The sequence below is a fragment of the Photobacterium sp. Hal280 genome (assembly GCF_037162255.1).
Taxonomy (GTDB): Bacteria; Pseudomonadota; Gammaproteobacteria; order Enterobacterales; family Vibrionaceae; genus Photobacterium.
Genome location: NZ_JARLUO010000005.1, coordinates 959,611 through 1,017,281, shown reverse-complemented (window position 1 = coordinate 1,017,281; position 57,671 = coordinate 959,611). Strand labels below are relative to the sequence as shown.

Sequence of the window (57,671 nt, the reverse complement as noted above, 5' to 3'; positions counted from 1 at the left end):
CGGACCCTGGCCTTCATAACCGTGCGGCAGCAACATTGTCAGACCGCACATACGGCCCCACTTCTGCTCACCAGAACTGATGAACTGGTCAATCACAACCTGAGCACCGTTTGCAAAATCACCAAACTGAGCTTCCCAGATTGTCAGGCCACCCGGCTCTGCCGTGGCATAGCCATATTCAAAGGCCAATACGGCTTCTTCTGACAGCACAGAGTCGAAGACCTGGAACGGGCCTTGTTTGTCATGAAGGTTAGCCAGTGGCATGTAAGTGCTGGCATCCGCTTGGTTATGCAGCACCGCATGACGATGGAAGAAAGTACCCCGTCCGGAATCCTGACCTGTAATACGGATGCGGTGACCATCGTCAACCAGCGTTGCGTAGGCCAGCGTTTCGGCCATACCCCAGTCGACACCTTTCTCACCGGCGACCATAGACTGGCGATCGTTATACAGCTTCTGTACACGACTTTGCAGTTTGTGGCTTTCAGGATACTGACAAACGCGCTGACCCAGTTCATGCAGGCGCTGACGGCCCACTTTATGATCCCACTCTTTGGTCCAGTCATGGCCCAGATACGGCGCCCAATCCACTGAGTGCAGTTTCATCGGACGCCACTCTTTGACCACGCATTCGCCGCGGTCAAGCGCATCACGGTATTCATTGACAAGTACAGTCGCTGTTTCAGCGTCTATGCTCTTCTCGTCAACCAGAATATCTGCGTAAATCTTGCGTGGCGTTGGGTGTTTTTTGATCTTTTGGTACATCAGTGGCTGAGTCGCATTCGGCTCATCCGCTTCGTTGTGACCATGACGGCGGTAACAGACCAGATCAATCACCACATCACGCTTAAATTCATTGCGGTAATCCAGCGCAAGACGCGTCACAAAAGCAACGGCTTCCGGATCATCGGCATTGACGTGGAATATCGGCGACTGCACCATCTTAGCGATATCAGTACAGTACTGCGTAGAACGGGTATCCATCGGATTTGATGTCGTGAAACCAATCTGGTTGTTCACCACAATGCGTACCGTACCACCAACGCGGTAGCCCCGGGACTGGGACATGTTGAAGGTTTCAGCCACGACACCCTGACCCGCGATTGCTGAGTCACCGTGAATCGTGATTGGCAGTACCATGGAACCGTCTTTGTCACCCAAACGATCCTGACGCGCACGAACAGAGCCGACAACAACCGGGTTCACGATTTCAAGGTGAGAGGGGTTAAAGGCAAGGGCCAGATGCACATCACCGCCTGGTGTTGCGAAATCAGCAGAGAAGCCCTGGTGGTATTTCACATCACCGGTTCCCCATGATTCGCCATGCTTACCGGCAAATTCATCGAACAAGTCCTGAGGCTTTTTACCCAGAACGTTTACCAGCATGTTCAGACGACCCCGGTGAGCCATTCCCACCACAACTTCCCGAACACCGCTTTTTCCGGCTGCACGAATCAGCTCTTTCATCATCGGGATAAGCGCATCACCGCCTTCCAGTGAGAAACGTTTTGCCCCAGGGAATTTCGCCCCCAGATAACGTTCCAGACCTTCCGCTGCAGTCAGTTCATCCAAAAACGTCTGCTTTTCTTCCTGAGTAAACGCGCCTTTACCGACGACTGATTCCAGACGCTGCTGAATCCAGCGCTTTTCTTCGGTATCAGTAATGTGCATGTACTCAGCACCAATTGAGCCACAATAGGTGTTTTTCAATGCCTCATAGATCTCAGAAAGCTTCATTGTCTCTTTGCCTACGGCAAAGGAACCGACATTGAAGCTTTGGTCAAAATCTTCCGCAGTGAGATTATGAAACGCAGGATCCAAGTCCGGAACACGTTCCTGCTGCCATAATCCCAGCGGGTCCAGGTTTGCATGCTGATGACCACGGAAACGGTATGCATTGATAAGCTGCAGTACCTTAACCTGTTTGGCATCAACATCAGGATCGCTGACGTTAGCACTTAAAAAGGTCGTCTCTTTCGCTAAACGCCGGAAGTAATCACGAACACGCGAATGCGGCTGCTCAACGGCAACACCATTCACAACAGGCAGTTCACTAAAAACGTGACGCCATTCTTCGTCAACTAATTCTGGGTCGCTTAGATACAACTCGTAGAGGTCTTCTACGTAAGTTGCGTTGGCGCCAGCCAGATGTGAAGACTCAAGCCAAGCCTTCATAACGCCGTTCTGCATTTTTTCCCTTAACCACTTGTTATCGCCACTTGCACCGGTTGTTACGCCGGGCTAAAAAGCCAGCAAATTGCTCTGCTGGCATATCGATAATTCTATAGATTTACACCGAACGTTTAAGCAACATAGATCGGATATTGCCGATCGCTTTCGTCGGGTTGAGCCCTTTTGGACAAACGCTGACACAGTTCATGATGCTGTGGCAACGGAACACGCTGAACGCGTCATCAAGATCAGACAAACGCTCTTCCGTTGCTGTGTCACGGCTGTCGATTAGCCAACGGTACGCCGCCAGCAGGCCCGCAGGACCGATAAACTTGTCCGGATTCCACCAGAATGACGGACATGAGGTCGAGCAACAGGCACACATAATGCACTCGTACAGACCATCAAGATGCGCACGCTCTTCCGGAGACTGCAGGTTTTCCCGCGCAGGCGGGTGCTCGCTGTCATTGATCAGGAACGGCTTCACCTTGGCATAGTTGGTGTAGAACTGCTCCATATCAATGATCAGGTCTCGAATGACAGGCAAACCCGGCAACGGACGAATCACAATCGTTTTCTGATTCATCAACGCTGATAATGGAGTAATACAGGCCAGGCCGTTCTTACCATTCATGTTGATACCATCAGAACCGCAAACACCCTCACGGCATGAACGGCGGAAAGACAGCGACGGATCCTGCTCTTTCAGCAAAATCAGGGCATCCAGAACCATCATGTCGGAGCCTTCCGGCACTTCCAGCGTATACCCTTTCATGTGCGGCGCGTTATCTACATCAGGGTTATAACGGTAAATCGAAAAATTCAGTTTCATGTTGTTACCTCCCTTAGTAAGTCCGCGCTTTAGGCGGGAATGCGTCACGATGTACGGGTGTCATATTTACATCACGCTTAGACATCTGCTCTGTCTCCGGGTTGTAAATAGAATGGCACAGCCAGTTTTCATCATCACGCTCTGGGAAGTCGAAACGGGCGTGAGCACCACGGCTTTCTGTGCGGTAGTTCGCCGCTACTGCCGTCGCATAGGCGGTTTCCATCAGGTTATCCAGTTCCAGACACTCGATACGCTGGGTGTTGAATTCGCTGGAGGTATCATCCAGACGTGCTTCTTTCAATCGCTCGCGAATTTCTTTCAGCTGGCTCAAACCTTCAGCCATGGCTTCGCCTTCACGGAATACCGAGAAGTTGTTTTGCATGCAAGATTGCAGATCTTTACGGATTTGTACCGGATCTTCGCCTTTTTGCGTGCTGTTCCAACGGTTCAGACGCGTCAGAGAAGCTTCAATGTCTGATTCTGTTGCCGGACGCGCTTCTGCCTGAGCCGCTAAGGTTTCACCCAGATGCAAGCCGGTCGCACGACCAAATACAACCAGGTCAAGCAGGGAGTTGCCGCCCAGGCGGTTCGCACCATGGACAGAAACTGAAGCAATTTCACCACAGGCAAACAGACCCTGAACTTCTTCGTCCTGGCCATTTGCGTTTTGCTTAATCGCTTGTCCGGAAACCTGAGTCGGCACACCGCCCATCATGTAGTGACAGGTTGGAATCACAGGAATCGGCTCTTTCACCGGATCGACGTGTGCGAAGGTGCGAGACAGTTCCAGGATACCCGGCAAACGAGACTCGAGAACATCTTTACCCAGGTGATCCAGTTTCAGTTTAATGTGTGGTCCCCATGGGCCATCGCAACCGCGGCCTTCACGGATTTCTACCATCATCGAACGGGCAACAACGTCGCGGCCCGCCAGGTCTTTCGCGTTCGGTGCATAACGTTCCATGAAACGCTCACCGTCTTTATTCAGCAGGTAACCACCTTCGCCACGACAACCTTCAGTAACCAGTACACCAGCACCGGCAATACCGGTTGGGTGGAACTGCCACATTTCGATATCCTGCATGGGCACACCCGCACGCAGTGCCATACCGACACCGTCACCGGTATTAATGTGTGCGTTCGTGGTTGACTGATAGATGCGGCCGGCACCACCGGTTGCCAGGATTGTGGCTTTGGATTTGAAGTAACAGACTTCACCGGTTTCCATGCACAGCGCGGTACAGCCCAGAATGGCTCCGTCCTGGTTTTTCACCAGATCCAGCGCATACCACTCGGAGAAAATCGTCGTCTTATGCTTCACATTTTGCTGGTACAGAGTGTGCAGCAAGGCGTGACCGGTACGGTCTGCCGCTGCGGCTGTACGTGCGGCCTGCTCGCCACCGAACTCTTTCGACTGGCCACCAAACGGACGCTGGTAAATACGACCATTATCAAAACGGGAAAAAGGCAGACCCATTTTTTCAAGTTCAATGACTGACTGCGGGCCATTTTTACACATGTATTCGATGGCATTCTGGTCACCGATATAGTCCGACCCTTTTACCGTGTCGTACATGTGCCATTCCCAGTTATCCGGATGCGAGTTACCTAACGCAACTGTGATACCACCCTGCGCAGATACGGTGTGAGAACGGGTAGGGAACACTTTAGACAGCAAAGCACATTTCAGGCCCTGCTCAGAAATTTGTAGTGCAGCACGCATACCTGCACCACCAGCGCCGATTACTACGGCATCAAACTCTCGAACTGCAATGCTCACTTACGCACCCCACACAATAAAGAAACCAGATAACAGATAAACAAAAAGCACAGCAACAATTGCAAACATCAGACCTGCACGTAAAAAGGCAGGTTTAATGTAGTCAGTCAGTACCTGCCACATGCCGATCCAACCGTGAATCAGAACGGAGGCCAACGCCAGCATAGTAAAGACTTTGGTGCTTAGTTTTGAAAAGAACGCTGTCCAGGTTTCAAAATTCAGCTCAGGGCCAAAAGCGAAAAAGCACACCATATAAATGGTATAAAGAGTGAGGATAATTGCGGTTGCACGAATCAGAATAAAGTCGTGAACACCATTACGTCCAATGGATGAAACATTGCTTACCATACCAGGCCTCCTGCAAACACAGACAGAACCGCCACAATTGCAAAACTGATTTTCGCACTTGTGGTGCCAGATTCCAGCTCTTCAAAGTATCCCATATCCATGATCAGGTGACGGATACCCAAAACAATGTGATAGAAGAGTGCTGTCAGCACACCCCAGAGGATAAATTTGACAAAGAAGCTGTCAACGATGTCAGCGGCTTCAGCAAATCCTTGGGGAGAGGAAAGAGACAGGTTCAGTAGCCACAGCAGGATGGCAAGGGAAACAAATGTGATCACGCCCGATACACGGTGCAGGATTGACGAAATCGCAGTCAGCGGAAAGCGTATCGTCTGTAGGTCGAGGTTGACAGGTCTTGGCTTGTTAACTTTCACGGTCTTTGCCCACTCAGCTCCATAGAAGCGTTTTATTTTTATAAAACCTCCGGTATGCGTACGCCAAAACAAGCGCAACAAAGGCACAACAACTATGCTACATTTACATAGCACAAGTGTATGTACAGCAAAGCAAAAGTCGTTTCAGCTAAGTCGCTAATATTACTAATAACTTTATCATTGTTTCTGGCGATGGCAGAACCAGAGACCTGCGGCCGAGTATACGCCTCGCAACAATCAATTACAAACCCCGTTACATGACCTCTAACACGGTTTGAGATATTGACCCGCTTTTACTTAAAGTTATTAACAAGCGCACACTCCCGATAAGAGGAATTGACAACAACATGACCGAGCTGTACAAAGACGGCACATCCGATTTCGGATTAGGATTATAAAATAACAAAGGAGATTGTTATGGCAGACAAGAAAGCTACTCTTCACATTGAAGGGAAAGCACCGGTCGAACTGCCGATTCTCGGGGGCTCACTAGGTCCAGAAGTACTGGATGTTCGTAAACTCGGCGCATCTGGCTACTTCACTTTCGACCCAGGTTTCTTAGCTACTGCATCATGTGAATCTCAAATAACTTTCATTGATGGTGCGAAAGGTGTGCTGCTTCACCGTGGCTATCCAATCGACCAATTAGCTAATAACGCTGATTATTTAGAAGTCTGTTACATTCTGCTGTACGGCGAAGTTCCTACCCGCGCCCAGTACGAGCAATTCCGCAAAACTGTAACCCGCCATACGATGGTGCATGAGCAAATCGCAAGCTTTTTCCACGGTTTCCGTCGCGATGCTCACCCAATGGCAGTCATGTGTGGTGTTGTTGGTGCACTGGCAGCCTTCTACCATGATTCACTGGACATCAATAACGACGAGCACCGCGAAATCACTGCATTCCGCCTGCTGTCAAAAATGCCGACTCTGGCTTCAATGTGCTACAAGTACTCTATTGGTCAGCCGTTCATCTACCCTCGTAACGATCTGGATTACGCTGAAAACTTCCTGCACATGATGTTTGCAACGCCATGTGAAGAGTATGAAGTCAGCCCGGTTGTCGCTCGTGCTATGGATAAAATCTTTACCCTGCACGCCGATCATGAGCAGAATGCGTCTACCTCTACCGTACGTCTGGCAGGTTCTTCAGGTGCTAACCCGTTTGCGTGTATTGCAGCTGGTATCGCTTCGCTTTGGGGCCCTGCTCACGGTGGTGCCAATGAAGCCTGTCTGCGCATGCTTGAAGAGATTGGCAGCGTGGAGAATATCCCAGAGTTCATCGAACGAGCCAAAGACAAAGATGATCCGTTCCGTCTGATGGGCTTCGGTCACCGTGTGTACAAGAACTATGACCCACGTGCAACCGTGATGCGTGAAGCGTGTCACGAAGTGCTGCAAGAGCTGAAAATCCAGGATCCACTGCTGGATGTTGCGATGGAGCTGGAACGTATTGCCCTGTCTGACGAGTACTTTGTAGAGAAGAAACTGTACCCGAACGTAGACTTCTACTCAGGTATCATTCTGAAAGCGATTGGTATCCCAATTTCTATGTTTACTGTTATCTTTGCAATGTCTCGTACTATCGGCTGGATCGCACACTGGAATGAAATGCACAGTGATCCAAACAACCGTATCGGTCGTCCGCGTCAGCTGTATACCGGTCATCAGCAACGCGATTTCCAACCGCTTCACGAACGTGAGTGATTGTGAGTCATTTATAGCTTACTGATATAAAGAATAAAAAGGTTGAGCTGATGCTCAACCTTTTTTGATCGGGTGATTCACCGGATTACACCGGATTATCAATATCCACAAAAGTGACATCGAAATGATGCTCATCGGCCAGCCACTCACCCAGCGCTTCTACACCGTACCTCTCCGTCGCATGATGCCCAGCACTGAAGAAATGAATGCCCTGCTCTCGCGCCGTATGGACCGTCCGCTCTGACACCTCACCTGTAATATAGGCATCCAGTCCCTGCGCAACAGCGAGATCGATAAAATCCTGACCGCCGCCGGTACACCAACCCACGGTTTTGATCAGAGCAGGCCCGCCTTCGCCAATATGTAAAGGTTTGCGATGGAGCACCTTCTCGATACGGGCAGCGAGTTGCTCGCCGCTAAGCGCCGTTGGGAATTCTCCGTAGACCGCAACAGGGTGCGCATTGCCAGGCTCCAGCCCACCCAAATGCTTTATGCCTAATTGATCAGCAAGCTGGGCATTATTTCCCAGTTCCGGATGGACATCCAAAGGCAAATGATAGGCATAGAGATTAATGCCATTTTCGATCAATGCTTTAATTCGCCGGTATTTCATCCCGCGAATTTCCGAAGGTTCATTTTTCCAAAAGTAACCGTGATGGACCAGCAAAGCATCGGCTTTCATTTCAATGGCTTGATCAATTAATGCCTGACAAGCCGTCACACCGGTTACAATTTTTTGAACTTCGCTGCGGCCTTCGACTTGCAGACCATTCGGACAGTAATCTCTGATTAAGTGCGGGCTCAGTAATGTGTTTAACAATGATTCAAGTTTGAGGTTGTTCATGCTTGCTTCCTTTTGAGCTGTTACTGGTATTTTAACCAACTCGGGCGCAACAGAACCAGCAGGAACGAAAAAGCGGGAGCATTAAACGAATAAATAGCGACAAAAAATGCTGCCAAAGGCAGCATTTCATCTGTGTTACCAGTAAGCTACTCATTGACGGCTGATTCAATATAGCTCTTGTGCACCTTGTTCAGAGTGCTGCAACCAAACTGGCTTGGTACTGGTTTTCAACCAGACTTTATGCAGATAACTATAAACACGTGATTTTACAGACCTAGGCATAAATACCATCACCGGAAAACTCAGTACGCCTGCAATCACAACACAGGTCCGGCGCACAATAATTTGTTGAGCAGATAAAGGGGTGAACATGATAGCCTCCTGAGCAATCAACTGGTCATACCTCTATACTTTAGCGCATTTTTGAAATTTTACTACTTTTTATTTGAGATTTTGTTGTTAAAAACAAGTTAAACGCAGATCAAGACTTTATTTCTATGAATAATATCAACGAAAATGTAACAAAAGAACACAACGATAATATCAGGCATTTTCGCAATGTGCTGGAGATGCCGGTGTTGACACAAGGTGTCGACCATCAGATCAATGATGAGTGGTTGGGCAGGTTCAGAGAAAAAGCAATCATCCCGGCAGATGCGCATTACGACGGCAACCAAAGACTCGGATTTTATTACCAGTGGCTGTGGCAGCAGCTCATCAGCCACCACCCCGATTTTGAACTTATCGGAGAAGAGATACAGCTGCACGAAGCAAAACGTACGCTGGGTGCCATTGATTTTCTGGTGTTCAATAAACAGTCTGGCCAATTAGAACACTGGGAAGTGGCCATTAAATTTTATCTGGCCTATCAACAGCGATGGCTGGGGCCAAACTCAGCGGATAATCTGGATAATAAGATCAACAAAATGGTTCAGCACCAGTTGGCAATGACTCAGCATCAGGCTTACAAAGATCAGTATGCCAAATCGCTGGGTCAGCCTTCCTGTCAGCGACTGATTGTACAGGGGAGACTTTTCGATCACTTCCGGAATGAAGAATCAGGTTCCGCCTTACCCATCAATCCTGATGTGAATAAAGGACTTTGGTGTTTCCAGAGTCAGGCTGAAGAATTATCGTTAAAAATCCTCACCAAGCGAGATTGGTTAACCCCACCCTGTTATTCATCAATGCCTGCGCTGATGGTACCTTCGGCTATCACGGTTCCGACCCAAGGTATTGCTGAAGATAATCAGGTCTGGTTCATTGTTCCTGACCACTGGCCCCTACACAACCGCGACAGGCATCAGCATGATCGGCTGTCGACGCCGTAACGATTCAATGACCAAATAATGAGCAATAAAAAACCCGCAGCAAAGGCTACGGGTTGTCAAACGGATACGGCTTACAGACCAGCGTTTGAAAAGACGTCACTGACAATCTTCTGCGCTTCATCTTCTATCTGGCGAAGATGTGCGTCACCTTTGAAGCTTTCACAGTAGATCTTGTAAATCTCTTCAGTACCTGAAGGTCGCGCCGTAAACCAACCATTCTCAGTGGTAATTTTCAACCCACCGATTGCAGCACCATTGCCTGGCGCATGGGTCAGACGGGCAGTAATGGTATCACCAGCCAATGTGTCAGCCTGCACCATTTCAGGAGACAGTTTGGTCAACACGGCTTTTTGTGCGCTGTTTGCCACAGCCTGCAATCGGCTGTAACGGCACTCACCATGCTTTTCGGTTAAGGTCTGGTAATACTGCTGCGGGTTCATACCTGTCACCGCAGTGATTTCTGCCGCTAACAGGCAGAGCAAAATACCGTCTTTATCGGTTGACCAGGGTGTACCGTCCTTTCGCAGAAAGGATGCACCCGCACTTTCTTCACCGCCAAAGCCAAGCTCACCACTGTACAGGCCATCAACAAACCACTTGAAACCCACAGGCACTTCACACAGCTCACGTCCCAGATCAGCCACAACGCGGTCAATGATCGCACTGGAAACCAGTGTTTTGCCCACGGCTACTTTGTCATTCCACTCAGGACGATGACGATACAAATAGTCGATGCACACCGCAAGGAAATGGTTTGGATTCATCAGGCCGGCCGGCGTCACAATACCGTGGCGGTCAAAATCAGGGTCATTACCAAAAGCCAGATCATAACTGTCTTTATGCGCCAGCAAGCCAGCCATGGCATAAGGTGACGAGCAATCCATCCGCACCACGCCGTCTTTGTCCAGGCTCATAAAGCGGAACGCCGGATCCACAGACTCATCGACCAGAGTTAAGTCCAGGTTATAGTGGCGCCCTATCTCGCGCCAGTATGCAATCCCGGATCCGCCCAATGGATCGACGGCCAGCTTCAGCTTAGCTTTTTGAATCGCAGCCATGTCGATGACATTTACAAGATCAGCCACATAGGGCTTGACTAAATCCTGCTCCGTCACAAAGTGACTGGACAAGGCCTCAGAAACGCTCACCCGCTTCACTGACGCTAAGCCTTCGGCAATCAACTGGTTGGCCCGGTTTTCAATGGCTGTGGTAATGGCCCCTTCAGCCGGCCCACCATGAGGCGGATTATATTTAATGCCACCATCCTGCGGAGGATTATGTGAAGGCGTAATCACAATGCCGTCGGCCTTCTCAGCATGACAGAGGTTAAATGTCAGAATGGCATGAGAAATACCCGGCGTGGGTGTGTAACCCTGCTCCGCCTGCAGTACCACATTCACGTCATTGGCCACCAGCACTTGCAGAGCAGAAAGCAACGCCGGTTCAGACAAGGCGTGCGTATCTTTCCCTAAAAACAGAGGTCCGGTAACACCTTGCTCGCGGCGAACATCAGCAACAGCCTGAGCGATTGCCCAGATATGATGTTGATTGAAGGTTCCCTTATCGGCACAGCCACGATGGCCAGAGGTGCCGAACGCAACACGCTGGGCAACATTGGAGGCATCGGGTTCAATCAGAAAATAATTGGCCACAAGAGCCGGAATGTTATGCATGTCTTCTTGCCGGGCTTGCTGCCCGGCACGAGGATGGATCGCCATCAACATATCCTTGTACGTCAATAAAGCCGCATCAGCGACAGTTAAATTTCACCGCAAACTTTTTCTACAATATCTTGTGTGAACTGCATTTTTTGCATCAGCTGTTCAATCATCTGACGTTTACGGTCGGTATTGGTATTGGTGATCACCCAAAAAGGCGTTTCAGGAATGGCTTTCGGTTTAGTCGTCTTGCCGCTGTTCAACAGTTTTTCTTCGCTGTCAGCAAAATAAATGCGGGTTCGACCTTTAATCGCCGTCGCATCGGTGAAAGCCTGAGGATCGATACGATAGAGCGTAGACAGCACCAGCATAAAGCGGCCAATGGCTCTTTCCTGACCAGCAAACTCATCAGAAATCAGCAGCGAGCGCATGGCTTTGACCCTGTCTTCCGACTGTGGCAAATTGCCTGCATCCTTGCTAACCACAATACCTTGCGCAGCTTTAGGGCGTGCTGGCATGACAGGTTGACTATTGGCGTCCTCCAGCAATAAACGGCGCAGAATATCTGACGCGCTTTCACCAATGTGCTGGGTCTGGCTGGCAATATAACGATACAGCTCTTCGTCTACCTCAATAGTTTTCATCGTAGTGTTCATTATCGTTCCGTTAAAAAATCACCGTGAGATTATAACGTGAAGCGAAGGTATACTCTACGGCAAAGCGTTAACAACAAGAGAAATAGTCAGTGAATCTTCATTATCAAATCCAGGGTCAAGGCCAGACGGTCGTCCTTATTCATGGCTTATTCGGCAGTGCGGACAACCTCGGTCTGCTGGCAAGAACACTCAAGGAACACTATCAAGTCATCAGTCTTGATCTGCGTAACCACGGTCGCTCCCCGCATAGTGAGCACTTCACTTATTCAGACATGGCGCAAGATGTGATTGATGTGATCAATCAACTCGAGATCCAAACGTTCAGTGTGATCGGTCATTCCATGGGCGGTAAAGTGGCAATGGCCATGACCGAACTGGCTGGAGAGCGGATCGAAAACCTGATTGTGCTCGACATGGCACCTGTGGCTTATCAGGTCCATCGTCACCAAAATGTGTTCGCCGGTCTTAAAGCGGTCAGCAACCAGACGGTCACCAGCCGAAAAGAGGCAGAACAGTATTTATCGCAGCATGTGGAGGAACCCGGTGTGCGCCAGTTCCTGCTCAAGTCTCTGTATAAAGAGCAAGAATCTTTCCTGTGGCGGTTCAATGTCGATGCACTCATTAGCAACTACAGTACCATCATGGGCTGGTCAGCTGTGTCGCCCTTTCCTGGCCGCACTTTGTTCATTAAAGGTCAGGATTCAGAATACATTCTGGCTGAGCACCGCGAACACATTGCCAGCCAGTTCCCGCGCGCCAAGGCCCACATGGTTGCCAATACCGGGCACTGGCTTCATGCCGAGAAACCCGACACGGTAAACCGTATCATTCTCAGTTTTTTAGAGAAGGATACACAGCCTAACAATTAACACGCACGACTCTCTGTGCTATAGTGCGCGCCGGATGCAAGTCTGATCTTGCGAAGGAGAAACAGATGTTATACGAGCACATGGACCTGCTGGAATCAGTCGGACTTGATTTATTGTTCGCGGCCATCTTCTTTTTCATTGGTATGGCGATCAAAGATGTCCTCAAGCAAGGCAATGTGCCTCCATTTGGTCGAAAAATCGTCTGGCTGGTCTTGTTTTTAGGGTGCTTTGGATTCATATCGAAAGGTGTGATTCAGATGACTATGGAAGGCGTGGGGATAGGATAATATCCGCTGGCGCCTGCCACCTGGCTCAGAAAGCGTAATGAGAAGCCTAATGATAAAGGTTTTTCTCCCCTAACTGACGCCACAGTCACCAACAAATGTTATTATCAGGCATACAGTCAGCGCTAGAATTAACTGGCGGCCTGTTCAATTTATGTATATCGCCAGCCTGTCCGCTGGCGGTCAACAACTAAAACACGGGTAATCTCTACTATGGCGAGTGTAGGACTCTTCTTTGGTAGCGACACTGGTAACACAGAAGCCGTCGCTAAAATGATCCAAAAGCAACTGGGTAAAAATCTGGTTGAAGTCAAAGACATTGCTAAGAGCAGCAAAGAAGACATTGAAAATTTCGACCTGTTACTGCTGGGTATCCCGACCTGGTATTACGGCGAAGCACAGTGCGATTGGGACGATTTCTTCCCTGAGCTGGAAGGGATTGATTTCGAAAACAAGCTGGTCGCTATTTTTGGCTGTGGTGATCAGGAAGATTACGCCGAATATTTCTGCGACGCCATGGGCACAGTGCGTGACATCGTTGAAGGCCGCGGCGCCATCATCGTTGGCCATTTCCCAACCGAAAGCTATGAGTTTGAAGCATCAAAAGCTTTGGTAGACGACGGACATTTTGTTGGCCTGTGTATCGATGAAGACCGTCAGCCTGAGTTGACTGACGAGCGCGTCGAGAAATGGGTTAAGCAAATTTACGAAGAAATGTGTCTGGCAGAATTGGCTGACTGATCTTACTGCTAGCTGTTAAAAACGCGCCGAGGCGCGTTTTTTATTACTCACGGACACACTCACCCGAACGGTTTTCACCTTCTTCAAGCTCCGCATTCCGGTACTGTGGTTTCTTGCGCACATAAAGCACACGCTTCACTTGGGCAACCACCTCACCTTTGCTATCAGAAACATTGACGACAAATTCAGGAAAATGTTTCTCGCCGCCGGCAGTGGAGCGTTTTATATCTTCAATACACTGATCTGAGATAGTGAACACCGCTTTCAGATCTGTCTGACCTGGCTTGAGAAAGTTCACTTCGGCCTGTTTATCCCAGACAAAATACTCTTTCCCGAGTATACCCATCAGCATCAAGGCATAAACTGGGTCGGTCAGTGAAAAAATACTGCCGCCATATTGAGTCCTGTTGGCATTCTTATTCCACCACCTCAACTTCAGGCAAATTTCCACATGCCGGAAATCTTCACTGATGTGCAGGATTCGAATGCCGGCCCCCCAGAAAGGTGGCCAGATATTGAGCGCAAATTTTACGATACCGGGCTTATAGAACTGATTCACACCTACACGTCCTTATGATCTGGTACGATGAGCATAGTATGCCTTTTTAACATTTATATCAGGCGAATAAAAGTCACAACTTTCCTAGACCCGTTAAGCATTAAGGTTTATTGTTGTGCTGTCGTCACTTATAATGAACAGATATGAGAAAGACTACCGTAACCTTCCATTTTCCTGTTACGGCTAGCCAAAGGAAACTCGAATGTCAGATAACAACCAAGCACTTAAACAAGCAGGATTAAAAGTCACACTTCCGCGTCTGAAAATTTTGGAAGTCCTTCAGGATCCTGAGTGCCAACATATCAGTGCCGAAGATTTGTACAAAAAGCTGATCGATATTGGTGAAGAGATCGGCTTGGCCACTGTTTACCGAGTGCTAAACCAATTTGATGATGCCGGGATTGTCACCCGACACCATTTTGAAGGTGGTAAGTCGGTATTCGAACTGTCTACCCAACATCACCACGATCATCTGGTTTGTCTGGATTGTGGTAAAGTTATTGAATTCTCTGACGATATCATTGAAGATCGTCAGAAGCAGGTTGCCGAACGTTACAACATTCGTCTGACCAACCACAGCCTTTATCTGTACGGTCACTGCACTGCCGGTGATTGTAATAAAGATGAAAGCCTGCACAACGACAATAAATAATTACGCTTACATCGATAAAAAAACCAGCCGAGTGGCTGGTTTTTTTATCTCAGGCTGCAATCACCGTCTGAGTCTATCAGTCTGCAATTTTTGCCCACGAATCACGCAGACCCACAGTTCGGTTGAACACTAAGTGCTCAGCCGATGAATCTTTGTTATCCGCACAGAAATAACCCATACGTTCAAACTGGAAAGCTTGCTCAGGCGCAGCAGCTGCTGCCAGGCTCGGCTCAACAAAACCATTCATCACGATCAGTGAATCCGGGTTAATCGTCGATGCAAAGTCATCTGCTGCACCCGGGTTAGGTACAGTGAACAAACGATCATACAGGCGAATTTCAGCAGGCAGTGCCTGTTCTGCTGACACCCAGTGAATCACGCCTTTCACTTTACGGCCATCTTCAGGGTTTTTACCCAGTGTATCGGCATCATAGGTACAGAAAATAGTAGTAATCTTACCGTCGGCATCTTTCTCAACCCGCTCGGCTTTGATGACATACGCACCGCGTAAACGCACTTCTTTACCCAAGACTAAACGCTTGTACTTCTTGTTGCCTTCTTCACGGAAATCTTCACGCTCAATGTACAGCTCACGGCTGAATGGCACATCACGCTCGCCCATTTCAGGTTTATTCGGATGATTGCCCACTTTGAGAATTTCCGTATCGCCAAAGTTTTCGATCACGATTTTCACCGGATCCAGAACAGCCATGGCCCGAGGTGCATTCTCGTTCAAATCGTCACGGATACACGATTCCAGAGAGCTCATCTCAATGGTATTGTCCTGCTTGGTGACACCAATACGCTTACAGAACTCACGAATGGAAGCCGCCGTAAAGCCACGACGACGTAAGCCTGAAATTGTCGGCATGCGAGGATCATCCCAGCCTGAAACCAGCTGTTCAGTCACCAACTGGTTCAGCTTGCGCTTGGACATGACTGTATATTCCAGGTTCAGGCGGCTGAATTCATACTGACGCGGCTGACAGTCAATCGTGATGTTATCCAGCACCCAATCGTACAGACGACGGTTATCCTGGAATTCCAGGGTACACAGCGAGTGCGTAATGCCTTCCAGCGCATCAGAGATACAGTGAGTGAAATCGTACATCGGATAGATGCACCACTTGTCACCTGTCTGATGGTGAGTGGCAAAGCGTACGCGGTACAGCACAGGATCACGCATCACCATAAACGGTGATGCCATATCAATCTTGGCCCGAAGCGACATTTTGCCTTCTTCGACTTCGCCATTTTTCATTTTCTCGAACTGCGCCAGATTCTCGGCCACAGGACGGTCACGATACGGACTTGGTTTACCCGGCTCTGTCAGCGTACCGCGATACTCGCGCATTTCTTCTGGTGTGAGTTCATCAACATACGCCAGACCTTTGTTGATCAGTTCCAAAGCGTAGGCATACAGCTGATCGAAGTAGTTAGATGAGTAACAAATCTCACCGCTCCACTCAAAGCCCAGCCAGTTTACGTCTTTCTTAATCGACTCTACGTATTCGATGTCTTCTTTTTCTGGGTTTGTGTCATCAAAACGCAGATTACATTGTCCCTGGTAATCCTGAGCAATACCAAAGTTCAGGCAGATAGACTTCGCATGGCCGATATGCAGGTAACCATTCGGCTCAGGCGGAAAACGTGTGTGGACGCTGGTGTGCTTACCACTGGCTAAATCCGCATCAATGATCTGGCGGATAAAATTGCTTGGACGAGCTTCAGATTCACTCATCAATTACACCTCGTGCGCTAAAAGGATCTTCGAACCTGTTATGATCCACAAATACAGGTCATGACTCAACAATTAGTGTGTATTGAATCATGATTAGGGCAAAAAAAGCCGACCCTGACGGGCCGGCCTCACTTTCAGTTATCTTTCGCTATCAGATTAACTGTCGATTATGGCAGTTTGACTGCAGACAGGTCTTCTGATGCTGGAATTTTCTTCATCTCACCGGCAACAATCTCAGCCAGTGGACCCAGAATCACCTGCAGGTTATTTGAGCCTAATTTCACCACACCCATCGCACCCAGTGCTTTCAGTGTTTTCTCATCAGCAAGGCTGCTGTCTTTCAGCGTCAGGCGCAGACGAGTAATACAGGCATCAATATTTTCCAGGTTGCCGTGACCACCCAGAGCTTTCAGATATTGTTTTGCCAGTTCACCGGTTTCCTGAGAACCAGAAGCCAGTACTTCATCTGCATCAGCATCTTCACGACCCGGTGTTTTCAGGTTGAACTTCACAATCGCGAAACGGAAGATCGCATAGTAAATCGCGAAGAAAACCAGACCCTGAACAATCAGCATGTACCACTGGGTTGCCAGCGGGTTCTTCGATTGCAGTACCATGTCAACCAAGCCAGCAGAGAAACCGAAGCCGGAAATCCACTGCATGCTGGCTGCGATGTATACAGAGATACCGGTCAGAACGGCGTGAACCACATACAGTGCTGGCGCCAGGAACATGAAGGCAAATTCCAGCGGCTCAGTCACACCGGTGAAGAATGAAGCGAAAGCAGCGGCAATCATGATAGATGCGACTTTCTCTTTGTTCTCAGGTTTCGCGGTGTGGTACATCGCCAGTGCTGCACCAGGCAGACCGAACATCATGATAGGGAAGAAGCCACCCATGTAGATACCTGTCTGACCAGGGACTGCTACACCGTCAGCAATCGACTTGGCGCCGCCCAGGAAGTTTGGCAGATCGTTAATGCCCGCTACGTCGAACCAGAAGACTGAGTTCAGCGCGTGGTGCAGACCCACAGGAATTAACAGACGGTTAAAGAAGGCGTACAAACCCGCACCTACATCACCCAGGCCCTGAATGCCTTCACCGAAGTGAACCAGACCGCCATAGACGTGAGGCCAGATATACATCAGGACAAAGGCCAGGAAGATACCGGCAATGGATGTCAGGATAGGCACCAGACGTTTGCCGCTGAAGAAAGCCAGCGCCTTGTGCAGTTCAACGGTTGAGTAGCGGTTATACAGCTCAGCCGAGATGATACCGACCAGAATACCGACGAACTGGTTTTTGATTTTGCCGAATGCTGCAGGCACAAGGCTTGGATCAATGCCTTGAATTTGAGCTACGGCCGCTGGAGAACAAAGTGTGGTGACAACAAGAAAGCAAACGAAGCCTGACAGCGCTGCTGCACCGTCTTTATCTTTTGACATACCGTACGCGACACCGATAGCAAACAGTACAGCCATGTTGTCGATAATCGCGCCACCGGCTTTGATCAGGAAAGCTGCCAGTGCACTGTTGGCACCCCAGCCGTTCGGATCAATCCAGTAACCTATACCCATGAGTATTGCGGCGGCAGGCAACGTGGCGACCGGCACCATCAAAGCCTTACCTACTTTCTGAAAATATCCAAGAATATTCACCCTTAGTTCCCCCTATGGTTATCTTAGATGCGGTTGAGATAACTTATTTTAGCTACCCGATTAAGTAAGTTGCAGTGTATGCCTTTAATTTCGCCCCGCAAATTAAAACCTTATCATTTGTGATCCCAATCACCAGCATTTGGCGGGTTTGAGCGATTTTGCTAGCCCGGTCATAAAACTTATTTTATTATTCGAAAGAAAGGCGATATACCGCTAAAATTCTCAAGTATTCTTTTCTAGCAACGAGGTGTTACCGTGAGACTTATCCCACTGAACAACGCGAACGAAGTTGGTTTGTGGTCAGCACGCTATATTGTTGATCGTATTAACAAATTTAAACCAACCGCAGACCGTCCATTCGTACTCGGTCTGCCTACCGGCGGTACCCCTCTGACCACCTACAAGCGTCTGATCGAGCTTTATAATGCAGGCGAAGTAAGTTTCAAGCATGTGGTGACATTCAACATGGATGAGTACGTGGGTCTCTCTTCAGACCATCCGGAGTCCTACCGCAGCTTCATGTTTAACAACTTCTTTAACCATATTGATATTCAGGAAGAAAATATCAATCTGCTGAACGGTAACACGGACGATCACCAGGCAGAATGTAAGCGTTATGAAGATAAGATTAAATCATTTGGCAAGATCCATCTGTTTATGGGTGGCGTGGGCAACGACGGGCACATTGCATTTAATGAACCGGCTTCATCACTGGCCTCCCGTACCCGCATCAAAACCCTGACCGAAGATACCCGTATCGCCAATTCCCGATTCTTTGATGGTGATATCACACAAGTGCCTAAATACGCGCTGACGATTGGAGTTGGTACGCTGCTGGACGCAGAAGAAGTGATGATTCTGGTGACCGGCCATAACAAAGCCCAGGCATTGGAAGCTGCTGTAGAGGGTTGTGTCAACCATCTGTGGACTGTCTCTGCGCTGCAATTGCATCCGAAGTCACTGATTGTTTGCGATGCCCCTGCCACACAGGAACTGAAAGTGAAAACCGTTCGCTATTTCCAGGAACTGGAAGCAGAAAACATCAAACACCTTTAACCGATAGGAAGTGTTCATGTACGCGCTGACCAACTGCCGCATTTTTACAGGTAGCGATGTGCTGAATAACCACGCTGTTATTATTGACAGAGTGAACATTCACGCTGTATGTCCTGAGGCAGAGCTACCTGCTGATATGCCCACTCAGGATCTTGACGGAGCAAACCTGACTCCTGGCTTCATCGACCTTCAGTTAAATGGCTGTGGTGGAGTGATGTTTAATGACGAAATCACTGCTGACACCATACAGACCATGCATCTGGCAAACCTGAAATCAGGTTGTACGAGTTTTTTGCCCACGCTCATCACCTCTTCTGATGAGGATATGAAAGCTGCGATAGCTGCAGCGCGTGATTACGAAAAGCACTACCAAAACCAGTCTCTGGGTTTGCACCTGGAAGGGCCGTACCTGAATGTCATGAAAAAAGGCATCCACAGTGTCGAGCATATCCGCCGTTCAGATGAGGCCATGATCACGACGCTTTGCGAGAATGCAGACATCATCACTAAGGTAACTCTGGCGCCGGAGCAAACTCCGGCAGAGCATATTGAGCGTCTGGCACAAGCAGGTATTGTGGTGTCCGCAGGACACACCAATGCAACCTATGCTGAAGCACGCAAAGGATTTGCGGCCGGCGTGACCTTTGCCACTCACCTGTTCAATGCCATGACCCCCATTGCTGGCCGTGAACCTGGCATGGTGGGCGCCATCTATGATACCCCTGAGGTATACACAGGCATCATCGCTGATGGCTTTCATGTTGACTATGCCAATATTCGTATAGCCCACAGAATTAAAAAGGAAAAATTAATTCTGGTTACGGATGCAACAGCACCGGCAGGAGCAGACATAGATCACTTTATTTTTGTCGGTAAGAAAGTATATTACCGCGATGGCAAGTGTGTGGATGAAAATGGCACACTCGGCGGTTCAGCCCTGACGATGATTGAAGCTGTTCAAAACAGTGTTGAACATGTAGGTATTGCCCTGGACGAAGCGATTCGCATGGCCACCCTGTACCCTGCCCGTGCCATAGGTATGGATAAGACACTGGGGGCTATCAAAAAAGGCATGGTGGCTAACCTGGCAATTTTTGATCGTGATTTCCGTGTCCGGGCGACAGTGGTTAACGGTAAATACGAGCAAACATAACTATGAATGGCGGACAAATCGGTAATGTCGACCTGGTAAAACAGCTGAACAGTGCAGCAGTTTACCGGCTCATTGACTTGCAAGGCCCAATTTCTCGCATACAAGTGGCAGACGTCAGTCAATTAGCCCCGGCCAGCGTGACCAAAATAACCCGCCAATTGCTGGAACGCGGCCTCATTAAAGAGGTCGCACAGCAGGCTTCAACCGGTGGCCGGAGAGCCATCTCGCTGACAACAGAAGCAGCTCCCTTTCACTCTGTCGCCGTCCGTCTGGGTCGCGATTATATCGAACTGACCCTGTACGATTTAAGCGGTAAAAGCCTGGCTGGCACAGCCCATCACTTTCCCTACTCGAATCAACAAGAACTGGTTGATGGCTTGCTTGAGCATATCAGGCAGTTTATCGGTGCCAATCAGACCATTCTGAGAGAGCTGATTGCATTCGGCATTACCCTTCCAGGCCTGATTGATCCGGAAAAAGGCATTGTCGAGTACATGCCCAACATCTCGGTCGACTCTCTGCCGCTGGCAGATATCATTACTGATAAATATGGCGTTTCCTGCTTTGTCGGTAACGATATCCGTGGACTGGCCTTGGCTGAGCATTATTTTGGCGCCAGTCAGGACTGCCGGGATTCGATTCTGGTCAGTGTCCACCGTGGGACAGGAGCCGGCATAATCGTCAATGGTCAGGTATTTCTCGGTTATAACCGCAACGTCGGCGAAATCGGCCATATCCAGATTGACCCGCTCGGTGATAAGTGCCAATGCGGTAACTTTGGCTGCCTGGAAACCGTAGCCGCCGATCCTGCGATTATTCGCCATGTGAAAGCACTCCTGGCGCAAGGTTACCCAAGCAGCCTGCAAAAACTCGAAGATGTCACTATGCCTGCCATTTGCGAAGCTGCGAATCAGGGTGATGAACTGGCGACCCAGGCCCTGGTCAAAGTGGGCTACCAGTTAGGGAAAGCGCTGGCCATGACAATTAACCTGTTCAATCCGCAAAAAATTGTTGTGGCAGGGAATATCACCTTAGCCAAGGACATTGTTTTTCCTGCGATTCGCAGATGCGTTGAAACCCAATCGCTGTCAACCTTCCACCAGTCACTGCCTATCGTTGAGTCTCAACTCTATACGCAGCCAACGATTGGTGCGTTTTCCATGATCAAGCGAGCCATGCTCAATGGCGTTCTACTGCAGCGCCTGCTGGAAGATTAACTCTGCGCCGGGAAGCCCTTCCCGGCCGACCTCTCAAAAACCCTGTTTTTTGTAGGGCATGTATCGCCACAGACATGCCCTGTGCTATATTCCCCATCAATGCAACTCATTGAAATAAAGACGCTTAACAATAGTCTGGAAATCACATGTCATGATGGATCTGGTTTACATTATCGCCGCGTTTCTCGCAGGCTATCTGGCATTACGTGCCAAACTCCCGCCACTGGTTGGGTTTTTATTAGCCGGTTTTACTTTGAATTCATTCGGTTATGCCTCAACGCCTGTTATTGATACACTTGCTGATCTGGGTGTCACCCTGCTGCTATTTTGTATCGGACTTAAGCTCGATATCAGAACCCTGTTACAAAAAGAAGTCTGGGCCGGCGCCACAATACATAACCTACTCACGACCCTCCTCTTTACACTGGCACTGTTCGGTTTAAAGCAGCTCGGCTTAGGGATCTTTAGTGAGCTTGAACTGGCGCAACTCGCCTTGCTGGGCTTTGCCCTCTCTTTTTCCAGTACGGTATTTGCCATCAAAGCGCTGCAGGAAAAAGGCGAACTGAACGCTACCTATGGCACTATCGCCATCGGTATTCTCGTCATGCAGGATATTTTCGCGGTGATATTTCTTACGGCATCAACCGGAAAGCTACCAGAGATCACCGCACTGGCCTTGTTCGCATTACCCCTGCTGCGCCCCTCTTTGTTTAAGATTATGGATAAAGCCGGTCATGGTGAAATGCTGGTGCTGTACGGCATTTTCCTGGCACTTGTCGCCGGGGCCGGTTTATTCACTTTTGTGGGGATGAAGGCCGATCTCGGCGCACTGATCATCGGCATGATGCTGGCGGCTCATCCCAAGTCCTCTGAGCTGTCCAAATCACTGTTTAACCTCAAAGAGCTGCTGCTGGTTTTCTTCTTCCTCAACATTGGTCTGGCTGAGCCTGCCACATGGACAGGCTTCTGGCTCGCTGTTCTGCTGCTGGCATTGTTACCGCTGAAAGGATTACTTTACTACCTGGTTTTCCACGGCTTCCATTTTCGGGTACGCACTTCACTGCTCGGCACCTTAACGCTCTTTAACTACAGCGAATTCGGACTGATTGTTGCAGGTCTCGCCTACAGTCTGGGTTGGTTACCGGGAGATTTTCTTGTTGCGATTGCTATTGCCGTGTCGCTCTCTTTTCTGTTATCAGCACCGCTCAACAGCTTTAGTCATCGGATCTATATGGAAAGTACCCGCTGGCTCAAGGAGTTTGAGCCGGACAAGCTCAACAGCAATGACAGGCTGATTGACTTAGGCAATAAACAGATTCTTATCCTGGGCATGGGCCGTATTGGTACCGGGGCTTATGAAGAAATGATCCGCCGCTTTGGTCCGCAAGTCGTCGGCATTGAAAACCGGGAGGAATCCGTGGAAGAGCATGCCAAAGAAGGCCGCCACGTTATTCTCGGTGATGCCACCGACCCAGACTTCTGGGCCAGAGTGGTCTCTCGCCATCAGACGCGGCTCATCTTACTGGCCATGCCGCACAGCCAGGCGAATGCATTCGCGCTCGAGCAAATCAGGCAACTGGGCTATAAAGGCAAGATTGCCGCTATCGCCCGCTATGAAGACGAAGAAGCAACCTTGAGGGAATTGGGCGTCGATGCGGCTTTCAATATCTATCGTGAAGCTGGCAACGGTTTTGCTCGCCATGTCTGCGAGTCGGTTACAACCGACATCAAATCCTTTTAATTGACACCGGGTTACTGCACGGCAGCGAAAGTTGCCGTTCAGTATTTGGGCCAAAAACCTGCTGATTTAAGATTTCATTCGGTTAAAATCGATTTTATTAGAAAATATTCACCAAAGATGACTTTTTCACATTGATATGGGATTTTTGGTTGCTTTTGTTTGTTGAATACGCAATTTTAACAATCAGAACGAAACAAAAGCGCAGGGATAAAACAATAAACCCTTTCTGAATCGCTTTGTTTCCCAAGATTAACTTTATGTTGGAGTAGTCAGTATGTGCTCAGTATTCGGGATTTTAGATATAAAAAGTGACCCATCTGCCCTGCGCGAAACCGCATTGGCAATGTCAAAGAAAATGCGTCACCGTGGTCCGGACTGGTCAGGGATCTATTCATCAGACAAGGCCATTCTTGTTCATGAGCGTCTGGCCATTGTTGATTTGAACAGCGGCGAGCAGCCACTGTACAACACAGACAAAACCCATGTACTGGCCGTCAATGGCGAAATCTATAACCACAAAGACTTACGTGCTGAACTGGCTGCCGACTATCCGTTCCAGACCGAATCTGACTGCGAAATTATTCTGGCGCTTTACAAAGAAAAAGGTCCTGAATTACTCGACTACCTGAACGGCATCTTCGGTTTTATTCTGTATGACGAAGCGCAGGATGCTTACCTGATTGGTCGTGATCACATTGGCATCATCCCGCTGTATCAGGGCTATGATGAACACGGCAACTACTATGTCGCATCAGAAATGAAAGCTTTGGTGCCCGTGTGTAAAACCATCAGCGAATTCCCTCCGGGTCATTACCTGTGGAGCAAAAAAGGCGAACCGGCTCAGGCTCCTGTCCGTTATTACAAACGTGACTGGATGGAGTATGACGCGGTACGCGATGCAGAAACAGACAAAGATAAACTGAAAAAAGCGCTGGAAAGCGCAGTGAAGCGCCAGCTGATGACCGACGTTCCTTACGGTGTTTTGCTGTCTGGCGGCCTGGATTCCTCGGTGATTTCAGCAATTACCAAGCAGTTTGCCTCTCGCCGTATTGAAGATGACGAGAAATCTGATGCCTGGTGGCCAACCCTGCACTCGTTTGCCGTTGGCCTGGAAGGCGCCCCGGATCTGAAAGCCGCGAAAAAAGTGGCTGATCACATCGGCACGGTACACCACGAGCTGACTTATACGGTTCAGGAAGGCCTGGATGCAATTCGTGATGTGATTTATCACATTGAGACCTACGATGTCACAACGATTCGCGCCTCCACACCTATGTATCTGATGTCACGTAAAATCCGTGCCATGGGTATCAAAATGGTCCTGTCTGGTGAAGGCGCGGATGAAGTCTTCGGGGGTTACCTGTATTTCCATAAAGCGCCAAACACGCAGGAATTCCATGAGGAGACTGTGCGTAAACTGCTGGCTCTGAATATGTTCGACTGTGCACGTGCCAACAAATCCATGGCAGCCTGGGGGATTGAAGCGCGTGTGCCATTCCTGGATAAAGAGTTCCTGGAAGTCGCCATGAGCATCAACCCGCAGGACAAGATGTGCGGCAACGGCAAAATGGAAAAACACATTATCCGTGAATGCTTTGGTGACATGCTGCCTGAATCTGTGGCATGGCGTCAGAAAGAGCAGTTCTCTGACGGTGTTGGTTACAACTGGATCGACACGCTGAAAGAAGTCGCCGCTGAAAAAGTGACGGATCAGCAGCTGGAAACTGCCCGTTTCCGCTTCCCTTACAACACACCAACCTCCAAAGAAGCTTACGTCTATCGTGAAATCTTTGAAGAGTTGTTCCCGCTGGAAGATGCCGCTAAATGTGTGCCGGGTGGTCCGTCTATCGCCTGCTCCAGTGCCAAAGCTATTGAATGGGATGAGAGCTTTAAGAACAGTGCTGACCCGTCCGGTCGTGCGGTGGCTGCCGTCCACAACGAAGCCTATCAGAAGGCTTAAAACCGAGCGTTACTCCATCCAAGAGCGCGTCCGCCTTTGCCTGCCTTATCTCCGCACGCAAAGGCAACAAAAAGGGGCCAGGAAGGCCCCTTTCCCCTTTTATCACCCGTATGACTCCCCCATCATCTCGGGCTGACCACACTTTATCTGCGCCAACCGAGCTCATCAGCAAACAGCAAGAAGTCCACTTGCATGGCGATCAGAAGTACAGGCAGTACATGCGTAATTTCTGGATAGCAGAAATGAAAAAAGGAGCCATAGGCTCCTTTCTGATTGCTGTCTGTGAACGACTTTGCAGCGCGCTACGATTATACGTCGTAGGTTGTGGAGGCCGTGTCGCCACCTGTACCCGTCCAGTTGGTGTGGAAATACTGGCCGCGTGGCTTGTCAGTACGCTCATAAGTGTGCGCACCAAAGTAGTCACGCTGCGCCTGAATCATATTTGCCGGCAGACGCGCAGTGGTGTAGCCATCCAGGAAGGTCAGTGCAGAGGTCAGACACGGCATTGGCAGACCAATTTCCAGTGACTTGGCTGCTACTTTACGCCATGCTTTCATGCCGTTTTCCAGGATTGCTTTGAAGTAAGGGTCTGAACCCAGGAACGCCAGTGAAGGGTCCGCTTCAAATGCATCACGAATATTACCCAGGAAAGCTGAACGAATGATACAGCCGCCGCGCCACATCAGAGCAACGTTACCGTAATTAAGGTTCCAGCCGTTGTCGTCAGACGCCTGACGCATCAGCATAAAGCCTTGTGCATAAGAGATAATCTTAGAGGCCAGCAGTGCCTGACGTACCGCTTCCAGCCACTCGGCTTTGTCGCCTTCAACGGCTTCTACGGTTTTGCCAAACAGCTTCTCTGCCTCTTCACGCTGACCTTTCAGCGAAGACAGGCAGCGGGCAAACACAGATTCAGTGATCAGTGTCAGTGGAATACCCATGTCCAGGGCGTTGATGCCTGTCCATTTACCCGTACCTTTCTGACCAGCCGAGTCCATGATTTTCTCAACCAGCGGCTCACCATCTTCATCACGGTAGGCCAGAATATCGGCAGTGATTTCGATCAGGTAGCTGTTCAGCTCAGTCTCATTCCAGTCACGGAACGCCTGTTCCATTTCTTCGTGGGTCATGCCCAGACCGGTTTTCATGAAGTGATACGCTTCGCTGATCAGCTGCATATCACCGTATTCAATCCCGTTGTGAACCATTTTTACAAAGTGACCGGCGCCTGACTCGCCAACCCAGTCACAGCAAGGCTCGCCCTGCTCAGTTTTCGCAGCAATCGCCTGGAAAATCGGCTTCACGAACGGCCATGCTTCAGCATCACCACCTGGCATAATAGACGGTCCGAAACGTGCGCCTTCTTCACCACCGGATACACCAGCACCGATGAAACGCAGACCTTGGTCTTTCAGGTAATCCACACGGCGGATGCTGTCTGGGTAGTTCGAGTTACCGCCATCAATAATGATGTCGCCTTTATCCAGCAGCGGGATCAGTTGCTCGATAAAGCTGTCAACCACATCACCGGCACGGACCATCAGCATGATTTTGCGAGGGGCTTCCAGTTTGTCGACCAGCTCCTGCAGGCTGTAAGCGCCCTGGATTTGAGTGCCTTTCGCCGGGCCATTCAGAAATTCGTCGACTTTGGCAGCTGTACGGTTATGCGCAACGACCTTAAAACCGTGGTCATCCATGTTCAGGATCAGGTTCTGGCCCATCACGGCAAGGCCGATTACACCAATATCACCTTTCATTTATTTATTCTCCAATCGCTAACTTACTGGCTGCTACTGCATCCAAATACCATTCGGTCTTACCCTGGCGAGCCTGAATTTTGGCAGCCGGATAAGGCAGGCTATCGGCTGGCTGAGAGTGGATTTCTGCCACAATCTCGGTTTTACCCGCGCCGATAACCAGATAAGAAATTCGTTTTGCCGCTTCCAGCAAACGGGCTGACTTACTGACACGTAACTGACCGCTTTGCGGATGAGGTGCCACCAGGCTTAAACCAGGTTCATCATAGTCCGTCTGCCCCGGGAAAAGAGACGCGGTATGACCATCATCGCCGACACCCAGTAAGATCCAGTCAAAAACAGGTAATCCATTCTCAGCCGGAATCACCGCAGCCATTTCTGCAGCGAAACGCTTGGCTTCGGCCTGAGGCTCATCTTCACCACGGATGCGGTGGATATTTTCTGCCGGGATCGCTACATGATCAAACAACAGAGCCTGAGCACAACCATAGTTACTTTCGGCATCATCCGGTGCAACACAACGCTCGTCGCCCCACCAGAAATGCAGATTCTGCCAGTTGACGCCTTCGGCATACGGCGCCTGGGCCAGGGCGGCAAACAACTGCTTCGGCGTGCTACCACCGGACAGCGAAATATGCACAGGCTTATCTTGCTGGCTGATGGCCATCATGTCGTCAGCCAGGCTCTTCACCACGGCTTGCGCATCAGCATGAATTTTAAGATCAGTCATCGTTATAACTCGCAATATTCGGTATCAGTCAGGTTTGAGCACGGGAAGCGCCACTGGCGATTATCTCTGGCCAGCAGTTCATCGGCTTCTTTCGGTCCCCAGGTACCACAAGCATAACCAAACAGGGCATGCGGATCCTGATTGAATGACAGAATCGGCTGAACATAGCGCCAGCAAGCTTCAACCGCATCGCTGCGTGCAAACAGGGTTGAGTCACCGGCCATGGCATCGAGCAGCAAACGCTCGTAAGCTGTGAGCACATTGCTGTCAACCAGTTCGTCGTAACGGAAATCCATCGCCACTTCCTGGGTTTTGAATCCTGCACCCGGACGCTTCAGCGCGAAGTTCATCAAAATGCCTTCGTCAGGCTGGATACGCAGAACCAGCTTGTTATCGGGCGCATCTTTACCAAAGACAGGGTGCGGTGTTTTCTTGAAGTGAATCACCACTTCGGTGACGCGCGTTGGCAGGCGTTTACCGGTCCGGATGTAAAACGGTACACCGTTCCAACGCCAGTTGTTGATAAAGGCTTTCAGGCCAACATAGGTTTCGGTCCGGGAATCTTCCGCAACGCCCGGCTCTTCACGATAACCGGCAAGATCTTTACCGCGCAATTCAGAAGCTGTGTATTGCCCCAGAACCAGGTTCTTACGCAAGTCTTCTTCAGACAGCGGCTGCAGACTATTGAGCACTTTGGCCACTTCATCACGCATGACATTGCCGTTAATGGCCGATGGCGGCTCCATCGCAACCATGGCCAGGACCTGCAGCAAGTGGTTCTGCAGCATGTCGCGAACCGCACCTGCGTTTTCGTAATAGCCACCGCGCTCTTCCACACCCAGGAATTCCGCCGCGGTGATCTCGACGTAATCAATAAAGTTACGGTTCCACAATGGCTCAAACATACCGTTCGCAAAGCGGAAGACCAGCAGGTTCTGCACCGTTTCTTTGCCCAGATAGTGGTCAATACGGAAAATCTGGCTTTCTTTGAAATGCTTGTGCAGTTTCTTATCCAGTTCCTGAGCCGTTTCCAGATCGTAGCCAAACGGTTTTTCGATGATCAGCCGTTTCCAGCCGGTGCTTTCGTCATTCAAACCATGGGCTGCCAGGCTGGCCGGGATCACATCATATAAACTGGGGGGTGTGGCGAGATAGAATAGAGTGTTACGGGGAGCAGCAGACTGAGCGGCTTTTTCTTCCAGTCGCTGTTGCAACTTACCATAGTCATCACAATCTAATGTGTTGATGGCCTGATATCCAACATGCTGACAAAATGCAGCCAACTTCTCAGGATCCGTTTTCTCAGTTTTGACCAGAGAAGCCCGGACTTTTTCTCTGTATTCCTCATCACTGTTTGCAGTACGGCTGACGCCGAGGATAGAGAAATCAGAAGGTAGCATCTGATTCACATACAGATGATACAACGCTGGGATAAGCTTACGATACGTTAAATCGCCTGAGGCACCAAAAATAACAATATCGCTGTTTTCAGGTATGACCATGTTCTTTATCTTTCCCTAACAGGTATACAAGTTTGACGGGTCTAATTCCGGCAAAGCATAACATTCAGAACGACAATGTGCTGATGTCCTGGCCTCTTAATTTAATAGGTTAGACCTATCAAACTATGGAGTTCCCCAAGATGGAGCACACTATATCTGCATTTGTCACAAAGTTACATCCCGCTAATTCTATCAACTGACATAAAAACTGAAACATGAAGGCTGGATAAAATATCTCACTGTACGCTCATTTCCAGAACACCACCTTTGCTTTGTCGAATCTCTTGCGCTGAAATCACATGAAAAACGCAAAAAACACCGCGAAGTTGAGCGAAATTCAAAATCTGAATATTTTACCTTCTGAAAAAAAATCATGGGAAGCCGGTCAAGAACGCGCACTTTTTACGCCCCGTCTTTAGTTCAAAATCATCCACACCAGCCCGTTTTCATCACGACATGCTGAGTGCGTTATTTGGTGGGCTTTCTGAAAGTAATTAACAAAACCTATCAAACGAAATCGTTTGCCTGAAGGTCACTCTGGCTCTTAATCCGGATTCATATCGTTCTGACTCGCGCTGAAAAACAAAAAACCGCCAAAATGGCGGTTTTTTACAAACATGAAAGTCTCTGCTTTTCACCGGTATCGGACTGTCAACGCTCCCAATACGCCTCTTCCAGACTGTCTTCCCGCTCAGGTAATCCTCGCGACAACCGCGGAGAGTGCTGAGCCAGTACTTCGTAACTGACACGATTTGAATACAGGCAGATCTGAGAGAAAGATGAATAAGCCAGAAAATCGTAGCTGTGCTTGCTGGATTTTGGCACATTTTCTTTATGATAACGGTTCGCCGCCATATCATGCAGCAGCGCAGACAGTGCACCGTCTCCGGCACCATTGGTATTTTTAATGCGCTCCGGCCCGCCCATATAAGGGGCGATGTGCGAATAAACCCGAAGCGGCGTTTCGCAATCAGCTTTGGTCATCGGGCGGCTGAATTCGTAGCGGTTAAACTCAGGAATTTCACCAGGCAACAGCGGCAGACTGGTGGCTCGCTTCGTGCTCTCTTCCGTATAACCCGCTGTGTACAGACCGACAGGGCCGGCAGTACACAACACAAAATCCACCCAGTCCAATGCTTTATCAGAAGCCAGTAAAGGATCGGAAAATCCTGTCAGCGCTTCGGCTTCGTCTTCATTCATGGCGACGACCGTGACATGATCCCGCAGGAAATCGCGCCACCATTGCGGATCGTCTGCTATCACAAATTTAGTCCCCAATGTCAGTACAACCGGTACATCGTATTTCTTGGCATACTGAATGGCACGCATGGTGGCTTCCGGCATCGGATCGCCCTCTTTACAACGCACCAGATAGGCCGTCAGTACCAGCGCAGAGGCACGTTCAAAGATCGATTCCGGAATACTGTCCGGTTCCAGCTGATTCATCCGTCCTTCGTTGATGGCAAACGTCCGTTCACCATCCGGTGTAATCAGGGCAAAGCAGCGGCCGATCGGCCCGTCTACAGGCTGGAGATTATTCAGATCCATACGGCTGGAGGTATTCACCAGATACCGGTATGCATAGCTGCCAATCTGGATATCCTGGCTCATCACGCCCAGAAGCACCGATTTATCATCAGCCAGTACGGAATAATTGTGCAGCGTATTTCCGATTGTTCCACCCGCAAACTCATGACGAATCAGGTCTTTTTCTTTCAGTTCACGATAAAGCGCTTCTGCCGCCTCTTCGGCGATAACCAAAGAATGACCTTTGCTCAGCGCATAACGACTCAGAAACTCATCATCGACGCAGGCTTCAATGTCCACCAGCGTTTGGTCTATGCCGACAACATGCGTACGCTCAAGCGGTTTGCTGCTGGCCTGAGTCAGAAGCGGATCTCGGGCATGGACGGGAAAATAGTGTTTTGATTTACGTTGACCAGGAAATTTCATGATATCGCGCTGCCGGGTAGAAAAAACTTGCGGATGATATCACAAAATATAGTTCAGTGAAGAAATGGCTCGAACAATAAGTGCGAGCCAGATCATGGTATATGTGGAAGTTAAGAAAAGGTTACCAGCCTTGAGTATGCTGCCGGACCAGGGTTTCCATCATCGCAATATGGGCACTGTTATCGTTGAGGCAGGGGATCAGGTTAAAGGTTTCGCCACCTGCATCGATAAAGGCCTCTTTACAGCCTTCCGCTATCTCTTCGATGGTTTCCAGACAGTCGACTGAAAAAGCAGGGCAAATCACATCCAGCCGCTTCACCCCTTTTTGGGCCAATTCAATAATGGTTGGCTCGGTATAGGGCTTGAGCCATTCCTCGCGACCAAAAATCGACTGATAACTCATACTCATCTTCTCTCTTGGCATCGCCAGCGCTTCTGCCAGAAGTGCTGTTGTCTGGTTACAGTGCTCGGGATAGGGATCGCCCAGATCAGCGTAACGTTTTGGAATACCGTGGTACGAACACAGCAGGTAGTCAGGCTCTCCATGCTCGGCCCAGACATTAGTGACCGATTCAGCAAGCGCCGAAATATAGCCAGGGTGGTCCTGATAATGGTTGATAAACCTGAGCTCTGGCAGGTAATCCGTTTGTTGAAGGCTGCGCGCCACTTTGTCAAACACAGCAGCAGTAGTCGTGCGTGAATACTGTGGATAGAGCGGTAAGACAATCACCTTTCGACAACCCTGATCACTGAGCATCGACAAGGCTGACTGAATACTGGGGTTACCGTACGTCATCCCCAGTGCAACCGGTATGTTCAGCCTTGCCTCCAGCGCATCGCGCTGTCGCTGCGAATAGACCATCAGCGGCGAACCTTCCTCAAGCCAGATCGACTGATACAGTTTCGCAACCTTGGGAGAACGAATCGGAAGAATTGCCCCGTACAATGCCGGTCGCCATAGCCACTTAGACAGATCAACGACACGAGGGTCACTCAAAAATTCGCCCAGAAACCGCTTTACTGCCGCTGGGGTTGCTTCATCCGGTGTACCCAGATTGACCAAGAGTACGCCAATGCCTTTATTCTCCATCATCACCTGCAGTTCATCTCGTTATTCAATGACAACAATAGTGTACCACTAAGCAATTGATTTGCCCTTGGTATCACGGCCATTGGCATAAAAAAAGCGGAAGGCTGTTCACCTCCCGCTTTTTGACCATACAGTCTGTTAACCAGATTCGGTTAACCATATTGACTGTGGCACATCACCAATATTCGATTAAGCTAAAGCTTTTGCCAGCTCTGCACTGACATCAGCCACTGGCTGTGTACCATCAATTTTGATGTATGTGGTGTTGCCAGCATCGGCTTCTTTGCTGTAATAGCTGATCAGCGGAGCCGTTTGATTATGGTATACACCCAGACGTGCACGAACTGTTTCTTCTTTGTCATCTTCACGGATAACCAGTTCTTCGCCAGTGACGTCATCTTTACCTTCCACTTTCGGCGGATTGTAAACGGCATGATAAGTACGGCCTGACGCCAAATGTACACGGCGACCCGCCATACGTTCGACAATGACGCTGTCTGGAACGTCAAATTCAATGACGTAATCCACTGCCACGCCAACTTCTTTCAGACCATCAGCCTGAGGGATAGTGCGTGGGAAACCGTCCAGCAGGAAGCCTTTTGCACAGTCGTCTTCAGCAATACGCTCTTTGACCAGACCCAGAATAATATCGTCAGACACCAGCTGACCTGCATCAATCACGGCTTTCGCTTGTTTACCCAGCTCAGTACCCGCTTTGATTGCTGCACGCAGCATGTCACCGGTTGAAATCTGAGGAATACCAAATTTCTCCATGATGAATTGTGCCTGTGTGCCTTTACCTGCACCTGGAGCGCCCAGAAGAATGATGCGCATCTTGATCCCCTTTTCTAGTCATTAGCCGGAGTTTTTGGAAAGTCAGAAAAATACACTGATTAGACCATACTCGCAAGTCCGCGTCCCAGGAAGCGAAACGATTACATTCTTTATCAGCATACTCTTTGAAGCAAAACGGGCGCAGATTGCCTCTGCGCCCGTGATTGATTAAGGCTGCGCCAACAGCTTGTTGACTGCCGCCAGGAACTGGGATGGATCTTCCATCGAACCCCGTTCAGCAAGCATCGCCTGCCCCAGTAACATCTCAACCCAACGGCCAAACGCGTCTTCGTCCGCTTCATCGGCCATACGGTTCACGACCGGGTGTTTCGGATTCAGCTCAAAAATGTACTTCACTTCCGGCGCTTCGTGACCGGCAGCAGCCAGCAGTTTCGCCATTTGTGTTCCCATTTCGTTTTCATCCGTCACCACCACAGCCGGTGTATCCTGCAGCTTGAACGTTGCCCGGACATCTTGCACCCGATCGCCCAAATAGGCTTTGGTGCGCTCGATCACCGAAGCAAATTCTTCTTTGGTCTGCTGCTGTGCTTCTTTCTCTTCTTCGTTTTCAAACTTAGAAAGATCCAGACCTGCCTTGGTAATTGACTGGAATGGCTTACCGTCAAATTCCGGCAGATGACCCATCAGCCATTCATCAATGCGGTCGTGCATCAGCACCACTTCCAGACCTTTGGCACGGAACTGCTCCAGGTGCGGGCTGTTTTTCGCCGCCTTGAAGCTGTCTGCAGTAATGTAGTAAATCTTTTCCTGACCTTCTTTCATCCGGCTGACGTAATCTGCCAGAGAAACGGTTTGTTCAGACGTATCGTTATGGGTTGAACTGAAACGCAGCAATCCGGCAATTTTCTCGCGGTTGGCGAAATCTTCCGCCACACCTTCTTTCAGCACTTGACCGAATTCTTGCCAAAACGATGCATACTCATCTTTCTTCGCCAGTTTTTCCAGCATGGACAAGGCACGCTTGGTACAGGCTTTACGCAGCGCCTGAGTCACCTTGTTGTCCTGCAGAATTTCACGGGACACATTTAACGGCAGATCATTCGAGTCAATCAGACCGCGCATAAAGCGCAGGTACATCGGCATGAACTGCTCGGCATCGTCCATGATAAACACACGCTGAACATAGAGTTTCAGGCCGTGTTTGCTGTCGCGGTTATACAGGTCAAACGGCGCTTTAGACGGGATATACAGCAGACTGGTGTAGTCTTGCTGGCCTTCCACGCGGTTATGGCTCCAGCTCAGCGGTTCAGCAAAGTCATGGGAGACGTGTTTATAGAATTCTTTGTATTCATCATCTGAAATATCAGATTTACTGCGGGTCCATAACGCCTGTGCTTTATTGACCTGCTCCCACTTCTTACCGGTTTCCTTGCCTTCCTCATCGTGTTCAGCCGTTTCCATCAGCACAGGAATGCCAATGTGGTCGGAATATTTACTGATGATATTGCGCAGACGGTACTCGCTGAGAAATTCTTTTTCTTCTTCACGCAGATGAAGAATGATCTCAGTGCCACGGCCCGTTTTCTCGATATCCTCAACCGTATAGTCGCCTTCACCGGTTGAGTGCCAGCTGACCGCCTGCTCGACGGGCGCACCGGCGGCACGGGTATTGACTGTCACTGCATCGGCAACAATAAATGAAGAATAGAAGCCGACGCCAAACTGGCCAATCAGCTGAGAATCTTTGCTCTGATCTTCACTCAGCTTGGAGAAAAAGTCTTTGGTACCGGACTTGGCAATCGTCCCCAGGTGTTCAATCACCTCATCGCGGGTCATCCCGATACCATTGTCACTGATAGTGACAGTGCCCGCATTTTCATCAAACGACAAACGCACTGCCAGCTCGCCATCGTTCTCATAAAGCTCAGGAGCGGAAAGGGCACGGAACCTCAGTTTGTCAGCCGCATCGGAAGCATTGGAAATCAGCTCCCGTAAAAATATCTCTTTATTTGAGTACAATGAGTGGATCATTAAGTGAAGCAATTGCTTTACTTCAGATTGAAAGCCACGTGTTTCTTTGTTTTTTTGCAGGGTTTGCTCGCTCATTTGAACTCCGTAATCCAGGTTTACCTCATTACTGATACCTAGATATGGTCAGTTCACCTTAAATCAAGCCTTAGCGTGAAAAAATCTAAGATTGCTCTAAAGTCAGCATCTTAGCTATTCAATAAACAGTCGGGCGTCTATGATAAACGAGTCACAGGTCACCAAAAGGCTGGTCATGGATCATACCCATTGTAAATTTCTGATTGGCAACAGATTTACTTTCTCTCCCCAACACAACAGCCTGGTTGACAATCTTCAGCCGGAAGAAACCGTTTATTTAGGTATCAATGAAAGCCGGGCATTACATTTGCTGCTGGATGAACCGGGAACCATCATTTCCCGTCAGCGTATGCATGATTTTATCTGGCGCGAGCAAGGATTTGAGGTGGATGACTCCAGCCTGACCCAATCGATTTCTACCTTGCGAAAATACCTGCAGGACTCGACCCGCTCACCGGCCTTTATCAAGACAATTCCCAAACGCGGTTATCAGATGATAGCCAGTGTCGATCGTATTGACGCGGCCACTGAACCCACAATTGAGACGCCCACTGGTGAACAGACTGACAACAACGATGACTTCCTTGATTCACCTGCTCCATTTTCTGTCTCTGAAAACCTGGCTGAGGACACCTCAGACACAGCACCGACAGAGCCAGAGTCACAGGTGACGCACGCCCCGGTCATACGCCAGCTCTTCCAGTCCAGGGACATGATCAGCGCCCTGGCAACCTTCATCCTGTGTATCCTATTGCCGTTCTGGGCATATCTCGCCCCCCACCCTCATCCAGTGCCTTCTATAAAGCCTTTATGATCAATGATATCCCCGTACTGATCCCCAGTGAGGTTGAAGTTGGGCAAGAATGGCGCCCCCTGATCAGGCAATGTGTCTCCGCCCATATGCTGAGCGGCGACAAGCCGTCAGCGGCACCGGCCAAAATCATTGTCACAGGCGGGGCACATAACCAGCTGTGGATGAATCTGATTTATTCGCCGGCTGATTACCGGAACAATATGACACTGACAATCGTGACACTTGACAGAGAGAGGGATGTGCCATGTTCAGTACACTAACCCAGCCGGGCAGAATACACAGATATTACCTGTATTTGATCCTCTCTTTTGCAAGCCTGGTGACCCTGGGCAGCCTTTATTATTTCTTTAGCAGTGACCATAAGATTTCCCGTTTTCTGGCTGCGCATCACTGGCAGTCTTACACAGTCACAGATGTGGCTTCAACGGAAGTGCCCGGACTCGAAATTCTTAAAAAGGTTGTAGAAACCAGCCATATTGTTTATATGCCCAATCAGGCATATTCCCGGGTCACCCGGGTGACTCTGATGAATGAGGATCAAGGCCGGCTTCACCTGACGATCACTGAATACGGCCGATGGGAAGTCAGTGGTGGTTATTTGCAGGTTCGGCCAACCCACTTTAATGAGCTGAAAACAGGTGATGAAAGTGCCTTCAGTGACCAGCAGATTGCCGCGATCAACCAGTATTTTCAGCTCAATGCGGAGCAAAGTAACCGGATTGATATCATGAGTGAAAAAGCCGTGCTGTTAACCGGACTGAATACCCGATCTCAGGTACTGAATGCTAATCTTTAACGAAAAAAAACCGACGGTGATCGTCGGTTATTCATCACAGGTCAAGAATAGGGTAAAGCAGCTTTAATACAGTTTCTGCCGGCCTGCCAGAGAATGCGACAGCGTTGTCCCATCCACCAGCTCAAGCTCACCGCCAACCGGTACACCATGTGCAATCCGGGTCGCCGGTACCTGATAAGCCTGACAGAGCTCAGCAATGAAATGCGCAGTCGCCTCCCCTTCAACCGTCGGGTTGGTGGCCAGGATCAGCTCGGCAATTTGTTCATTCTGCAAGCGGTATTCCAGCACATCTAACCCGATATCGCTCGGGCCGATGCCATCTAAGGGCGACAAGTGTCCCATCAGCACAAAATACCGGCCTGAAAACTGGCCTGTCGCTTCAACGGCCATAATATCTGCCGGACTTTCCACCACACAAATCTGGCCATTTTCCAGACGACGGGGATTGTCGCAGATCGCACACACGTCCTCTTCAGTGAAGGTGCGGCAATCGCGGCAATGACCGATTTCAGTCATGGCTTTCCCCAGCATATCAGCCAACTGCAACCCACCCTGACGGTTGCGTTGCAGCAGGCTGAAAGCCATACGCTGCGCTGATTTTGGCCCAACACCAGGCAGGCAGCGCAGCGCGTCCATCAACTGCTCAAGTAACGGACTGGTACGCATTGATTAGAATGGCATCTTGAAGCCGGCAGGCAAGTTCATGCCGCCGGTCACACTGGCCATTTTTTCTTTCTGCGCTTCTTCAATACGACGTGCCGCATCGTTAAAAGCAGCCGCAATCAGATCCTCCAGCATTTCTTTATCGTCTTCCATCAAGCTGTCATCCAGCTCAACACGACGAACGCTGTGACTGCCGGTCAGGGTCACTTTGACCATGCCGGCACCCGCTTCACCTGTTACTTCCATGCTGGCGATTTCTTCCTGCATTTGCTGCATACGCTCTTGCATCTGCTGCGCCTGCTTCATCATGTTCGCCATACCACCTTTACCAAACATATCTTCTCTCTCTATCGGTCTGGTTAATTTATAAGGGTCTTACGCTCTCTTCATCAAGTACAGCACTGAATCGCTGACAAATGAAAGTCACGTGAGGATCCTGCTGCAGACTTGTCTTCGCCTGATCCAGTTTCTGTTGATAAATGTATTCCCGCCATTCGAGGGGGGTACGCCCATTATCACCAGGCTTGATGTGTAATTCTATCTCTTGTCCCAGTATCTCAGCCAGTGCTGTACTTAGCTGAGCCCTGGCTTTTTGTGTATCCAGATGCTGCTGAGACGGACGCAGAAACAGCGTCAGGTCACGACCCTGCTGCTCCATCGCAGAATTTAATGCTAGCTGTTGTACCAAACGATCCGTATTTAACCGGGTCACCAGCTCTGACCAACTATCCTGCTTTGCCGCTTCACTGACAAGCTGTTCCGCCATTTCAGGTGTTTTTTCGTGCTCCAGCGCTTGCTTGAGCTCAGTGGGTGCCATCACTACTGGTGACTGAATATCAGGCTCAGGCTCGCTCGTCGGCTGCCACTGATAATCCTCGGCTTTGACCGGTTCAACCGACTGCTGCTGAGCGACCGGCGACACGTGATTTGCGCCTGCTGGCTGAGAACGGCGACCAGCATGCTGGTTCGAGATCCGTTCCAGCACACTGGAAGCAGGTTTCTTCACCGACGCCGGTTCAGTCTTTTTTGGCTCGGCAGCTTCCTGGCCTCGCCGGCTCTGGCTGCGCAAGCGATTTCTTGCCGCCAGCAGCCCGGACGCCGGTGATGCCGCCTGTGTCATTGCCGCGGACTGCGGCGGGTTGTGCTCAGCCGGCTGCGCTTGCATCACAGACTGAGATGCCGTTTGCGGCTCAGGGGCATGTTCAGGCGCCATTGCTCGCTCGTGAACTGTTGCTCGCTCGGGAGCGACAGCAGGCTGCGAAGGTGAGTCGCCTTCAGATACAGGCCTTACCGCTTCTGACTGCATTACTGGTCGAACCGGTGACATGTCCTGAGGGGCCGTTCTTGTCTGAGATACAGCTCTTGTCTGAGGCGCAGCCGGACGACCCGCAGGGGGATGCCGGTACCGGAACCGCCTGAGGAGTGAATGCCCCCGCCGCGACAGGACGAAATGCCAGCATTCGCAACAGCACCATTTCCAGCCCTGTACGGCCATCCGGTGCCAAAGGTAAATCCTGGCGTCCCTGTAAGGCGATCTGGTAGTGCAGCTGTACATCCTGCGGCGACATCGATTTGGCCAGCAAGGCTATTCTGTCGGCATCAAGCGCGGACTGATCCAGCGCTGCGGGTAGCACCTGGTACATCGCCACACGATGAAGCTGCGCGGCTAATTCACTCAGCAGGCTATCCCACGCCACACCAACAGCGGCCAGCTCTGCCAGGCAGGCCATGGCTGGCTCGACCTGGCCCTGAGCCATCGCCTCCAGCAGATACAGCGCCTGCTCTGTATTGAGCGTACCGAGCATAGCCGCCACTGTGTCTGACTGTACCTGGCCGTTACCCAGCGCAATCGCCTGATCGGTGAGGCTGAGTGCATCACGCATGCTGCCTTCTGCAGCACGTGCCAGCAAACTCAGCGCTTTACTGTCGAAGGTGACCCCTTCTTCGGTCAGGACATGGCTCAGCTGTTGTTGGATCTGGCTATTATCCAGATGCTTGAGATGAAACTGCAGGCAACGGGACAGAATCGTCGCAGGCAGTTTTTGAGGATCTGTGGTCGCCAGAATAAATTTGACGTGCTCTGGCGGCTCTTCCAGCGTTTTCAGCAACGCATTAAAGCTGTGGCGGGACAGCATATGTACTTCATCGATCAAATAGATCTTGAAGCGCCCTCGCGCCGGTTTGTACTGTACGTTATCCAGCAGTTCCCGGGTGTCTTCGACCTTTGTTCTGGAGGCGGCATCAATTTCCAGCAGATCAACAAAACGTCCCTGCTCAATTTCCAGACAAGTATGGCACTGACCACAGGGGGATGCAGTGATGCCCTGCTCACAGTTAAGTCCCTTGGCAAACAGGCGGGCAATGGTTGTTTTACCCACGCCACGGGTGCCACTGAACAGGTAAGCATGATGAAGTCGGTTATGTGTCAGCGCATTGGTCAGGGCTGTCAGGACATGGGATTGGCCGACCACATCATCAAAACGATGCGGCCGCCATTTCCGAGCCAGAACCTGGTAACTCATGGTGATAAATCCTACAGAATCCGATCAATCAGTGACGGTGATCCGCCAGACTGAATCCAGTCGACCATGCTAGCACAGGGAGTGAAAAGGCGCGAGAGAACTCAAGGGGATGTTTCGCTTTCCAGGTTGTTACTGACAACATTTTAACCTGAAATTCCACATCCCCAAGATTTAAGCAGAACGGGTCAATCAATGACCGTCAAAGTCGCAGATACTGAAGACATTGAGGCCAAGATTACGCAAACGCTGCTGACCACCAATCTCAGGCAGATTAATGACAAAAGCCGCATCTTCCACAATGCCGCCCAAACGGCGAACCAGTTTCGTGGTCGCTTCAATGGTGCCGCCGGTTGCCAGCAGATCATCAACCAGTAAGACTTTATCGCCTTCAACAATGGCATCTACGTGGATTTCCAGCGTGTCCTGGCCATATTCGAGCTCATAACTTTCGCTGATCACATTGCGCGGCAATTTACCCGGCTTGCGTACCGGCACAAAACCGACACCCAGCGCCAGCGCCAGCGGGGCGCCAAACAGAAAGCCCCGAGCCTCGGTCCCTACAACCTTTGTTATCCCTTTGTCACTGAACTGCTGATGCAAAATTTGCATTGTTGCACCGTACGCGGCCGGGTCTTCCATCAGGCTGGTGACATCGCGAAACAGTATGCCTGGCTTAGGATAATCCGGAATCGTTTTGATGCTGTTTTTGATCAAACTGAAATCGTCTTGGACAAGGGTGTCTTGGCTCATAGTCTTTTCCACCGGCTGCATAATTACAGCAGTCTGTTTAAGGATTTGACGCCTGTGATCAGGCAGTTTAGGCGCAAATAGTAGTGATTTTTACCGGAAGGGGCAACTTTCACGCTGAAATGTAAGAGCTCACAGGGGTTAACGGCTTTCTTCGCGTCCGGAACATTGCGTTTCCCTGACAGGTAAACGGTTAAACCAAATCAGCAGAACGACAGCAATTACAAACAGTAAAACTTTGACCCAGGAGACAGGCACGATGAAGATAGATAAAGCGAAACTGAGGGTGATGGTCAGATTGGCACGCCGTTTGACCGCCCGGCTGATGGCATGATGCTGATGCCAGTTCTCCAGTACGGGTCCCAGTTTAGGGTGGCTGTGTAACCAGGCGTGTATTTTGGGCGAGCCACGCATGAAACAGGCGCTGGCCAACAATAAAAAGACAGTGGTCGGTAAAAGAGGAAGGAAAATGCCCAACACGCCTAAGATTACGAAACACCAGCCGGAAACCAGCAACAGGGTTCGCCAGATCAGTTGTTTCACATTCCCTCTCTTTTATTTTCAGCCTGTTTCAGGCTTTCCGCTGCTGGCGGATTAATTGCTCAGAATACCCAGCCAGGTCAGGCTTGCAGGTAATGTCGGCAGCAGCATAGCAATCAGAAAACCGATAAAGTAATTCAAATTATACGGTTCTTTGAAATCATGTTCCATTGTATCTTCCTTTTCCTAAGTTTAACGTACTGAAAAATAGAAAAAAGTGGCAAAGTGACCACATAAAAACAGCAAGGAACTATAAAGCATTCTATTGATAACAAAAACCGACAAAAAGAAGGGTTATTCTGCTGTTGCTTTGACTTAAGTCAGTATTGGCGTGGCGTTTAGGCATACACTGTGACTCAGTTTACCTAGGAGTCTCTCTATGAATAGTGATTACCTGCAACAGCAGTCCACTCGACTGGAGCAAGAATATGAGGCACTTTCAGTGGAACTCTATTCAGCGCTGAATGCGATTCGTGCTGACAGCACTGAAAACAACCCGCCCGAAAAAACCATCAACGAATTGCTGACGCTGGCAACTCATAGCGCCGAACCGGCACTAAGAAAAAAAGCACGGCGCCTGGAAGCCATTGATGCCGCCTTATGTGCAATACGGTTGGATTTATACGGCATTTGCACCGACTGCGAAGAGCCGATTGATACAGCCGCTCTTGAGCAGGACCCCGCACAGCCCCGCTGCCATCAGTGCCAGTCACACAGTAAATACCACCATCAGCGCTCTTAAACTGCCGCTCACCTGATCGTGGTATTGTCCCTCATCGTCTCGCCTTTATGGCTGGTTAGCCATCCATGCCTTGAAGGCGGCTTTCTCTTCAGGTTTCGCTTTGCTGTACCACAACTTCAGCTGCGCCAGCGAATCACCGGTAATTTCCACTTTGCCGTCTTGCCCGACAGCCACAGCCGCTTGCTGTAGATCAACAGCATAACCCTGCTCAAAGGTGATCCCGTGCTGACGGTTATATTCAGCAACCAACTTTTCCATATCACTGAAGGCCGCGACGCCATCACCCTGCAATTCCACAAAAGGTAAAGTCCGTTTGCTGCCATCGGCCAGCACCAGGGTCCACTCCGGGCCACGCTGGAAATAAGCCTGTGCCTGACTCAGAGCAACCAGAGCAGGCAGCTCAATACGGGCGTCCTGTGCCGGCATCGTTAACTCAAACAAGTAAGGCCGGGTGGTATAAATGGTGTTCTTGCTGCCGTTTTTCAGTTCAGCATCATAACGCAACACCACCTGGTGCTTACCCGAAGGCAGTTCCACCTCTGTCGCACGTGACCACAGCGATGTACTCACTTCTTTGCCGTCTACCACCAACAGCTCAATGCCATTGCTTACCGACAGGGTTGCTGCCTGCACATGCGTCGCCAGCAGCGATGCAAATAAAAGAATTTTTTCATAGCCAATCAGTCTTGTTATGTTACTTACCAAAACAAAAAGCCGCCCAAACGGCGGCTTTTGCAATATCTGTGTACTGGTAGAAACCGTTCTTAGAACAGTACTTCCATACCTGCTACGTAGCCCAGATCCAGGTCATATTTGTCTGAATCAGCCCAACCCAGCTCAGCATACACCTTCACGTTGCTGTGCAGTTGGTGAGTCACGTTTGCGTAAACGTTGTTATAATCGTTTTCCAAACCACCAGCTTTTGGATCGCTTTCCAGGTCAGCAAATACATAGCCCAGAGCGAAAGTATTCTTGCCCATAGTGTATGAACCAGCTACTTCAACAAGGTCAGTATCAGCATTGTTCTCTTCAACATTACCGTAAGACGCAGCCAGAGCGAATGCATTGAAGATATATTCAGCTTCAATGTTGTAACCGTCAACTTCGTTACCAACGGTACCTACATCATCAGAGGTGTAGTAGTAACCACGAACGTCCAGACCGCCAAAACGAGCACCCAGACGCGCATCAGTGATACCACCGTTGTCGTTCGCGTTAATGTCGTGAGAAGCACCGAAGTAGAACTGACCGTTGTCGTAAACGTACTTGATTACTTCGCTGCCCTGAGTTTTACCCAGATCCAGCTGCTCCAGACCCATTTCGTAGTCTTTGCCGATACCTGCATCATCAGAGATCAGGTACTGACGACCGAAAGTCAGAGTACCAAAGCTATTGCCCTGGAAACCAGCGTACAGTTCGTCATTGAAGAAATCAGAAGAGCTGCCGTCTGCATTAGTGTTAGACAGGTCAAGACTCAGGCCTGCAACCACGTTCAGGTTGTTGTTCACTGGGATAGTGGTGTTCAGCGTGATGTCACCATCATCCAGACGGATAGTTGGATCAGAATCTGTAGTATCAGCAACAATGCCTTGGAACAGCTGAACTTCAGCAGAACCAGACAAGTCGACGATAACACCGTCTTGGTCCAACAGGTTTACAGAAGCGTTTGCAGAGCCTGCAGCCAGTACAGATAGTGCAATTAGCGTTTTTTTCATGATATCCACTGCCTTTTCTTTTGAATGGAATTCCTATTTCCAGAATCCCTATTGTTTTTTTATATCCCTTCCCGGCAGCCTGTGTTCGGTTCAGAAAAACCTGACCACGCAAAACCATGCCGGGATGGCGTAACTTGCGGAACTCATCCTGACAGAGAAATTATTACCATGTCAAATTCTCACTGTGTAACAACAAATTTTTCATACACTCTTTAATTTCAAATACTTAACAAAATTAATTAGCAGAAATTTAACAAAGAAACACTTATCACAGGGAATTTAATGGTTACTTAATAGCGTCAAATAAAAGAATTTATAGCCATAAAAGAATTTATAAGCCCATAAAAGCAGAGTATTACACTGTGTTTTCCGCAAAATTAAGACCATTGAATTAATCAAGTAGTTATCAGCACACCATTCAACTGGGGTTCAATCTTATTTCGTGAGGAGAATCCCATTTCAAGTTAAAAATTCGCGAGGATCAGCGAGAGGCTCCACGACCAGAGCTTCGTGTTATAATGGCGGCCCCAATCCAGATTAAGTTTCAATCATGCTTCACAACCAGATAAAAAGTGATATTAAACAGTGCTATACCAACTTGAGTGCACAACTTGAGCATTTTATACCCCGTCGTGCGCAAAACTATCTGGTTGCTGAAATCGCGAAAACGCTATCGGGTGAATACCATGAGAAGCAGCGTATGCTGGTTGCTGAGGCGGGTACAGGCATCGGCAAGTCCCTGTCGTATCTGATGGGGTGTATCCCGTTTGCACTGTTCAATAACAAAAAAGTACTGATCGCGACGGCAACCGTTGCCTTACAAGAGCAGCTGGTTCATAAGGATTTACCGCTTTTCAGGCAAATTTTTCCGAAAGAATTTAGTTTTATCCTGGCGAAGGGTCGTCAGCGTTACTGTTGCAGTCATCGCCTTGAAGCCAGCTGTGTCGGCCAGGACGACAGTCAGTTAGCGCTCTGGCAGGAGAAGCCGAAAAAGTCTGACCTCAGTTTGCTGAAACGCATGCTTGCCGCCTGGCAACAGGGAAAGTGGGATGGCGACAGAGACAGCTGGCCCACGGTGGTGCCGGATCGTGTCTGGCAGCAAATCGTATCAGATAAGCACAGCTGCAATTCCGGCATGGCCAAACACCGAAGCTGCCCTTTTGCAAAAGCCAGAGAGCACATGGATAAAGCCGATGTGATTATTGCCAACCATGCGCTGCTGATGGCCGATCTGGAATTAGGCGGCGGCATTATATTGTCAGAGCCTGAACACACCATTTATGCCATTGACGAAGCGCACCACCTGCCGCAAGTGGCAAGGGACTTTTCCGCTGCGTCCGCCAGCCTGAAAGGCGCCAGTAACTGGCTGGAGAAGCTCAATCAGTCGGTCAGTAAGCTGGCCGATCTGGCTGATGCCCAAAAGGCAGGTCGTTTTCAGAACACGCTGCAGGAGTCCATCCAGCACTTAGTGCCGACGTTACGCCAGCTGGCCGGTCAGGTCGACCCGGCGGTGTTCAGCAAAGACGGCAGTTACCGTTTTCCGCACGGTGAATTGCCGGCCTGGCTGACAGAGGAGGCGCAGGGATGCCGGGATGCCAGCAAAAAAGCCAGGCAATCTCTGGCAAAAATGCATGACATGATCACTGAGCGCCTGAAAGATGACGAAATACCGGCGCGCAGTGCAGAACCGGCACTGGCAGAATCAGGCCACTATCTGCAGCGGCTTGAAAATCTGGAGAAAGTCTGGTCGCTCATGGCGCAGCCCATCAAAGATCAGGGCGCCCCGTTAGCGCGCTGGCTGGAAAAAAATCCGGAACAGGACGGGGATTTTATTGTTCAGGTGTCACCGCTGGAAATCGGCTATCGTCTCGATCAGCTTTTGTGGAGCCGGGCAGCAGGTTCCATTTTAGTGTCAGCGACACTCAGGGCTCTGAATCAATTCAGCTATTTCTGCCGCCAGGCCGGGATCAGCGAAACGGAAGGGACACGTTTTCTTGCCCTCGCCTCGCCGTTTGATTACCAGAATAACGGCCGGTTGGTGATCCCGCAGATGAAATGTGAACCGCAGGCAGAGCAGTTTACTGACTTACTGATAGAAACCTTGCCTGAGTATTTTGAAGGCGAGACCGCCAGCCTGGTGCTGTTTTCTTCCTACTGGCAAATGAACAAGGTCGCGGAAGCCTTAAAGCCACTTTGTCAAAAAAACAGCTGGGAACTGCTGGTACAGGGAGAAGAGTCACGTACAATCCTCCTGGATAAACACAAGAGCAATTGTGAACAAGGAAAAGCCAGCATTCTGTTCGGGACCGGCAGCTTTTCGGAAGGTCTCGACTTACCCGGGCATCTTCTGAGAAACCTGGTGATCACAAAAATACCGTTTGGTGTTCCGACCTCGCCGGTTGAAGAAGCGCATGCAGAATACATTGAGAGTCGGGGTGGTAATCCCTTTTTACAGATTGCCGTACCGGAAGCCAGTAAGAAGCTGATCCAGTCTGCAGGCCGATTGCTGCGCAAAGAGCAGGATTTTGGTAGAGTTGTGCTGCTCGACAGACGGATCATCACACGGCGCTACGGCAAAGCACTGCTCGATTCCTTGCCGCCATTTAAGCGCGTAATTGAACACACCATCAAAGAAAAATGAATAATTAATGATTGAAATGATAGATCCGGGCATGTGGCTCATTCTCGGTCTGGTAGCCCTGGCTGCCGGATTTATTGATGCGGTCGCCGGCGGCGGCGGCATGCTGACCGTCCCGGCCTTGTTGTCGTTAGGATTGCCACCGCACATCGCATTGGGGACCAATAAACTGGCGGCGACGTTTGCCTCCTCCACCGCTGCGCTGACCTACTATAAAAAGCAGTTGTTTTCCCCGGCATTCTGGAAAGCCTCATTTGTGGCCACCCTGATCGGCGCCGTGACAGGGACCCTGGTCGTGAACATCATCAGCACGGCCTGGCTGGAGAAAGTACTCCCGCTGATCATTCTTGCGGCGGCGATTTATACGATCTGGCATCCGCACCCCAAAGCTGACAGTCACAAGCTGCCTGAACCCAACGCCAGTCTGAAACGTAAACAGTGGCTGCAAGGCACAGGACTGGGCTTTTATGACGGTTTAGCCGGTCCGGGAACCGGCGCGTTCTGGACGGTGTCGAGCATGGCGCTCTACAGGCTGGACATTTTGCTGGCATCAGGCCTGGCTAAAGCCATGAACTTCACCAGCAACCTGACCTCACTGATAACCTTTGCCATACTGGGTCATATCAATGTGGCCCTCGGGCTGACCATGGGCGTCTGCCTGATGCTCGGCGCCTATATTGGCGCGCACTCTGCCATTCGCTTTGGCAGTCAGTTCATTCGCCCGGTGTTTGTGACCGTGGTGGTTATTCTGGCCATCCGGCTGGCCTGGCAAGCCTGGTTATAAGCGGATAAACAGTAAGAGGAAAACTGCGATGACGAACGATCTCCATCGCCTTTCTGATCTGGTCGAAAAGCTGCTCTCTCCTGCCGAAGCACTGGATCATCAGCGCAGAGAAAGCAGCAAACCCCTTTTGACAAACAATTATTTCACGGCCAGTCACGCCTGCTGGTTCCCTGTATTCGCGAGATTCAGCAAGAGATTGCGGCACTGAAAAGCGAGCAGGCATCAGGCCGGTTACACGCAACCAGAGCCAGTTATGTCTGCGAAAAAATTCTGGCTCAGATCCAGGCGGTACAGCGGGAAATGGCCACCAAGCAGATTCGTGAGTCCGAGCCGAAATACCAGGTCAAACAGCGTAAAAGCCTGCACGAGCTGTACGATGAACTGGCACAGCATCAGGACTGGGAAAGGCGGCTTGCCGCGATGGTGAAGGACAAGGCGTTTACGCTGGAACAAACAACGCAAGCCAGTTCACGCCAGCCTTTGCAGCAGCAACTGCTCGCGCTGGAAGGCCGGCTTGCCCGCTGCCAGCAGGCAATGGCCCGCCTTGAAAAGTCGATCCTCCAGCTGGAACGTAAAGGATAATGATGCTGCCACTCGTCTATCACCCTGTGTATTCTCAACTGGTGCTGCCCGCAAAGCACAGATACCCGATCACCAAATATCAGCGCTTATTCCTGCATCTCACGCAGGAAAAACAGATTGAAACCTGGGCTGATGTGGCTTTTTTCCAGCCGGACGCTGTCACGCCCGATGCCCTGAAAACCCTGCATCAGGCCGAGTATATTGACAGCCTGATCAACAATAGTCTGCCTGCAGCTAAAATGCGCCGGATTGGTTTCCCCTGGAGTCCGCAGCTGATAGAACGCACCCTGACATCGGCAGGCGGCACCCGAATGACCGTGGATTTGGCCTGTCAGTACGGCATCAGTCTGCATTTAAGCGGCGGTTATCACCATGCGCACTATGATTTCGGCAGCGGTTTCTGTCTGGTCAATGATCTGGCGTTTGCGGCCCGCCATGCCCTGACGCTGCCTGAAATTGATAAGGTGATGATCATTGACTGCGATGTCCACCAGGGTGATGGCACCGCCACCTTGCTGGCCAATGACGACAACATCATTACCTTTTCTGTCCACTGCGACAAAAACTTTCCGGCGCGCAAGCCTGACTCTGACATTGATTTAGCCTTACCGCGCGACACCGGCACCGATGACTATTTATCGGCCTTTAAGGCTGTGCTGACACTGGCGCTGGCGCAACACCGGCCTGATCTGGTGATCTATGATGCGGGGGTAGATATCCACCAGCACGACGCACTCGGCTATTTTAACGTCACCACTGAGGGTATTTTTCAGCGGGATCATTTTGTCATCAGCCAGTGCCACGATAACAACATCCCGCTTGCCGCCGTGGTAGGAGGCGGATACCGTGACGATCACCAGCAATTGGTTCATATCCATGCCCAGCTCTTCTGGGCAGCGCTGGCCGTCCATCAACCCGATAACCAATTCACCGCGCCAGCGAACACTGCCGACTTTCAGGATGCATGATGACCAAAAAACAACAGACACAGTCAACCGGACAACACACAGCGAAACATTCACTCACCGACGCCCCGAAGGAAGTTCAGCTGGCAGTGGATTTGATCTATCTGCTGGAAACCAACAAGGTTGACCCCGAACTGGCACTGGCCGCGCTGGAAATAGTGAAAACCGATCTGCAGGCGAAATTGCAGCGAAAAAACGATGAGCAGGCTTAATTCGTCAAAATAATGACGAACCATTCAATTAAACCCGTCATTTAATGGTCCCGATTTTTATTTATCCTAAAACGTAATATATCAATTCAGATTCATTCTGTTCTTCTCTAAAATACCCGTTCAGATTGATAAAAATAATGAATCAGCCAGTCTCAGGCACGGATACCTGATGATGGTTTGCTTTTCCAGGGATAACAAAGAATGACCAAACGATGCAACCTGTCTATTGTTAATGGACTGAAACTCACCAGTATTGCCAGCCTGCTGCTATTAACCGGCTGCGCCTCAGATTCTGCCTCCGTGGCCAGCCCTAAAGCAGAAACCAATGCCAGCGCCACCAGCCTTGCGCCATTAAAAGACATACAAGCAAAAATCAAAGCCGCCGAACAAACTTTTGCGCAAAGCCAGGCGCTCACCTGGTTTGCAACTGACAGTATGGATGAGGCCAGACAAGCACTGGATGATGCCCTGGAATACTTCAGTGAATATGATTTGGATTCAAGCAAAGCGAACGACAGTATCGGGATCTTCTCATCGACAACCTACCTGCAGGCAACTCAGGAAGCCTTAACCCAGTTCAATCAGCATATTGAAACCGCCAATCACACACGTACTGAAGCCATGAAAATACTGAACGAAGCGTTCAGTAACCGCAGCGAGCTAAACAGCATCAATGCTGCGGCTTATTTCCCTCAGGCCATGGCACAGGCAGAGAAAGCGCTGAAAAAGCTCGTTGATGACATCGCTGATAATAACAATGACAGCGCCATTAGCGGTCAGGCGGATTTATTACGAAAACAACGCGCTTTAGAAGTTGATACAGTGACAACTATTTATCTGGCTGAGAGTCAGAAAGAACTCAAGCGCCTGCAGACCGAACAAGCCGGACAGCATGCCCCGGAAACGCTGAGACATGCCGAGACGACACTCAAAGCAACAGAAGCTTTTATTAGCGCTGAGCCTCGCGCGAAAGGCGTTATTCAGGAAAAAGCGGACGCGACAGCCTTTGCACTGGCGCACGCCAGACATATCGCGCATGTTGTTAAACAGCTCAAAGCCATGAAAACCAGTGATTACGAGCGCCACATTCTGAGCTATGAAAACATTCTGCTGGCGATCAGTCAGGAGCTGGGGACGGAAGATCTGCGTAATCAATCCATTCCGGAACAGGGCAAAACACTGGTGGTCGCTGTTCGTAAAACCCTGAATGAGCAAGGCGATGAAGCCAGCCTCTTTGTGCAAACCAAAAACCAGTTGGCAGAGCAAACCCAGCGCGGTGATGAACTGGCTGTCTCACTGGTGGCAGCAAAACAGCAAATTGCAGCGCTTCAAAGCCAGCATGCTGTAGAAAAGAACCTGCTGATACAGCAGATTGCCCAATTATCTGCCAATAGCCTGCCGGCAGAAAAAACGGCCCAGACACCACAATCTCCGGCCGCTGCTATTGCGCCCATTCAGCCGGTAAAACACGCTGAAGCCGCGCCAAATGTGCAGAGTGACACCCGCGCTGAGCCGTCCGCTGAACTTGCTTCGCCAGCAGCGCAACAAGAACAGCCCGCCGCTTAACCCAAACGGGATACGGATAAGCCGCTCTGCAGCGGCTTATCCGCAACAAGGTGAGCAGCTAAGAACGAATGAACTTGTTATAAACAAGCAAGACTATAAATGCCCCCAGGGTTGCGGTAATCAGGCTGCCAATATTCACCCCGGTCACCGGACCCAGGCCAATTAAGCTACCCACCCAGCCTCCGACAAAAGCACCGACAATCCCCAGAGCCATAGTCACAATCCAGCCGCCGCCGTCATTACCCGGCATCAGCCATTTGGCCAGTGCACCTGCAATCAGGCCCAGAATAATCCAGGAAAAAATACCCATTTTTCACTCCTCTCGTCGGAATTGACCACGTTCAAAAGAAGCTTAGTTGAGTTTGCAAAAGATGATGTATTGGAATTAATGCAGATTGCGAAACGATCCTTTGGCCGAATAAAAGCCCGGCATTTTCTTACCGGGCTTTTTCGTTAGACACTCTGTCCCGTCCTGAGATAAGTTGACACATTGGAGACTTATCAATGAACTCATCAAGCAAATCAAAGATAAAACGAACACAGCGTGATTACACATTAGGCTTTAAACTCGCTGTTGTTGCTCAGGTTGAAAAAGGCGAGATGACCTACAAACAAGCCCAAGCACACTTTGGCATTCAGGGACGAAGCACTGTTCTTGTATGGCTAAGAAAGCATGGTAAGTTAGATTGGTCGAAGCCAGTTGAACACTTCCCTACTATGCCTAAATCAAAAGAATCGCCAGCACAGAAGATTAAGCGCCTAGAAAAAGCCCTTGCCGACGCTGAATTAAAGAACATGATTTACAGCGATATGGTGGAAATCCTTAAAAAAGAACACGGAATAGACTTGGAAAAAAGTACTTAGCCGAGCGCTCTGGCTTGCCAAAGAGCAAGGAAAAGTAAAGCTCGCAACTGCATGTAGGCAGTTCAATTTATCCCGGCAAGCTGTGCATCAATGGAAGCAGCGCCTCGAAGTGCGTGCTGAGGAACTCTTGCCTGTAAAAGAGATGGTAAGGTACTGGCGGCAACTTATGCCTCGGGTTGGTACTCGTAAGCTATACCAGTTGATTAAGCCCCAGCTAGAGAAACAAGGAATAAAGTTGGGACGAGATGGGTTATTCAAGTACTTAAAAAACGAGAACCTGCTGGTCAAGCCAAGGAAGAACTACACCAAGACGACGAACAGCAAACATTGGCTCAGGAAGCACCCAAACCTTTTGAAAGATAAAGTTGTTCATCATGTAGAGCAAGTGGTTGTGAGCGATATTACCTATGTCAAAACAGATGAAGGGACACACTATCTCTCACTAGTTACAGACGCTTACTCCCGGAAAATATTAGGCTATGAATTGAGTAACGAAATGAAGGCTAGCGACGTGGTAAAAGCGCTGGATATGACCATAACCAACCGCCAAACAGATGCAGCAACAATTCACCACTCAGATCGAGGGTTACAATACTGCTCATCAGAGTACCAGGAAAAGTTAAGCGCCAATAGCATGATACCTTCAATGACTGATGGTTATGACTGTTATCAGAATGCGCTGGCTGAGCGGGTTAATGGCATACTAAAGAGTGAGTTCCTACTCTACCAGTGCAATACCCTAAAAGAGCTTATGGTGTTAGTGAAAGAGTCGATATCGACATATAACGACTTGAGACCGCATACGAGCTTGGGGATGAGAACCCCGAGTGAAGTGCATGAAAAAGCCAGTAGGGAATACCTACTGGCTACATAAAAAGCGTCAACCTATTTTAGGACTAGACACTCAAGGAATACGTTTATTCGTCATCAATGACTGATCAGTTACAAGGGCCGATCAATGTCCAGGGACCCCCTGATCCGGCTGATTATTATTCGTCCACCATTTGGCTTCGTAAATATTACCGTTATAAAGCGCCTGATCACCTGCGGTATAAATCTGACCATTGACCCAAGGTGCGGGGCAAGATGAACCCGGTTCAAAGCTTACAACCAGAGTCTGATTGGCTGTCACAGCGGTGAAGGTGTAACTGCTGCTCACAGGCTGAGCGACACCATTAACAACCACTGAACTGACGGTGTAACCACTGTCTGGTACAAAGTTGACCGTAAAGTCATCGCCACCTTTTGCAGACAGGACACCGGATGCATCAGGTGCTGGTGAAATCGTACCCCCACTACCACTGACACTGGCACTAATCTCAAAGTAAACCGGAATATCAATGGTCGTCTCTGTATAACTACCGGTAAAACCTGCAAAATTACTGGCAGACAGCGTCGTCACATCCGTATTATTCAATACCAGACGCTTCTGATTTCCCTGAGCAAAGGGATCCAGTAAGGTGATGACTGTGTTTGCGCCCTCCTGAGTCAGCTTCACAGCACTGAACGGAATCGCTTCATTGCTTGGCGTAGTAATGACGGTTTTTGCCACATCAAAACTATTTACGACCAGCTCAACATTCCAGCCCCAGGTCACACTATTGATTGGCACAATATAACCCAGACGATCATAGCCACCTGTTACATTGACAAACATATCCGGCGTGAGGTCAGCCAGGGTCAGTCCCACCAGCTCATAAGAGGCATAAATACCACCATCTTCAGCCTGTGGACCAATAATCACTGAGGTTGCAGTCTCGAAAGCTTTCAAATGTTTGAAGCCGATACCGGCACTACCTTCAATCTTATCAACTGCGGGATCAAACCCGGTAACCACTTGCTTGCCTGAGTTCCAGGCCAGCGTATAGACATCCGACTTCACAATCACCTGCTCGGTATTGGCCTGCACGTCTGCAGCAGTCACACCATTCAGGACCACAGTCTGGCCGGAGAACTGTAACTCTGTGCCACCAGCAACGGAAGAAACCACCAGGCCAGCCAATGGATCCGCAGCTTGCCAGCCGCGCAGCACAATAATGTCATCACCAACGGTAAAATCGTTCACTGTCGTGACCGCACCCGTTTGCTCATTCAGCAGAATCTGATCTTTACCGCCACCGGTAATCACAGTGTCATTACCTTCACCAGCAGTCAGCACTTCGTCGTAAGGTGAACCCTCGATGACATCGTTCCCCGGGGTATCAAAAATGGTATTGAAGCCGCCGAACTTATGGACATATTTGGTAATACACGTCCCCAGCTCGTCACAGGTAATCTGATCATTAGTCAGCAATGCGGCAGTCCCCCAGGCGCCACGTAAGTGGGCAGCGGCCAAAATACCGGACATTGTTGCCTGAACCTGAATCGGATTACCGTCGTCGTCTGTACCCGGCCAGCTTTTTGCCAGCGCCTGTCCCCAGGTCATGTTCGCGTCATCAAGTAACTTGCTGATCACTTTGACGTTAAAGTGCATTGCATCGCGCATCACCAGTTCTTGCTTTTCAGGCAGACGCAAATCGGCTAAAGAGTTCACACCATTTTTACCGACAAATGTGCCTTCCCAGCGGTTATTATCTGTCACATAAACCTGATTACCCCCTGAACCCTCGATTTCTGCTAAGGCTTCGGTTTTACAGCCAATCCAGGTTGAATCAGGAACAAACATATAAAAACTGTCGTAATCAGTCCCATCAATGTTTACCACATTCGGGCTGTAATAACCGGCATCAATCAGAACGGCCTCACCCAGCTGATAACCTATAAAGCCCCACGCATTCATAGAGTTATACTGCATCTGCCGGAACATTTCCGGATCATTCGGTGTGTTCGGGTTATAAATATTATCAATACCCAGTTTGGTAAAGAACTGGCTGATAGTCGTTGGCTCAGAGAGCATAGTGCCTGTTGAACAGTCACGAACCAGACGACCGGGTTCTGTCACTTGCGCATAGGTATACACAGGATTATCCAGGTTCTGGGCATAAAAATCAGCCAGAGCAGGATTAATACCCGATTCAAAATCACGCAATGAGTCCAAGAACCCCTGAATACCGCTTGCTTGTGCCTGTCCACTTAATGCTGAGGCCACCAGCAAAGTGACGAGCCCGTATTTTGTCTTTAACATAATTTCCCTTTCTTTTCTTTCCTATTGAGGGGAACCCTCTCCCAAATCTCCCAACCGCAAAATACTGGGAGGCCGCCCCGCTGGCGCACGCCAGCAGGAAATTTAATCTGTGTCTATTCGATCAGAATGTGAGCGGTCAGCTCATCCGGTTCACAGCGCAGCCATGTCCGGCCGCATGCTCACCAGCCAGTACCCTGGCTGCAGCAGCAGCACTTTCAGGCCGGGAGGAGTGAGCACAGAGGTAGTGAGAGACTGTGGGATAACGCAGCAAGTCATAGGGGCTGCGCAACGCCACAACGATCAGATGACTGAAGTCCTGGCTGAGTTGCTGAACCAGTTGCTGAGCCTGCACCTGGTCAAAGTCTTCACCGGGTAGCGGATGGTTTTCAGTGACCACTACCAAGTAACCGTCGCTACAGCTTTCGGGCAGCTGATCGGCACTGACTTCCTGCCACACCGCTTCTGTCTGACGCAGGGTTTGGATAAATGCCTCATAAGCGGGTTGAGACTGATTCGGGCCAATCCCTCTGGGATTCATCAGGTTATGATAACTGGACTCCGGCGTAGCATTGATCACATAGAGTTTCTGACCTTGGGTCTCTAAGCCGCCGCGCACCCAGGTCACTGCCGACTCTGCCGCCTGCCTGGCCACTATCTGGCCGGCTGGCATAGAGACTTTGTGAAACAACGGCATGGGCTGCAGCTTATCCAGCTTAAAGTGCACCACTTTTTGTAATGCCTCATCAATGACTTGCTCAGACAGTTCGCCAGATTTCACGGCATCAATCACACCGTGAATCATCGCCAGTTGCTTGTCCAGATACGCCTCTGAGTGATCATAGTGCTCTTCAGAGAGCATGATCATGGTAATCCCGGCCTGCATGGCCCGGACAGCGGCTTCAACCGGCGTATAATGATGCTGGATGGCGCCCATGTTCATGCTGTCGGAAATAATAATGCCGTCAAATCCCATATCCTTGCGTAACACCTGCTGCAAGATCACTGATGACAGTGTCGCCGGGTAAGTGTCATCAAGCTGCGGATAAAGAATGTGGCTGGTCATCACCAGATCCACGCCAGCATTGATCGCCGCCTGAAACGGTGCCAGATCATTGGCTTTCAGCTCGTCGTACGATTTATTGACGCGGGGGATATCCCTGTGCGTGTCTCCCTGCGTGTCACCATGACCGGGAAAATGCTTGGCGCAGGCGGTAATGTCGCCTTGGTGTAATCCGCGAACCGCAGCGGCAGAATGGGCGCTGACTTTCTTCGGCTGATCGCCAAACGAACGGGTATCGATAATGGGCGATTCCGGATTAAAGTTCACATCACAGCAAGGGCCGAGGATGCAGTTAAAGCCGGCATATCGCATTTCATCACCGATCACTTTATACATGCGTTCCGTCCCCGTCACGGCGTCCGGCACCCCCAGCGCCAGATTGCCCGGCCCGGTCGTCGACTCTCCCACCAGGACGCCCCAGGCACCTTCCTGATCCACGCCCAGCAATAAAGGCAAGCGATGGTGATGCTTGACGATGACATCCAGCGACTGATTCAGCTGATGTGCTTCGGTGAACGTTTCCGCGTTGTCCTGGCTTAAGTAACAGCCGCCCAGGTTATACTCTGCCACCATCTGACGCGTCGCCTCGGCAGATTTGCCGGGAAATGCCAGAATAAACAGCTGACCCACTTTCTCCTTGAGTGTCCAGCCGGCAATCAGCTCTGCCACTTGTATTTCTGAAGCCATGATTCTCTCCCATCATCCTTAATCAAAGTAAAAACGTTATTTCTTACGTAACTGGCGAATCTGGCCCATGGTGAAAGTCACCGCCACAATCACAATGATGCCGCGCAGGATCAGCTGCTGATCGACATTCAGCCCCATCAGAATCAAGCCGTTGTTCACCATACCCATGATGAGCGCCCCAATCACCGAGCCGATCACGGTTCCTTTACCGCCAAACAAGTTGGTGCCACCGATAATTACCGCGGCAATCACCAGCATCAGGTCGTTTTCACCTAAGGTGTAACGGGCGCTGTAAAGGCGGCCTGAGTACAAAATACCGGCCAGCGCAGCAAGAAAACCGTTCAGCATCAGTACATACAGCTTGATACGGTTAACATTGATCCCTGAATACATGGCAGAAACTTTATTGCCCCCCGTCGCCAGCACATGTTTCCCAAAGGTGGTATTGCGCAGCACAAAGGCACCAATGACGGTGACGATAATGGTCCAGATAAACAGGATGGAAAACGGGCCAATGTCGCCGGAGCCAAAGATGAAGGTATAGGTATCATTATCAATCGGAATCGACTGCAACGACGTCGACCATCGGGCAATACCGGTAATAATGCCAGTTGTCCCTAAGGTGACCAGAAACGATGGAATCCCCACCTGAGTGACAAAAACCCCGTTCACAAAACCTATCATGGTGCCCACCATCAGCGCGGCAGACATAGCAAGCAAAATGCTGTCGGTTTCCTGCAGTGTCAGGGCCGACACGATGGCGGCTAAAGCCACAGTGGCACCAAAAGACAGGTCAATCTCCGCCGCACTCAGCACAAAGGTCATGCCGACCGCCATGATGGCGATGGTTGCGGTCTGGCGGGCAATGTTCATCAGGTTGACTGAAGTCAGAAACCCTTTGTCATGCAGCATCACCGAAAAGAAGATGAAGATGCCGATAAAGACAAAATAAATAATGTAATCGCGCCAGTTAATGCGGCTTGTCCGTGGCGGCTGAAGTGTTTTCTCGTTCATTCGCAATTCCTTATCCTTACTGCACTGCTGCCAGCAATGCTTCTTCCGTCATACGCTGGCCACTGAAATGGCGAACGATACGCCCCTTGTTGACCACATAAATTACATCGCAGAAACTGCCCACTTCGGCATATTCACTGGACACAAAAATCACGCCATTCCCCTGAGCGACATACTGATTCACAATTTTCATGATTTCGTATTTCGCATTGATATCAATGCCGAATGTCGGATCATCAAGCAGCAGGACTTTCGCGTCTGTGGACAGACATTTGCCAATCACCACTTTCTGCTGGTTGCCGCCGGACAAAAAGCGTACCGGCTGAGACACACCTGTGGTCTTCACCCCCAGTTTTTAATGGTGTCTTCC

Annotated in this window: 52 protein-coding genes and 1 pseudogene (1 of these 53 running past the window's edge); 22 read left to right on the top strand and 31 right to left on the bottom strand. The window is 49.9% G+C overall.

The window, feature by feature from the left end:
• The 5 genes from sucA to sdhC form a co-directional block, all read right to left on the bottom strand.
• On the bottom strand, positions 1–2,190 hold the 5' portion of the coding sequence (gene sucA, locus P4S53_RS14140) for a 2-oxoglutarate dehydrogenase E1 component (RefSeq protein WP_337113138.1). Its footprint begins 624 nt before the window's first position; 2,190 of the gene's 2,814 nt are visible here — the first part of the coding sequence; it begins with the start codon at positions 2,188–2,190; its stop codon lies off the left edge, out of view.
• A 100-nt stretch (positions 2,191–2,290) separates the two neighbouring features.
• Positions 2,291–3,004: a succinate dehydrogenase iron-sulfur subunit gene (locus P4S53_RS14135; protein WP_027252631.1), complete on the bottom strand. Its 714-nt coding sequence runs from the start codon at positions 3,002–3,004 to the stop codon at positions 2,291–2,293.
• Positions 3,005–3,017: 13 nt separating this feature from the next.
• A complete protein-coding gene (sdhA, locus tag P4S53_RS14130; protein WP_161457130.1) occupies positions 3,018–4,784 on the bottom strand; it encodes a succinate dehydrogenase flavoprotein subunit in 1,767 nt (588 codons plus the stop codon).
• Positions 4,785–5,132, bottom strand: coding sequence for a succinate dehydrogenase, hydrophobic membrane anchor protein (gene sdhD / locus P4S53_RS14125; protein ID WP_027252633.1), 348 nt, complete (start codon positions 5,130–5,132; stop codon positions 4,785–4,787). It lies immediately after the preceding gene.
• Entirely contained in the window at positions 5,126–5,506 is a 381-nt protein-coding gene (gene sdhC, locus P4S53_RS14120; RefSeq protein ID WP_027252634.1) for a succinate dehydrogenase cytochrome b556 subunit, read from the bottom strand. Before sdhC ends, sdhD begins: the two co-directional genes overlap by 7 nt.
• Positions 5,507–5,923: 417 nt before the next feature.
• Here sdhC and P4S53_RS14115 point away from each other — a divergent pair, with 417 nt between their 5' ends.
• Positions 5,924–7,213 carry a citrate synthase gene (locus P4S53_RS14115; RefSeq protein ID WP_192014846.1) on the top strand — a complete coding sequence of 430 codons (1,290 nt, stop codon included), beginning with the start codon at positions 5,924–5,926 and terminating at the stop codon, positions 7,211–7,213.
• Between the two features lie 85 nt (positions 7,214–7,298).
• Here P4S53_RS14115 and P4S53_RS14110 read toward each other — a convergent pair whose 3' ends face one another.
• Together P4S53_RS14110 and P4S53_RS14105 are read right to left on the bottom strand one after the other, a co-directional pair.
• Positions 7,299–8,057 (bottom strand): Nif3-like dinuclear metal center hexameric protein, encoded by a 759-nt coding sequence (locus P4S53_RS14110; RefSeq protein ID WP_337113136.1) that lies wholly within the window; start codon positions 8,055–8,057, stop codon positions 7,299–7,301.
• A gap of 165 nt (positions 8,058–8,222) precedes the next feature.
• The gene (locus P4S53_RS14105) at positions 8,223–8,429 is read right to left on the bottom strand and encodes a DUF2517 family protein (RefSeq protein ID WP_337113135.1); all 207 of its coding nucleotides are present in this window, start codon (positions 8,427–8,429) and stop codon (positions 8,223–8,225) included.
• A 125-nt stretch (positions 8,430–8,554) separates the two neighbouring features.
• Here P4S53_RS14105 and P4S53_RS14100 point away from each other — a divergent pair, with 125 nt between their 5' ends.
• Positions 8,555–9,388: a DUF1853 family protein gene (locus P4S53_RS14100; RefSeq protein WP_337113134.1), complete on the top strand. Its 834-nt coding sequence runs from the start codon at positions 8,555–8,557 to the stop codon at positions 9,386–9,388.
• Positions 9,389–9,459: 71 nt separating this feature from the next.
• On the opposite strand, the gene pgm is transcribed toward P4S53_RS14100, so the two are convergent.
• Both pgm and seqA read right to left on the bottom strand, forming a co-directional pair.
• A complete protein-coding gene (gene pgm / locus P4S53_RS14095; RefSeq protein WP_337113133.1) occupies positions 9,460–11,106 on the bottom strand; it encodes a phosphoglucomutase (alpha-D-glucose-1,6-bisphosphate-dependent) in 1,647 nt (548 codons plus the stop codon).
• Positions 11,107–11,147: 41 nt separating this feature from the next.
• Positions 11,148–11,690: a replication initiation negative regulator SeqA gene (gene seqA, locus P4S53_RS14090; RefSeq protein ID WP_337113132.1), complete on the bottom strand. Its 543-nt coding sequence runs from the start codon at positions 11,688–11,690 to the stop codon at positions 11,148–11,150.
• Between the two features lie 101 nt (positions 11,691–11,791).
• Here seqA and P4S53_RS14085 point away from each other — a divergent pair, with 101 nt between their 5' ends.
• The 3 genes from P4S53_RS14085 (at position 11,792) to fldA (ending at position 13,596) form a co-directional block, all read left to right on the top strand.
• Positions 11,792–12,571, top strand: a complete 780-nt coding sequence (locus tag P4S53_RS14085; protein ID WP_337113131.1) for an alpha/beta fold hydrolase — start codon at positions 11,792–11,794, stop codon at positions 12,569–12,571.
• Between the two features lie 65 nt (positions 12,572–12,636).
• Positions 12,637–12,858, top strand: coding sequence for a DUF2788 domain-containing protein (locus P4S53_RS14080; protein ID WP_027252641.1), 222 nt, complete (start codon positions 12,637–12,639; stop codon positions 12,856–12,858).
• Positions 12,859–13,068: 210 nt separating this feature from the next.
• Entirely contained in the window at positions 13,069–13,596 is a 528-nt protein-coding gene (fldA, locus tag P4S53_RS14075) for a flavodoxin FldA (protein WP_192014839.1), read from the top strand.
• 43 nt (positions 13,597–13,639) lie between these two features.
• Here the strand turns inward: fldA and P4S53_RS14070 are convergent, their stop codons facing one another.
• Positions 13,640–14,155 (bottom strand): DUF4442 domain-containing protein, encoded by a 516-nt coding sequence (locus P4S53_RS14070; protein ID WP_337113130.1) that lies wholly within the window; start codon positions 14,153–14,155, stop codon positions 13,640–13,642.
• A gap of 202 nt (positions 14,156–14,357) precedes the next feature.
• On the opposite strand from P4S53_RS14070, the gene fur reads away from it, so the two are divergent.
• The gene (fur, locus tag P4S53_RS14065; protein ID WP_337113129.1) at positions 14,358–14,807 is read left to right on the top strand and encodes a ferric iron uptake transcriptional regulator; all 450 of its coding nucleotides are present in this window, start codon (positions 14,358–14,360) and stop codon (positions 14,805–14,807) included.
• A gap of 76 nt (positions 14,808–14,883) precedes the next feature.
• Here fur and glnS read toward each other — a convergent pair whose 3' ends face one another.
• Positions 14,884–16,548 carry a glutamine--tRNA ligase gene (gene glnS / locus P4S53_RS14060; protein ID WP_337113128.1) on the bottom strand — a complete coding sequence of 555 codons (1,665 nt, stop codon included), beginning with the start codon at positions 16,546–16,548 and terminating at the stop codon, positions 14,884–14,886.
• A 167-nt stretch (positions 16,549–16,715) separates the two neighbouring features.
• Entirely contained in the window at positions 16,716–18,206 is a 1,491-nt protein-coding gene (gene nagE / locus P4S53_RS14055; protein ID WP_337113127.1) for an N-acetylglucosamine-specific PTS transporter subunit IIBC, read from the bottom strand.
• A gap of 255 nt (positions 18,207–18,461) precedes the next feature.
• Here nagE and nagB point away from each other — a divergent pair, with 255 nt between their 5' ends.
• The 5 genes from nagB (at position 18,462) to asnB (ending at position 25,333) form a co-directional block, all read left to right on the top strand.
• A complete protein-coding gene (gene nagB / locus P4S53_RS14050; protein ID WP_337113126.1) occupies positions 18,462–19,262 on the top strand; it encodes a glucosamine-6-phosphate deaminase in 801 nt (266 codons plus the stop codon).
• A 16-nt stretch (positions 19,263–19,278) separates the two neighbouring features.
• Positions 19,279–20,415, top strand: coding sequence for an N-acetylglucosamine-6-phosphate deacetylase (gene nagA, locus P4S53_RS14045; RefSeq protein WP_337113125.1), 1,137 nt, complete (start codon positions 19,279–19,281; stop codon positions 20,413–20,415).
• 2 nt (positions 20,416–20,417) lie between these two features.
• A complete protein-coding gene (nagC, locus tag P4S53_RS14040; protein ID WP_337113124.1) occupies positions 20,418–21,632 on the top strand; it encodes a DNA-binding transcriptional regulator NagC in 1,215 nt (404 codons plus the stop codon).
• Between the two features lie 154 nt (positions 21,633–21,786).
• Positions 21,787–23,373, top strand: a complete 1,587-nt coding sequence (locus tag P4S53_RS14035; RefSeq protein WP_337114491.1) for a cation:proton antiporter family protein — start codon at positions 21,787–21,789, stop codon at positions 23,371–23,373.
• Positions 23,374–23,647: 274 nt separating this feature from the next.
• The gene (gene asnB / locus P4S53_RS14030) at positions 23,648–25,333 is read left to right on the top strand and encodes an asparagine synthase B (protein ID WP_337113123.1); all 1,686 of its coding nucleotides are present in this window, start codon (positions 23,648–23,650) and stop codon (positions 25,331–25,333) included.
• Positions 25,334–25,641: 308 nt separating this feature from the next.
• Here the strand turns inward: asnB and gnd are convergent, their stop codons facing one another.
• The 7 genes from gnd to htpG form a co-directional block, all read right to left on the bottom strand.
• On the bottom strand, positions 25,642–27,090 hold the full coding sequence (gnd, locus tag P4S53_RS14025) for a decarboxylating NADP(+)-dependent phosphogluconate dehydrogenase (protein ID WP_337113122.1): 1,449 nt from the start codon (positions 27,088–27,090) through the stop codon (positions 25,642–25,644).
• Between the two features lie 4 nt (positions 27,091–27,094).
• The gene (pgl, locus tag P4S53_RS14020) at positions 27,095–27,820 is read right to left on the bottom strand and encodes a 6-phosphogluconolactonase (RefSeq protein WP_337113121.1); all 726 of its coding nucleotides are present in this window, start codon (positions 27,818–27,820) and stop codon (positions 27,095–27,097) included.
• 2 nt (positions 27,821–27,822) lie between these two features.
• On the bottom strand, positions 27,823–29,322 hold the full coding sequence (gene zwf, locus P4S53_RS14015; protein WP_337113120.1) for a glucose-6-phosphate dehydrogenase: 1,500 nt from the start codon (positions 29,320–29,322) through the stop codon (positions 27,823–27,825).
• Positions 29,323–29,973: 651 nt separating this feature from the next.
• Positions 29,974–31,275 carry an inosine/guanosine kinase gene (locus tag P4S53_RS14010; protein ID WP_337113119.1) on the bottom strand — a complete coding sequence of 434 codons (1,302 nt, stop codon included), beginning with the start codon at positions 31,273–31,275 and terminating at the stop codon, positions 29,974–29,976.
• Between the two features lie 121 nt (positions 31,276–31,396).
• On the bottom strand, positions 31,397–32,365 hold the full coding sequence (hemH, locus tag P4S53_RS14005) for a ferrochelatase (RefSeq protein ID WP_337114490.1): 969 nt from the start codon (positions 32,363–32,365) through the stop codon (positions 31,397–31,399).
• Positions 32,366–32,554: 189 nt separating this feature from the next.
• Positions 32,555–33,199, bottom strand: a complete 645-nt coding sequence (gene adk, locus P4S53_RS14000) for an adenylate kinase (protein WP_027252658.1) — start codon at positions 33,197–33,199, stop codon at positions 32,555–32,557.
• A gap of 168 nt (positions 33,200–33,367) precedes the next feature.
• Complete coding sequence (gene htpG / locus P4S53_RS13995) at positions 33,368–35,266, bottom strand: molecular chaperone HtpG (protein WP_337113118.1); 1,899 nt, start codon at positions 35,264–35,266, stop codon at positions 33,368–33,370.
• A gap of 175 nt (positions 35,267–35,441) precedes the next feature.
• Between htpG and P4S53_RS13990 the strand changes: the two genes are divergently transcribed.
• Genes P4S53_RS13990 through P4S53_RS13980 form a run of 3 tightly spaced genes read left to right on the top strand, consistent with a single transcriptional unit; the run spans position 35,442 to position 36,876 of the window.
• Entirely contained in the window at positions 35,442–36,080 is a 639-nt protein-coding gene (locus tag P4S53_RS13990; RefSeq protein WP_337113117.1) for a transcriptional regulator, read from the top strand.
• Positions 36,077–36,340, top strand: coding sequence for a hypothetical protein (locus tag P4S53_RS13985; protein ID WP_337113116.1), 264 nt, complete (start codon positions 36,077–36,079; stop codon positions 36,338–36,340). Before P4S53_RS13990 ends, P4S53_RS13985 begins: the two co-directional genes overlap by 4 nt.
• Positions 36,325–36,876, top strand: a complete 552-nt coding sequence (locus P4S53_RS13980) for a regulatory protein ToxS (protein WP_337113115.1) — start codon at positions 36,325–36,327, stop codon at positions 36,874–36,876. The genes P4S53_RS13985 and P4S53_RS13980 overlap by 16 nt, the downstream gene beginning before the upstream one ends.
• 63 nt (positions 36,877–36,939) lie before the next feature.
• Here the strand turns inward: P4S53_RS13980 and recR are convergent, their stop codons facing one another.
• From recR to P4S53_RS13955, 5 genes and pseudogenes are all read right to left on the bottom strand, one after another.
• Positions 36,940–37,542: a recombination mediator RecR gene (recR, locus tag P4S53_RS13975; protein WP_337113114.1), complete on the bottom strand. Its 603-nt coding sequence runs from the start codon at positions 37,540–37,542 to the stop codon at positions 36,940–36,942.
• A 3-nt stretch (positions 37,543–37,545) separates the two neighbouring features.
• Positions 37,546–37,875 (bottom strand): YbaB/EbfC family nucleoid-associated protein, encoded by a 330-nt coding sequence (locus P4S53_RS13970; protein WP_337113113.1) that lies wholly within the window; start codon positions 37,873–37,875, stop codon positions 37,546–37,548.
• 28 nt (positions 37,876–37,903) lie between these two features.
• Positions 37,904–40,061: pseudogene (gene dnaX, locus P4S53_RS13965) on the bottom strand (DNA polymerase III subunit gamma/tau).
• Positions 40,062–40,250: 189 nt separating this feature from the next.
• Complete coding sequence (gene apt, locus P4S53_RS13960) at positions 40,251–40,811, bottom strand: adenine phosphoribosyltransferase (RefSeq protein ID WP_161459678.1); 561 nt, start codon at positions 40,809–40,811, stop codon at positions 40,251–40,253.
• A gap of 138 nt (positions 40,812–40,949) precedes the next feature.
• Positions 40,950–41,351 carry a YbaN family protein gene (locus tag P4S53_RS13955; protein WP_337113112.1) on the bottom strand — a complete coding sequence of 134 codons (402 nt, stop codon included), beginning with the start codon at positions 41,349–41,351 and terminating at the stop codon, positions 40,950–40,952.
• Between the two features lie 376 nt (positions 41,352–41,727).
• Between P4S53_RS13955 and P4S53_RS13950 the strand changes: the two genes are divergently transcribed.
• Positions 41,728–42,090, top strand: coding sequence for a TraR/DksA family transcriptional regulator (locus P4S53_RS13950; protein WP_337113111.1), 363 nt, complete (start codon positions 41,728–41,730; stop codon positions 42,088–42,090).
• Between the two features lie 45 nt (positions 42,091–42,135).
• On the opposite strand, the gene P4S53_RS13945 is transcribed toward P4S53_RS13950, so the two are convergent.
• Together P4S53_RS13945 and P4S53_RS13940 are read right to left on the bottom strand one after the other, a co-directional pair.
• Positions 42,136–42,783, bottom strand: a complete 648-nt coding sequence (locus tag P4S53_RS13945) for a YccT family protein (protein WP_442958687.1) — start codon at positions 42,781–42,783, stop codon at positions 42,136–42,138.
• 71 nt (positions 42,784–42,854) lie between these two features.
• On the bottom strand, positions 42,855–43,805 hold the full coding sequence (locus P4S53_RS13940; protein WP_337113110.1) for a porin: 951 nt from the start codon (positions 43,803–43,805) through the stop codon (positions 42,855–42,857).
• 550 nt (positions 43,806–44,355) lie between these two features.
• On the opposite strand from P4S53_RS13940, the gene dinG reads away from it, so the two are divergent.
• From dinG to P4S53_RS13910, 6 genes are all read left to right on the top strand, one after another.
• Positions 44,356–46,446: an ATP-dependent DNA helicase DinG gene (dinG, locus tag P4S53_RS13935; protein ID WP_337113109.1), complete on the top strand. Its 2,091-nt coding sequence runs from the start codon at positions 44,356–44,358 to the stop codon at positions 46,444–46,446.
• Positions 46,447–46,453: 7 nt separating this feature from the next.
• The gene (locus P4S53_RS13930; RefSeq protein ID WP_337113108.1) at positions 46,454–47,227 is read left to right on the top strand and encodes a sulfite exporter TauE/SafE family protein; all 774 of its coding nucleotides are present in this window, start codon (positions 46,454–46,456) and stop codon (positions 47,225–47,227) included.
• 159 nt (positions 47,228–47,386) lie between these two features.
• Positions 47,387–47,809 (top strand): primosomal replication protein, encoded by a 423-nt coding sequence (locus P4S53_RS13925; RefSeq protein WP_337114488.1) that lies wholly within the window; start codon positions 47,387–47,389, stop codon positions 47,807–47,809.
• A gap of 2 nt (positions 47,810–47,811) precedes the next feature.
• On the top strand, positions 47,812–48,777 hold the full coding sequence (locus P4S53_RS13920) for a histone deacetylase family protein (RefSeq protein WP_337113107.1): 966 nt from the start codon (positions 47,812–47,814) through the stop codon (positions 48,775–48,777).
• The gene (gene rsmS, locus P4S53_RS13915) at positions 48,777–48,986 is read left to right on the top strand and encodes a pleiotropic regulatory protein RsmS (protein ID WP_337113106.1); all 210 of its coding nucleotides are present in this window, start codon (positions 48,777–48,779) and stop codon (positions 48,984–48,986) included. The genes P4S53_RS13920 and rsmS overlap by 1 nt, the downstream gene beginning before the upstream one ends.
• Positions 48,987–49,187: 201 nt before the next feature.
• Positions 49,188–50,552 carry a hypothetical protein gene (locus P4S53_RS13910; RefSeq protein WP_337113105.1) on the top strand — a complete coding sequence of 455 codons (1,365 nt, stop codon included), beginning with the start codon at positions 49,188–49,190 and terminating at the stop codon, positions 50,550–50,552.
• Positions 50,553–50,610: 58 nt separating this feature from the next.
• On the opposite strand, the gene P4S53_RS13905 is transcribed toward P4S53_RS13910, so the two are convergent.
• Complete coding sequence (locus P4S53_RS13905; RefSeq protein WP_337113104.1) at positions 50,611–50,862, bottom strand: GlsB/YeaQ/YmgE family stress response membrane protein; 252 nt, start codon at positions 50,860–50,862, stop codon at positions 50,611–50,613.
• A gap of 194 nt (positions 50,863–51,056) precedes the next feature.
• Between P4S53_RS13905 and P4S53_RS13900 the strand changes: the two genes are divergently transcribed.
• Positions 51,057–52,290, top strand: a protein-coding gene (locus P4S53_RS13900; protein ID WP_337113103.1) for an IS3 family transposase whose coding sequence is annotated in 2 segments (ribosomal slippage) — positions 51,057–51,403 and positions 51,402–52,290 — 1,236 coding nt in all. Because the reading frame shifts where the segments join, the coding sequence is not laid out codon by codon here.
• Positions 52,291–52,371: 81 nt separating this feature from the next.
• Here the strand turns inward: P4S53_RS13900 and P4S53_RS13895 are convergent.
• From P4S53_RS13895 to P4S53_RS13880, 4 genes are all read right to left on the bottom strand, one after another.
• Positions 52,372–54,540, bottom strand: a complete 2,169-nt coding sequence (locus P4S53_RS13895) for a carbohydrate-binding protein (RefSeq protein ID WP_337112329.1) — start codon at positions 54,538–54,540, stop codon at positions 52,372–52,374.
• A gap of 136 nt (positions 54,541–54,676) precedes the next feature.
• A complete protein-coding gene (locus P4S53_RS13890; RefSeq protein ID WP_337112330.1) occupies positions 54,677–56,287 on the bottom strand; it encodes a glycoside hydrolase family 3 N-terminal domain-containing protein in 1,611 nt (536 codons plus the stop codon).
• A gap of 36 nt (positions 56,288–56,323) precedes the next feature.
• On the bottom strand, positions 56,324–57,301 hold the full coding sequence (locus P4S53_RS13885) for an ABC transporter permease (RefSeq protein WP_337112331.1): 978 nt from the start codon (positions 57,299–57,301) through the stop codon (positions 56,324–56,326).
• A 16-nt stretch (positions 57,302–57,317) separates the two neighbouring features.
• The gene (locus tag P4S53_RS13880; protein ID WP_337113102.1) at positions 57,318–57,647 is read right to left on the bottom strand and encodes an ATP-binding cassette domain-containing protein; all 330 of its coding nucleotides are present in this window, start codon (positions 57,645–57,647) and stop codon (positions 57,318–57,320) included.
• Positions 57,648–57,671: the final 24 nt, after the last annotated feature.

What these genes read in the sequence shown, in the direction of transcription:
- P4S53_RS14105 (WP_337113135.1), bottom strand. Translation starts at nt 8,429, where the DNA reads ATGTTCACCCCTTTATCTGCTCAACAAATTATTGTGCGCCGGACCTGT.
- rsmS (WP_337113106.1), top strand. Translation starts at nt 48,777, where the DNA reads ATGACCAAAAAACAACAGACACAGTCAACCGGACAACACACAGCGAAA.
- P4S53_RS14110 (WP_337113136.1), bottom strand. Translation starts at nt 8,057, where the DNA reads ATGAACAACCTCAAACTTGAATCATTGTTAAACACATTACTGAGCCCG.
- P4S53_RS13890 (WP_337112330.1), bottom strand. Translation starts at nt 56,287, where the DNA reads ATGGCTTCAGAAATACAAGTGGCAGAGCTGATTGCCGGCTGGACACTC.
- nagC (WP_337113124.1), top strand. Translation starts at nt 20,418, where the DNA reads ATGAATGGCGGACAAATCGGTAATGTCGACCTGGTAAAACAGCTGAAC.
- dinG (WP_337113109.1), top strand. Translation starts at nt 44,356, where the DNA reads ATGCTTCACAACCAGATAAAAAGTGATATTAAACAGTGCTATACCAAC.
- recR (WP_337113114.1), bottom strand. Translation starts at nt 37,542, where the DNA reads ATGCGTACCAGTCCGTTACTTGAGCAGTTGATGGACGCGCTGCGCTGC.
- P4S53_RS14080 (WP_027252641.1), top strand. Translation starts at nt 12,637, where the DNA reads ATGTTATACGAGCACATGGACCTGCTGGAATCAGTCGGACTTGATTTA.
- fldA (WP_192014839.1), top strand. Translation starts at nt 13,069, where the DNA reads ATGGCGAGTGTAGGACTCTTCTTTGGTAGCGACACTGGTAACACAGAA.
- pgl (WP_337113121.1), bottom strand. Translation starts at nt 27,820, where the DNA reads ATGACTGATCTTAAAATTCATGCTGATGCGCAAGCCGTGGTGAAGAGC.
- fur (WP_337113129.1), top strand. Translation starts at nt 14,358, where the DNA reads ATGTCAGATAACAACCAAGCACTTAAACAAGCAGGATTAAAAGTCACA.
- P4S53_RS13930 (WP_337113108.1), top strand. Translation starts at nt 46,454, where the DNA reads ATGATTGAAATGATAGATCCGGGCATGTGGCTCATTCTCGGTCTGGTA.
- P4S53_RS13970 (WP_337113113.1), bottom strand. Translation starts at nt 37,875, where the DNA reads ATGTTTGGTAAAGGTGGTATGGCGAACATGATGAAGCAGGCGCAGCAG.
- seqA (WP_337113132.1), bottom strand. Translation starts at nt 11,690, where the DNA reads ATGAAAACTATTGAGGTAGACGAAGAGCTGTATCGTTATATTGCCAGC.
- pgm (WP_337113133.1), bottom strand. Translation starts at nt 11,106, where the DNA reads ATGGCGATCCATCCTCGTGCCGGGCAGCAAGCCCGGCAAGAAGACATG.
- asnB (WP_337113123.1), top strand. Translation starts at nt 23,648, where the DNA reads ATGTGCTCAGTATTCGGGATTTTAGATATAAAAAGTGACCCATCTGCC.
- zwf (WP_337113120.1), bottom strand. Translation starts at nt 29,322, where the DNA reads ATGGTCATACCTGAAAACAGCGATATTGTTATTTTTGGTGCCTCAGGC.
- P4S53_RS13910 (WP_337113105.1), top strand. Translation starts at nt 49,188, where the DNA reads ATGACCAAACGATGCAACCTGTCTATTGTTAATGGACTGAAACTCACC.
- P4S53_RS14135 (WP_027252631.1), bottom strand. Translation starts at nt 3,004, where the DNA reads ATGAAACTGAATTTTTCGATTTACCGTTATAACCCTGATGTAGATAAC.
- P4S53_RS14010 (WP_337113119.1), bottom strand. Translation starts at nt 31,275, where the DNA reads ATGAAATTTCCTGGTCAACGTAAATCAAAACACTATTTTCCCGTCCAT.
- P4S53_RS13990 (WP_337113117.1), top strand. Translation starts at nt 35,442, where the DNA reads ATGGATCATACCCATTGTAAATTTCTGATTGGCAACAGATTTACTTTC.
- P4S53_RS13980 (WP_337113115.1), top strand. Translation starts at nt 36,325, where the DNA reads ATGTTCAGTACACTAACCCAGCCGGGCAGAATACACAGATATTACCTG.
- apt (WP_161459678.1), bottom strand. Translation starts at nt 40,811, where the DNA reads ATGAGCCAAGACACCCTTGTCCAAGACGATTTCAGTTTGATCAAAAAC.
- P4S53_RS13905 (WP_337113104.1), bottom strand. Translation starts at nt 50,862, where the DNA reads ATGGGTATTTTTTCCTGGATTATTCTGGGCCTGATTGCAGGTGCACTG.
- P4S53_RS13985 (WP_337113116.1), top strand. Translation starts at nt 36,077, where the DNA reads ATGATCAATGATATCCCCGTACTGATCCCCAGTGAGGTTGAAGTTGGG.
- P4S53_RS14035 (WP_337114491.1), top strand. Translation starts at nt 21,787, where the DNA reads ATGGATCTGGTTTACATTATCGCCGCGTTTCTCGCAGGCTATCTGGCA.
- P4S53_RS13940 (WP_337113110.1), bottom strand. Translation starts at nt 43,805, where the DNA reads ATGAAAAAAACGCTAATTGCACTATCTGTACTGGCTGCAGGCTCTGCA.
- P4S53_RS13950 (WP_337113111.1), top strand. Translation starts at nt 41,728, where the DNA reads ATGAATAGTGATTACCTGCAACAGCAGTCCACTCGACTGGAGCAAGAA.
- sdhD (WP_027252633.1), bottom strand. Translation starts at nt 5,132, where the DNA reads ATGGTAAGCAATGTTTCATCCATTGGACGTAATGGTGTTCACGACTTT.
- P4S53_RS13895 (WP_337112329.1), bottom strand. Translation starts at nt 54,540, where the DNA reads ATGTTAAAGACAAAATACGGGCTCGTCACTTTGCTGGTGGCCTCAGCA.
- P4S53_RS13920 (WP_337113107.1), top strand. Translation starts at nt 47,812, where the DNA reads ATGCTGCCACTCGTCTATCACCCTGTGTATTCTCAACTGGTGCTGCCC.
- htpG (WP_337113118.1), bottom strand. Translation starts at nt 35,266, where the DNA reads ATGAGCGAGCAAACCCTGCAAAAAAACAAAGAAACACGTGGCTTTCAA.
- nagA (WP_337113125.1), top strand. Translation starts at nt 19,279, where the DNA reads ATGTACGCGCTGACCAACTGCCGCATTTTTACAGGTAGCGATGTGCTG.
- hemH (WP_337114490.1), bottom strand. Translation starts at nt 32,365, where the DNA reads ATGGAGAATAAAGGCATTGGCGTACTCTTGGTCAATCTGGGTACACCG.
- glnS (WP_337113128.1), bottom strand. Translation starts at nt 16,548, where the DNA reads ATGAGTGAATCTGAAGCTCGTCCAAGCAATTTTATCCGCCAGATCATT.
- adk (WP_027252658.1), bottom strand. Translation starts at nt 33,199, where the DNA reads ATGCGCATCATTCTTCTGGGCGCTCCAGGTGCAGGTAAAGGCACACAG.
- P4S53_RS13885 (WP_337112331.1), bottom strand. Translation starts at nt 57,301, where the DNA reads ATGAACGAGAAAACACTTCAGCCGCCACGGACAAGCCGCATTAACTGG.
- gnd (WP_337113122.1), bottom strand. Translation starts at nt 27,090, where the DNA reads ATGAAAGGTGATATTGGTGTAATCGGCCTTGCCGTGATGGGCCAGAAC.
- P4S53_RS14115 (WP_192014846.1), top strand. Translation starts at nt 5,924, where the DNA reads ATGGCAGACAAGAAAGCTACTCTTCACATTGAAGGGAAAGCACCGGTC.
- P4S53_RS14100 (WP_337113134.1), top strand. Translation starts at nt 8,555, where the DNA reads ATGAATAATATCAACGAAAATGTAACAAAAGAACACAACGATAATATC.